Origin of the sequence: Methylobacterium sp. SD274 (assembly GCF_017355285.1) — a bacterium.
Lineage (GTDB): Bacteria > Pseudomonadota > Alphaproteobacteria > Rhizobiales > Beijerinckiaceae > Methylobacterium.
This window is the reverse complement of record NZ_JADIJP010000010.1, coordinates 1-57,671: the sequence shown is the minus strand read 5'-3', so window position 1 is coordinate 57,671 and position 57,671 is coordinate 1. Positions and strand designations below refer to the sequence as shown.

The window sequence follows — 57,671 nt, the reverse complement described above, 5'->3', positions numbered from 1 at the left end:
CACCGTAGAGATCGCGAAGACCACCATCCGGGCCGGCGTTGATGGACGAGTGGAGCAGTTCACCCTGCGGGTCGGCGACATCGTCAATCCGATCATGCGACCGGCAGGCGTGCTGATCCCCGAAGGTGCCGGACGGAAAGCCATTACGGCGGGGTTCGGGCAGATCGAAGCTCAGGTCATGAAGGTGGGGATGCTGGCCGAGATCACCTGCGTCTCCAAACCCTGGACCGTGATCCCCATGGTGGTGACGAGCGTGCAGGACTTCATTGCCGCCGGACAATTTCGTGGCGGCGAGCAGCTCATCGATGCGCAGCAGGTCGTTCGCCCCGGAACGATCACGGTGTTTCTCGAGCCGCTCTACGCGGGTGGGCTCGAAGGCGTGAAACCGGGCAGTAGCTGTATCGCCAATGCATATACCAGCAACCACGACCTGATTAACTCGGGCAAGCTCAGCACCACCAGAAGCTTGGTCCTCCATGCGGTCGATGCCACCGCCGTCGTCCACGCCATGATCCTACGTATCCAGGCATTGATGCTGCCAATCCAAACTCTCGTTTTTAGCGGACATTAATGTGGGAACGGGCAGAAGACCCAGTCAGTCACGGAGCCGATTGTCGGGTCTCCACCGGACCTAGCCGCAGACCTTCCGACCTTCTGTAACAGGTCGTAAGCGGGCGCGACGGCTGTGTCTGCTTCGGCCCACTCCCCGCCAGAAGCAGACACTGCTCCCCGATCCATTTCAGACGCTCGGGGCGGGTACGATCGGTCGAATTTCTTCAACCACCCGACCCTTGTTGCGCCACGCTCTTTGCCGAACCGGCATCCCCTTCGGCGAAGAGCGCTCTAGCCCACGAGGACGACGGCCTTGCGCGCGTAGGAGTGCCCGTCGATCTCACCGGCGATGAAGTGGGCCACGTCGGCGCGGGAAATCAGGCCGTTCCGCCAGGATGCGGGCTCCGTCAGGATCTTGTAGCGTCCCGTGGCCGAGCCGGGTGTCAGGACGCCCGGCCGGACGAAGGTCCAGTCCAGGCCAGAGCGGCGGATCCGCATCTCCTGGGCGTCCTTGTCGTCATAGGCCCGCCCGAAGACGAGGCGGAAGGGGATGCGTTGCAGCAGGCCGATGGCGTCACGGCTGTCGCCGGTGCCGAAGCCCGTCACGGCGAGGATGCGCCGCACGCCGGCTTTCTCCATGGCCGGCACCAGCACGTTGGTGGCGGACGAGAACAGGGTCACCGGCCCGAGCAGGTTCTTCGCAGGCACGCCCAGGGCCTGCACCACGACGTCGATGCCTTCCAGGGCGGATGTGACGTCGGCGGCGTTCAAGGCGTCGCCGGGGAAGCGTTCCAGCCCCTGGCCCGACAGCGACATGGTCGCGGCGGATCGGGCGAAGGCGCGCACGCGATGGCCGGCCGCCAGGGCCGCCTTCACGGTTTCCAGGCCGATGCCCTGGCTGGCGCCGATGACGAGGACGTGGGCCATGTCGAGTTTCCTGACGCGTGTTGTGACTGGCGAGCGGTGTGAAGAGGGAGGGACGGTCGTTCAGGCGGCCGGGACATTCATCTCGAAGCCGAGCCCGGTCTCGTCGATCCGACGCGTGAAACGGCCGCCCAGGCTGCGCTCGATGGTCTGTCTCAGCAGTCGGGAACCGAACCCGCCCCCATCGGACGTGACCGTCCCCGAGGAGGCCGACGTCTCCTCCCAATTGAGCGTGAGCGTTCCGTCCGACACGCGACCCGTCACTGTCAGCGTGCCGCCTCCCGAGAGGGCGCCATACTTGGCCGAGTTGGTGGCGAGCTCGTGCAGGATCATGGCGTAATCGTTGACCTTGCCGGGAGGCGCCACGGCGGCGTCCTCGACGTCGATCTCGATGTTGCCGCCGTCGAGGTAGGGGGACAGGATCCGCTCGGCCAGCGTCCGAAGCCTGACATTGCCGTGGTCCCCGGCCTGTGCCCGCGTCGCCAGGGCCGTCGCCTCGTGCAGCACGCCGAAGCGTTGCGACAGGTCCTCGGCGAAGTGAGGAGTCGAGGTGGCGCCCCGGGCGACGATGGCGGTCAGCGCCCGGGCGACGGAGAACATGTTCGAGACACGGTGCGCGAGTTCCGCCGTGAGGAGGTGCTCGGCTTCTTCGGCGCGCTTCTGCCGGGTCACGTCGAGAAAGATGGCCTGGACCCACTCGCCGACCTTGCCGGACTCTCCCCCCACCCCGCGGGCGGAGACCCAGCGTGCGTCAGGGCCGTCGCCGATGCGAAAGTCGAAACTGTAGGGATGGGAATCGGCCTCGCTCGCCGCCCAGTCGAGCATCATGGCGCGGCGGTCCTCCGCGTTCACGCGCGCGAAGAGATCGTCGATGGGGACGACGGATTCGGACGTCCCCCAGAACTCGCGGCAGAGCCCGTCGAGCTGGGCCAACCTGCGCGTCGGCGACCAGGCCCACAGGGCGACGCCGCCGCGATGGATGGTGTCGGTGAAGCTGGCCAGCGTCCACTCGTAGCCTGACGACGTCACATCCTCGGCCATGCAATTCCCGATTGAACCTCGAACAGGGTCGATGCCTGTCGCATCGCCGGGGGGACAAGCCGTTTGGCCGCGGTTTGCTCCCTCACGTCATCGACATCCTCCGATCCGCGGCGATAGCGTCGCGTTTCCCATCCTCGGCTTGGCAAGATGGGCGTGCGGCGCTCCATCGATGGCGCTTCGTGTCGCTCCCGCGGTCGAGATCGTCTTGCAGACTTCGGGCAACCGAAGCCGGACCGCCCCACCCTCTCCCCGCATTCGAGGCTCCGGGTCAGTCCGCGGCCGGACCGATCTCCAACTCCACCAGGAGAGGCAGGTGGTCCGAGGCGCGGCGGGCGAGCGGCGTGCGCACGACCTCCATGCGTCGCACCCGCACTTCCGGCCCGACGAAGACATGGTCGATCCGCAGCAGCGGCCAGCGGCTCGGAAAGGTGGCGGAGCCGGATTTCTGCCCGGCGATCCGCCTCGCATCGACGAGATGCGCGGCAAGCCGCCGGTAGGCGGCGGATTGCGGGATGGCGTTGAAATCACCCATCAGGACGAAGGGGGAGACGCAGTCGGGCGATCCGGTCCAGTCGGGGCCGAGCAGCGCCTTCGCCTGGGCCATCCGCTCCTTCGCCGACAGGCCCAGATGGGTGTTGAAGACCTGCAGAATCCGGCCATTCGCCGTCACCTCCACCCACAGGGCGCCGCGCGGCTCCAGGCCGGGCCGGTTCGCGAGGCCGGGCAGGATGCCCGACCGGACCAGCCGGGACGGAAGGCGGGTCAGGATGGCGTCGCCGTAGCGCTCCTCGGCCAGGTGCAGGGCCGGATGGAAATGGTGATCCATGCCGAGACGCCGGGCGATGGTTTCGGCCTGATCGAGGCCGCCGGTCCGGGCGCGCCCGACATCGACCTCTTGGAGCGCGACGAGATCGGCCCCGCTGGCGGCGATGACCTCGGCCACCCGGTCCGGCGACACGCGCCCGTCCATGCCGCGGCAATGACGGATGTTGTAGGACAGGGCGCGGACGCTGATCAAACGGGAAGGCTCGTCAAACGGGAAGGCTCGTCAAACGGGAAGCACTCGTCAAACGGGAAAGCTCGGGCCGAGGGCGGGAGGGCCGGCTTTGCATGTGGGACGAGACGGGCACGGGCCCTAACTAGAGCGCTCTCCGTCGAAGGGGATGCCGGTTCGGCGCCTAATCGTCGTCGTCGTCCACGGGGGAACCGGAGGGGATCGGGCTGCCGTTCTCGACGCCGTTCTCGAACATGCCGGGGGGACCGTCGAAGCCGACGACGCCGTCCGGATTGTCCGGCGACACGTTGGGGTCCACCGGCGGCGGCATGGTCCGGTCGAGGCGGCGCTCGATGCGCTCCTCGCGGCGAAGATCGTCGGTGATCGGCACGTCGCGCGGGCTCTGCGCCCAGGCCTGGGCGGCCGGGGACGCCGCGAAGAGGCCCAGCAGGATAACGGATCCGAACTTCATCTCATGTCTCCAGGCGCCGCGTCGGAGCCGTCGGAAGAGTTTATTGGACCAGGAGCGATAAACGACAGTCAACGATTATGATGAAGAACGATTCATGCTGAATCCGCCCGACCCATAGGGCCGCATCGGCAATCGTCGGCCCGTCGAGTGGGTGTCCGGCCGGTCCGCTCAAGCCTGCAGAGCCTGAACTCGGACAAGTCACGCTTGGCCCGGCCCGAACCTCGTCTCGTACAGAACGTGAGATGCTGCGGCTGAGCCTCCCGGCCCCGGCCCGCCCATTGCTAGGCTCCATTGAAGGGGCCGATTTGCCCAACCATTATCCTCGTTCGGGAAAGGGTCCCCGGACATCAGGACGAAACATCGCCGTGAAACGTTGTCCTAGTCGGTAACGGGAGATCTGAATGGACACGAGCCTCATTGCGATGAACGACGAAGCCAACCGGATCGGATCGGAGCGGCTTCTGACGCAGTTGCGCGAGGAGGGCCTGGTGTATCGTCTCTGGGTCACGGGCACGGCGAAGGGAAGCCACCTCCACATGCAGGTGGACGGGCTCGACGACGATCTCGAAGACCGGCTCGTCCGCGTCCTCAGGGGGCGGGGCATGCAGCTCGATATCCAGCCGCTGACCGCTTGAGCAGACCCGTCCGGTGAACGGCTCGACCTCCTGTGTCGCCGTTCCTCGGGCTAAGTTGCCGGCGGTCGAGCCGTCCGGCGCATCGACGTCGCGGAGATGGCCCACAGCGCCAACCCGCCCAGCGCCAGGGCCACGCCGACCCAGCCGGTGGAGGGCAGGCCGAACCCGGCGGTGAGGGCGAGGCCGGCGAGCCAGGGACCCAGGGCGTTGGCGAAGTTGAAGGCCGAGTGATTGAGCGCGGCAGCCAAGGTCTGCGCATCTTCGGCCACATCCATCAGTCGCGTCTGCAGGATGGTGGCGAGGCCGCCGCCGCAGCCGATGAGGAACACCACCGGCGCCAGGGTCCAGACGCTGCCCACCGAGAACGGGTAGAGGGCCAGAGCCACGGCCGTCCAGACCAGGGTCAGCCCGGCCGCCGGCATCAGGGCGCGGTCGGCGGCCCAGGCGCAGACGAGGTTGCCGATTGTGAGGCCTACGCCGAACACGGCGAGGACCAGCGGGATCGCCGCGGGCCCCGCGCGGGTGACCTCGATCAATGTCGAGGCGAGATAGGTATAGACCGAGAACAGGCCGCCGAACCCGATCGCGCCGATGGCGAGGGTGAGCCAGACCTGCCCGCTCCGCAGGGCCCCGAGCTCGCGTAGCGCACTTGCGCCCGAAGCCGGTCGTCCGAGGGGCGCCAGGATCCGCAGCGAAACCGCCGTCAGCAGCGCCAGGACGGCGACGAGCCCGAAGCTCCAGCGCCAGCCGACGAGCTGGCCGACGACGTTGGCCAGGGGCACGCCCGCCACCGTCGCGATGGTGAGGCCGAGGATCACCCGCGAGACCGCCTGGCTCCGCCGCTCCCGGGGGACGAGGGAGGCGGCGACGAGGGCGGCCACGCCGAAATAGGCGCCGTGCGGCAGGCCCGCCAGGAACCGGAACAGCAGCATCCCGTGATAGTTCGGGGCCAGGGCCGACAGGACGTTACCCAGCGCGAACAGCACCATCAGCCCGACGAGGAGCGTCCTGCGGGCCATCGTCGCCGCGAGCACCGCGATGACCGGCGCGCCGACGACGACGCCGAGCGCGTAGGCGCTGATCACATGGCCGGCCGTCGGCGCGTCGATGCCGAGATCGGGCGCGAAGGACGGAAGCAGGCTCATCGTGGCGAATTCGGTGGTGCCGATGGCAAAGCCGCCCATCGCCAGGGCGGTGAGGACGAGGCCGGGATGCCGGCTGGGCGCCGCATCCGGCAGGCTGAGAGCGCCGGAGCGGGTGTCGAGGGTGGTGCCGGTCATCTTGCCGCTTTCAGGTCTCGTTCGCGGTCGCCGCGCAAGGTGCAGGCCGCGTGAAGCAGGGCGAGATGGCTCAGGCCCTGCGGTGTGTTGCCGAGATGGTCGCCGGTCTCCGGATCGACCATCTCGCTCATCACGCCGACGCCCCTGGCGGCGGCGCGCAGCGTGCCGGTGAAGATCGCCTCGGCCTCGTCCTGCCGGCCGAGTTCGGCCAGGGCCTCCACCAGCCAGAACGAGCAGGCGATGAAGGCGCCCTCCTCCCTCTCGGCTCCCGAATAACGATAGAGAAGCGGGCCGCGCCCGAGTTCCCCGCGGATCGCGTCGAGGGTGGAGGACAGGCGCTCGCGCCCGTCGAAGCCGAAACGGACCGCCAGGATCAGGGAGGCGTCGAGTCGGTCGGTACCGGGATAGAACGTATAGGCTTGGCGCGCCTCAGACCAGCAATGCTCCTCGATCCAGGCCTGGATCCGGTCACGCTCGCGCGACCAGCGCGGCACGCAGGTGGCCGCGATATGGCCGGCCTCCGCCAGTTCGACGGCGCGGGCGAGCGCCTGCCAGGCGCTGATCTTCGACATCGTGTAATGCTGCGGGACTTCCAACTCCCAGATCCCGGCATCCTTCTGGCGCCAGCGGTCGGCGCATTCGTCGGCGAGATCCGCCAGAACCGTCGCGCTCTTCTGGTCGAGGATGTTGCCGTCGGCGACGAACAGGGTCGCGGTCTCGAAGATGTCGCCGTAGATCCCGTGCTGGTGCTGGCGCGCCGCCGCGTTGCCGACCCGGACCGGGCGCGAACCGCGATAACCGGCGAGGTCGAGGGAGGTCTCCTCCGGCACCTTGCCGCCGCGCAGGGTGTAGAAGACCTGCGCCCCGTGCTCGTGCAGGCGCGCGATCAGCCAAGAGAAGGCGGCCTTCGCCTCCGGCATCGCGCCGATGCGCAGGAAGGCGTTGACGGTGTAGCCGGCATCGCGGATCCAGGCGTAGCGGTAATCGTAATTCTTCGGCCCGCCGATCCGTTCGGGCAGGGACGAGGTGGCGGCGGCCGCGATGGCGCCGCTCGGCGAGTAGAGCAGCAGCTTCAGGGCGAGGCCGCTGCGCCGTACTTCGGAGCGGTGCGGGCCGTCATAGCCCAACCCCTCCGCCCAAAGCCGCCAGGCATCGTCGCTGATATCGATGCGTCCGTCGATCTCCGCGATGGTGGGGATGCCGAGCGGCTCGTCCTCACCGGCGAGAAGCGCCACGACCGCGCGCTCTCCCTCCCCCACCGTCACCGTGGCGGCGATGGTGCGGTCCTCCTCCTCGATGACATGGACGTTGTCGCTGAAGCGGATCACCCCGAGCACCGGGCCGACATGGAAGACGCAGCCATTGGGCGTCGGCTGGAGCCAGGGCGAGAGGGTGTCGCCGCGCGTGCCGAAGACGGCGCGGATCCGGAACGTGACCGTACCGGAGACGCCTTCGAGCCGGCGCGCGAGTTCGCACCAGGGCAGGCGGCCGGCGCGGCTGCTGTTGAGGGATTCGGTCACGCGTGCGGTGCCGGTCGCGGTGGTGAAGACCGTCTCCAGCACGTTGCTGTCGGTGCGGTAGCGCCGCTCCATCGTGAACGGGCCATCGGGTCGAACCTGGAAATAGCCGCCGTTGTCCGGCTCGAGAAGCCGGTCGAACAGGGGCGGCGAGTCCATCTCGGGGACGCACCACCACGCCACCGCGCCGTCCGGGCCGACGAGGACGACGGAGCGGCCATCGCCGAGCGGGGCGTAATCCTGGATCGGATATTCCGTGCCCTCGGGATCGATGCGAACGGGGCCGTCCCGCGAGGACGACGCCTCGCGGGAGTTGCACCGTGCATCGACGGTGAGGTCGGTGCCCGCCTGGGCTCGGTCATTCATTACGGGACTTGTGGAGCGAGGGACGGGGGCGGTCTGGAAACGGCCGGGCTAGTTCAGCGGAACCTTGTCCTTGCCTTTTCCGGGATTCGACGTGTTGACGAGCTCCGGCGATTTCTGTGCCGAGAGCGTCTGCTCCTGGCTCTTCGGGTCGATGCGCTTGGCGCGGGTGAAGGGTTCGAGGGTCTGAGACGTCCCGGTCTGCAGGGCGCGGACGATGCCTTCGATCACGCGGAGATCGGCGAGGCCTTCCTCGCCATCGGGCTCGGGCTCACGGTCCTCGAGAATGCAATTCGAAAAGTACTTCAGCTCGCCGCCGAAATGATCGGTGTTCTTGAAGCTGGCGTGGTTCTTGTCCTCACCGATGGTGACGGTGTGCTCCAGGGGCTTGCCGTACATGTAGGCCGGGTTGACCTCGACGCTGCCCTTGGTGCCGACGACCGAATAGCTGTCGAGGGTATTGCCGTAATAGGACAGCACGAACTGCGCGATGCGGTTCTGCGGGAAACGGAGCGTCACCGCGACGGTATCGTCGAAATCGCCGAGGCCGGCTTCGGGGTGACGGATGCCCACGGCCGAGACCACCTCCGTCGGCTCGTCGCCGAAGATGTAGCGGGCGGCGTTGATCGGATACGGACCCATGTCGAAGATCGGGCCCGCTTCGATGCCGCTCGTCGCCCGGTGGTTCTCGGGCGAGACCATCTGGGTGAAGGTCGAGGAGAAGGTCAGGAGGTCACCGAGTTGGCCGGAACGGATCAGGTCGATGGTCGCCAAGGTGCAGGGCTCGAAATGGAGGCGGTAGGCCACCATGAGCTTGGCGCCGGAGGCCTTCTGCGCCGCGATGATCTCTCTCGACTTCTCCGCCGAGATCTCCAGCGGCTTCTCGACGAGGACATGGATGCCGGCCTTCAGCGCCGGCACCGCGAACTCAGCGTGGCGCCAGTTCGGCGTGGCAAGATAGATCGCGTCGATCGTGCCCGAGGCCAGCAGCGTGTCGAACTGCTCGTAGCCATAGGATTCGGTCACGCCGTATTGCGCGCCGACGCCGCGCGCCTTCTCCGGGTCGCCGGTGACGAAGGCGACGACCTCCGAATTGCCGGTGTGCTTCACGCCGGGCAGCATGGCTTCCTGCGTGATGTCTCCGAGGGCGACGAAGGCGTAGCGGACCTTTTTCGAGGATGTCAGGCCGAGGGCGGAGGCGATGCTCATGCGGATGTCCGTGCGGTTATGCGTGGCGTGCGGCCTTGGCCGGCGTGGAAGGACAGGCCGAGCCGAGGCGCCCGCGATGTCGGGCAAAGCCGGCAGGCTACGCGACGGCAAAAGGCCCGGCAGAGCGCCATGTCGGCCGCGCGCCGGCTGTGATGAGAAAGGAACGTTGCGCTGCAGCGAATGTTTCCGCGTCGGCCGGTCGCGCCCGTCCGCCCCTGGCCTCAGCGCGAGACGGCGAGCCGCAGGATGCGCGACAGATCGGCCACCGAATAGGGTTTGCGCAGGAGCTCGAACCCATGGCTGCCCTCCTCGGCGAGGACGTGGCTGTAGCCCGAGGTGAGCACGATCGGCAGATCGGGCCATTTGCGGCGGATCGCGTGGCCGAGATCGATGCCGTTCATGCCCGGCATGACCACGTCGGAGAAAACCACCTCGAAACCGGCGGAGTCGCGCGCCAGGGCGTCGAGGGCCCGCTGCGCATCCGTCACCCAATGTGTGACGTAGCCGAGTTCCTGCAGGGCCTGGGTCGCGAAGGCACCGACCTCCGCGTTGTCCTCCACCACGAGCACCCGGGTGCCGTGCCGCTCGGCCAGGGGCGGCGGCTCGCGCACCGGCTCGGCCGCCACGGCCTCGCCCGCCGCGCGCGGCAGATAGAGGGTGAAGGTCGTGCCCTGGCCGAGGCGGCTTTCCACCACGACCTCGCCGCCCGATTGCTTGGCGAAACCGAAGACCTGAGACAGGCCGAGGCCGGTGCCCTGCCCCACGCCCTTGGTGGTGAAGAACGGCTCGAAGATCCGGTCCAGCATCTCCGGGGCGATGCCTGAGCCGGTATCGGCGACGGAGACGGCGACGAAATCACCCCGGATGCGGGGATGCGCCCGCACGGCCGGAATGGTCGTGGCGCGGCGGACCCGGATGGTCAGCCGGCCCTCGCCGTCCATGGCGTCACGGGCGTTGACGACCATGTTGACGAGCGCCGTGTCGAACTGGCTCGGATCGGCGTCGATGAGGCAGGCCAGCGGCTGTCCCGCATCGTCCCGGCCGGTCTCGATCTGAGTGACCACCTGGATGCGCGCGCCCGTGAGGGTACCGACCATGTCGGCCACGGAGGCCACGCCCTTGGCGACGTCGAAAACCTCGGGCGTCAGGGATTGCCGACGGGCGAAGGCCAGGAGCTGGCCGGTGAGCTTGGCCGCGCGCGTCACCGTATCCGAGATGGCGTCGACATAGCGCCGCCGGCGCTCCTCCGGCAGGTCGGGACGGCGCAGGAGGTCGGTGGAGGACCGGATCACGGTCAGCAGGTTGTTGAAGTCGTGGGCGACGCCGCCGGTGAGCTGGCCCACGGCTTCGAGCTTCTGCGATTGGCGGAGCTGCTCCTCCAGGGCCTTGCGCTCGGTCACGTCGCGGCCGGCGGCGTAGAAATGGTCACCCTGGGGGATCGCGTTCCAGGAGACCCAACGCTCGCTGCCATCCGCCGCCAGCTGCCGGATGTCGAGGTTGTCGAGGATGGCGCCGCTCCGCAACCGGTCCATGGCCTGCTCGGCCGCCTTGCGGTCGTCGGGATGCACGAAGGCGTCGAACCGCGCGCCGACCAGCGAATCGGCGGGCCAGCCCAGCATCTCGCTCCAGGCCGGATTGACCGACCGGTAGATTCCATCGAAGCCGCAGATCACCAGGAGGTCGCGGCTCGCGCGCCAGACGAGGTCCCGCTCCGTGGTCCGCTCGCGCGCCGTCGTCCTCAGCACGGTCTCGGCCTCGCGCCGGTCGGTGATGTCGTTGAACAGGATGGCGACGCGCCGCTGGACCGGCTCCCCGATGCGCAGGGCGTGCACGTCGAACCAGCGGCCCAGCGTCACCGCCCCGCTCTCGAACCGCACGGGATTGCCGCTCAGTGCGACCTCGCCATAGGTTTCGAGCCAGCGGGGTTCGATGCCGGGAATGACCTCGCTGACCCAGCGGCCCTCGACGTCGCCGAGGCCGGCCTGATGTTCGAAAGCGGGATTGACCTCGATGAAGCGGTAATCGATGGCGCGGCCCGTGGCGTCGAACCGCATCTCGACGATGCAGAATCCGGCATCGATGGCGTCGAACAGCGTCCGGTAGCGGGACTCGCTCTCGGCGAGCTTGCCCTCCTCGGTGCGAAAGCGGGTGACGTCGAGCTGGCTGCCGAAGAAGTAGCGCAGGCGCCCGTTCCGGTCGAAGACGGGGCTGACATAGAGCTCGTTGCGGAATGGCGTTCCGTCGCGGTGATAGTTGATGATCTCGACCACCACGTCGCGCCGCGCCGCGATGGCGTCGCGCAGGCGCGCCACATCGGCCGGGTCGGTTCCCGGCCCCTGTAGGAATCGGCAATTGTGCCCGACGAGTTCCTCGGCCGAGTAGCCGCACAGGTCCTGGAAGGCGCGGTTGGCGAAGACGATGGGATTGTCGGGCTGGTTCGGGTCGGTGATGATCTGCGGCATGCGGGTCTTCTCCGCTGCCGTGAACAGCAGTTCCGGCCCCGCCGCCGAGGTCTTCTGGCCGCTGTCCGGGGAATGGATGCCGGACGCGATCTCCGCTTTCAGCCGCGCGATCTCGGCCTCGAGTTCGGCCTCGCGCCGCCGCAGCCGATCGATGTCGTCCTCCATACTGCCCGTTCCCATCCGGCCGCCGCATTCACTCGGGCTTCGAGGACCCCAACGGGCGAACGCGCGGTCGGCTCCCTAACTCAGGTTGGGGAGACTGTCGCGCATCCCTCGATCGCCCTGCCCCGTGGCGCGAGCGCGGGGACGGCGGCGGTATTCAGCCGCGTGCGTCCTCGTCCCACTCCACCCGCGGATAGGAGACCGGCGGCTCGCGCAGCGCCCAGAGTCCCAGGCATCCGACGGCACAGACCGAAGCGCTGATGTAGAGGATGAGGTCGAGCACGAACGATGTCCTCGCGACGGGTTGGCGACGCGGCATTCTCCCGCGGCATGGCTAAGAAAGCCTGAACGCCCGCGAGACGACGCCATTTGGAGTGCCTCACAAAACTACCAGTCACGGTCGGGTCTCGTTCGGAGCGAGACGGCGCAGCGGAAGTTTTGTGAGAGACACTTAAACGCTTACGCTTGGAACTGCGTGCCAGCGGCATGGCGGCGATCGGCAGGGAATGATGCTCAACCAGCATCAGCCTTACTTGGCGTCCCGTCGGCGTCATCAGAGGAAGGAGGATCGAAAAGATCGCCTACGTATTTTGCCAGCGATTGTTCTGAACGAGCAGGGGGTGGTTCAGGAAGTTCATCCATCTCGACCACCTCAAGCGAGCTACCTGCAGCGAGCCGCCTGATGTCGCGGTCGTTGCTGTAGATGACGCTCGCTCCCTCAACGAGGGCGATGGATACGATTTGACGGTCATACTTCACTTTGGCCCAGGACGGAGATCCCTCCTTCTTGTCGCCGGCTTTGATAGCTTCCCGGTGAGCCGCTGCGGCTTCTACGGCTGCCCGCTCCGCAAAGGGAGCTACCTTGAAGCGCGCAGAGGCATTGATGATTGCGAGGTATCTCGGTGCTGCGTCACCTGCCCCGACAAGCACCTCGCTTAGGGCAGGTGCTGGAATGATGATGGTCGCCTTCTCCTTGTCGAGGGTCGCCAGGAGGTGGGTGAGGCGTGGATCCAGATTGCCCTTCTCGCCATATCGGCTGTCGAACAAGATGATGAGGAAGGAGCTATCGAAGGCAACCAGCATCTAGTGCTGGTCTCCTTGATCGCGCCGCAACCCGAGTAGATCGGTCAGCGACTGATCCCCCCATGCTCCTCCTTCTACCGCATGAAGACGCTCTACCATCTCGGCCAGAGACGAATCGTCCAGAACCTCGAAATCCTCAATGTCGAACCGCTGCAAGGTCCACGTCTTGTCTTCTTCGCGGACCCATTTTCCGCTCCCATGCACTCGCAGCTTGGCCCCAAGGTAGTGTTGGGCGAGGCGCTTCGAGACCGCAATGGAGGCTTGGCAGATGTACTCGGCCTCGCCGTCACGGAGCAGGACGGGGATTGTTTCGTCACGACCGCCGAGCCGGATGACAATACCGTCAAGCGAACCGCGCTCACGGAAGGGGCCGTACTGCATCGGCTTGGGCCGAGTCCGGCCGGGGAAGGCGATGATGTCCGCGCCCTCAGGCGGGATCAAAGTTCCAATGGCGTTATCGCGAGCAAGTAGGTTGTCGAGGGTCTTGAACGCTTCCAGGGCCTCCCTTGGGGCGCGGCCCTCCCGAACCCTTTGCAAGCGCTCCCCCACCTTGGGAATCGCTGGCTCTTCAATCCTCGAAACAAGGATGGCACTCCCAGGCTCCAGATCCTTGAAGTGGACATGTTCCTGTTCGCCAAGCAGGCGTGCGAGTCCGGCCATGTACTCGGCAAGCCGAGCCATAGGGATCGTGTCGATGCTGAATGCGTCGATCCTAAACCGGTACTCGCTCATAGCTCTGCGGTTGTGTTCTCAATCCGTTCGGTCGTCAATCGATTGAAGCGTCCCCACCATCAGAGGCGATGTGGCATCGTCTCTCGCCCATGCAAAGCGTGCGAAAGCGTGGCTGTTCCAATCTCACAAATTCGCCGAAGCTGCACAAGCTTAGCAACGATATCGGTGGCAAATTTCCGGCGATCCAGAACCTTCCCCTCTGAGCTGAGAAGTAAAAAGCGCGAAGGCCGCCAAATGGATCTTTGCGTTGAAGATCCTGCTCTTTTTGATCATCGGCCGGGCGTCGAGAATCCGCCTGTCCAAGTGGGGACGCGGGACACGTCATTGGCCGTGCCATGCCCGCCGTCATCGGCGCCTGTTCCGGATCGCTGCGCTACGGCGCGGTGGCGCGCCGGCTCGCGGCGAGGGACGCGGCCTTGCCGCCTGCCGCATAGAGGTCGAGGCGGGAATACAGGCTGAAGACCGAGCCGTCGTCGAGGAAGCCGCCGGCCGGGCCGAGGGTGGCGGTGAGGATGGCGTTGGCCTCGTCCAGGGTCACGGCCGGAAAGGCGGCCGTGAGGAGGTGTCCGGCCTCCGGCGCGACCCGCGCGACATCCACCGGCTGGCCCGACCGGTCCCGATGCACCACCGGCAGGCCGTAGGTCTGGGTGGAGGCGTAGAAGGCCCCGTTGGCGGCGGCATCCTTGAAGCGGCTCCGGTCGGCGGCGGCGCAGGCGGCCACCGTGTCGCCGCAGCCTTCGCGAAGGAAGGCCTGGAGTTCCGCGCGCGCCGCCTTCAGGGCCTCGGGATAGTCGGAGATCGTCACCGCGCCGTCGGTGGCGCGGCTCATCTCGTTGTCGACGGCCGGGTTCGCGCGGGTCTGCCCCACATAGGCGGGGTCGTTGGCCAGCAGATGGGCGACGGCGTGGAGCGCGACCGCCCTGCCTCCGAGCACGTCCATGGCGTAATGGGCGCCGACCACGATGCGGTTGTTGCCGTACTCGGCCCCGCGCGCGATCATCTGCTGGTAGCGCTCGGGCACCAGCAGGGCGAGGAGCAGCGATTCCGTGTAGCCGTAGGTGGTGTGGCCGCTCGGATAGGACGGGCTGTCCGTGAGGTTCTGTTTCGGCCCGCGCAGCCAGTCCATGCTGTGGGAGGCGGCGCCGAAATAATCCTCGCCGCGATAGGCGAGAAGGCTCGGCTCGGTCTGGAACGGGCGCGAATTGCCGAAGGCGTCGGCACCCGGCGTCCCGGCGGGACGGCCATAGGCCTTGCCGAAGACATCCGCCGTGCCGCCGACTTTGGTGAGGATGGCGCGGGCGGGTTCGGAGACGGGGGCCTCGCCATTCGTCGTCGCGTTGGCGAAGAAGTACTTCCCCGCATTCGAATCCGACTTGGTGATGTTGTTGGTGTAGCCGATCAGGCGGGCGAGGCTGCCCGAAACACTGGTGAAGGTCTTGAAGTCCTCGTAGCGCGCCTTGGCCTGGTAGGCATCTCCCAGTGCGGTGCCGAGGCCGTCGGCGAGCTGCGCGGCGTTGCCGTCGGTGATGAAGCAATCGCGCAGGGCGAGGCGCTGCTGCTCGGCGAAGGGCAGCAGCAGGGGCTGCGGGTGCCGCCCCATCTGGATGTCGCCGGTGACCGTGAGGTTCGCCGCCAGCGCAGCCTTGCCCTCCGCCGTCGCCGGCAGGGCGCTCACCGGCGCCAGCCCGCGCAGGGCCTCGAGATTCGTCGCCGATTGTGCCAGCGCGTGAGCGGGCGCCAGGGCGAGGCATGCGATGAGCCCGAGCGTGCGGGCCGTGTTCGTGCGTGGTCTGGTCATGGCACCGGAATCAGGCTGTCGTGGCGGTGGCGCAGGCTAGCAGAGTGCTCCGCCCATCGCCGCCGGTTTTCGCGGCGGACCACGCGCACCATTCCGTGACGCCTGCGTGACCCGTTCTCCGGCGGCGGGTCGAAGACCGCCCCTGACGGAATGTTCCTCGGAGACTTATCCGCGCTTGGCGCTAATGGTGCATCTCGGCTCCCACTGAGCCAAAGCCCATCGGGACCGATGACCGCCCATAAGCCGCTTTCCATGTGTTGCCGCATGATCCCCCGTCCTTGCGGCCCGTCGCCGGTCGCGCGCCGGTCGTGTCCGTTCGGCGAGGCCCGCAGGCCCGGTCCGGCACGAGGGGAATCGGCGTGAGCGAGCTCGACGGCTGGGCCGAACGCCACCGCATCGCCGAGCAGGCGCGGGGCGAGCGCGCATGGTCCCTATGGGGGCCGTATCTCGCCGAGCGCCAATGGGGGACGGTGCGGGAGGATTACAGCCGCGACGGCAATGCCTGGCGCTCGCTGCCGCATGAGGAGGCACGCTCGCGCGCCTATCGCTGGGGCGAGGACGGGCTGGCGGGGATCTGCGACGAGCGTGCGCAGATGTGCCTGTCCCTCGCCCTGTGGAACGGCCGGGACCACATCCTGAAGGAACGGCTCTTCGGCCTAACCAACGAGGAGGGCAATCACGGCGAGGACGTCAAGGAGGTCTATCACTACCTCGACGCGACCCCGAGCCACGCCTACCTGAAGTTCCTCTACCGTTATCCGCAGGCCGCCTTCCCGTATGAGGACCTCGTCCGCGAGGGGCTGCGCCGTGGCCGTGATCAGCCCGAATACGAGATCGAGGCGACCGGAATCTTCGACGGGGACCGGTTCTTCGACGTGACCGTCGAATACGCCAAGGAAGATATCGACGACATCCACGCCGTCATTACCGTGACCAACCGCGGTCCGGACGCCGCCGACCTGCGTGTCGTGCCCCAGCTCTGGTTCCGCAACATCTGGTCGTGGCGCGAGGGACCGGCCGAATCGCGCCCGCGCATGGCGGTCCAGCCCGATGGCGGCATCGCCTGCGAGCATCCGCGCCTCGGCCGCTACCGGCTCTCCTTCGACGGCGAGCCCGAGGTGCTGTTCTGCGAGAACGACACCAACCTGCGCCTGCATGGCTGGCAGCCCGATGCCGCCGGCCCGTTCAAGGACGGGCTCCACGCGGCCATCGTCGGGGGCGACGAATCCGCCGTGCGGAGGGATGGGGGGACCAAGCTCGGCCTGCATTACGCCTTCCGCCTCGCGCCCGGCGAAACCCGGCGGGTCACCCTGAGGCTGTCGGCGGGATCGCGGCCCCGTCCGGTCGACCACGAGGGCGCCATCCTGCTGCGCCGCGTCGCCGAGGCGGATGCGTTCTACGATGCGTTGCAGGACGGGATCGCCGATGCGGATTCCCGCGCGATCTTCCGCCAGGCCGCCGCCGGGCTGATCTGGTCGAAACAGTTCTATTGCTTCGATGTCCGGCTCTGGCTGAAGGGCGATCCGCTCCAGCCCGCCCCACCCCACGAGCGCGATGGCGGGCGTAACATCCATTGGCGTCATTTCGCCGGGTCCGACGTGCTCTCGATGCCGGACAAGTGGGAATATCCCTGGTTCGCGGCCTGGGACCTCGCCTTCCACTGCCTGCCGCTGGCGCTGCTCGACCCGGATTTCGCCAAGAAGCAGCTCCTGCTCCTCACCCGCGAATGGTACATGCACCCCAATGGCCAGCTTCCGGCCTATGAATGGGAGTTCGGCGACGCCAACCCGCCGGTCCATGCCTGGGCCACCTACCGGGTGTTCGAGATCGACCGTGACCGGCGCGGCGGGCGCGGCGACCTCGCCTTCCTCGAAGGCGTCTTCCACAAGCTCCTGATCAACTTCACCTGGTGGGTGAACCGCAAGGATGCCGACGGCCGCAACGTCTTCCAGGGCGGCTTCCTCGGCCTCGACAATGTCGGCGTGTTCGACCGGTCGCGGCCGCCGCCCGGCTTCGGCCGCATCCACCAGGCCGACGGCACCGCCTGGATGGCGATGTATTCGCTCAACATGATGCGCATCGCCCTCGAACTCGCGCTCCACAACGACGTCTACGAAAGCACCGCCTCGAAGTTCTTCGAGCATTTCCTCCTCATCGCCGAGGCGATGACCGATATGGGTGGCGAGGGCTTCGGCCTGTGGGACGAGGAGGACGAGTTCTACTACGACGAGGTCGACATTCCCGGCGGCGGGATGCTGCCGTTGCGGGTCCGCTCCGTGGTGGGACTGGTGCCGCTCTTCGCCGTCGAGGTGATCGAACCCTCGGTGCTGCAGCGGCTGCCGGATTTCGCCCGGCGCCTGAACTGGCTCCTCGAGAACCGCCCCCACCTCGCCTGCCTCGTCTCGCGCTGGGACGAGGGCGGCGTCGGCGACCGCAAGCTGCTGTCGCTCCTGCGCGGCCACCGGATGAAGGCGCTGCTGCGGCGCATGCTCGACGAGGCCGAGTTCCTCTCGACCCACGGCGTGCGCTCCCTGTCGAAAGCGCATCTGGAGCGGCCCTATTCCCTCAACGGGTTCGGCGACGCGTTCACGGTTCGCTACGACCCGGCGGATTCCACATCGAACATGTTCGGCGGCAATTCGAACTGGCGCGGCCCGGTCTGGATGCCGATCAACTACCTCGTCGTTGAGGCGTTGCGACGGTTCCATTCCTATTACGGCGACGATTTCGTGGTGGAATATCCGACGGGATCGGGTGTCTTCGTCACCCTCAACGCCATCGCGGACGCCCTCACCGACCGCCTGATCTCCCTCTTCGCCAAGGGCGAGGACGGAAAGCGCCCGGCCTTCGGCGATCGCCCGCCGATCGCCTCCGCGCCCGGCGCCGAAGAGGCCCTGCTGTTCCACGAGTTCTTCGACGGCGATACCGGCCGCGGCCTCGGTGCCTCGCACCAGACCGGCTGGACGGCGCTGATCCTCAACCTCCTGCACCAGAAGGCGCGCCAGACGGAGGTGGAGAAGGGGAGAGCGGTGGACTGACGGGCCATGCGAGGGGCAACCGAACGGCCATGCCGCAGCCACGAACCTCGATCCGTCTTGTTGTGGCGCTGCAACACTACGACGAATTGATGCCAATCCGGAAACGAGCTGTAGTTTAGAAATGTCGTTCGGGAAAACATTTGTCCCGAAAAGACAAAGGTTTGCTCACTTGAAAGACGAGTTATTTAGAAAACATACAAAGTACCACCCGGCTTGCATAATGAGCGGCTCGCTTCTTTGCTCGGAGGCACGGTCATCAAGCGATGCTGCCATGATCCAAAGTGGGTGGTACTGGTATCATGCCAACGGTTTCAGTCGATGCGCTGCATCGTAGCGAGGGCCTGAAGCTTCAACGCTTTCTGCTTCGGCTGCTCGACAATCCCGCCGACGCCGCCGATGCGATGCAGGAAACCTATCTCCGCCTCATCAAGGCGCTCAACAGGACCGAGATCGAGCACCCGCCGATCTTCCTGTTTTTCGTGGCCCGCAACGTCGCCAACAGCTTGGGAAAGCGTCGCCGGTTCGAGGCCGATCTGTTCCGGCAGGTGACGGACGTACACCTCGCCAGCGGTGTCGACGAGACGATCCGCACGGAGGAGCAGGTCGTCGCGCGCCAGCAGCTCCGCTTGGTCGCGGCCGCCATCGACGAGCTGCCGCCACGGTGCCGGGAGGTCTTTCTGCTCAGTGCCTTCGATGGACTCGCGAACGGAGAGATCGCAGCGCGGCTCGGCATCAGCCGCAACATGGTCGAGAAGCACCTCATGAAGGCGCTGCTTCATACACGCCGTCGCTGCGCCGACTTCTTCTAGTGTTGCGATGCTCCGACCCCGTATGTCGTGAGCTTGCGATCCGGCACGTCCGCTATGAAGGACCGGGTCGGCCTATCCCCCCCTCGGCACATCGATAGAGCGGCATGAACGAAGGCATCTCACCGGATGCATCGCCCGGAGGGGAGGACGATCCCGTCTATGAGGCCGCCGCCTTCTGGGTCGTACGGCTTACCTCGGCCGATGCGAGCAGTGCAGATCGAAAGGCCTTCGAGGTCTGGCGCAGGGCCGATCCGGCCCATGCCGAAGCCTATGCGGAGATGGAGACGTGGCGTCGGACCATGGGCCAAGTGCCCGATCCGCGCGAGCGTAAGTCCAGGCGGGCCGTGGGGCTGAGCGCCGTCGTGGCGATCGCCTTCGCCGGAATCGCGGGGGCTCAGCTCGGTCTGATCGATCGCCTGCGGGCCGATGCGTGGACGGGTGTGGGCGAGATCGAAACCCGCACCCTGGTCGACGGGAGCCGGATCGACCTCAACACCGACACGGCGGTCGCGCTGCGTTTCACGGCCGAGGAGCGCGCCGTCGATCTCCTCCGAGGCGAAGCGGTGTTCGATGTCGTGCCCGATCCGCGGCGTCCCTTCATCGTGCGCGGGAACGGTGTCAGTGCCCGCGCTGTCGGAACCCGCTTCTACGTGCGGGTCGATGGAGCCGCCGATCCCGTCGGCGTTGCCGAGGGGCGTGTCGATGTCTCGACGGCGGTCGGTCACACGCTGCTCCATCCGGGTGAGGTCGCGTTCCGGGACGAGGGCGACCGCCCCGTCGCGCGGCAGGGAAATGTCGCAGAGGCGATGTCGTGGCGAGACGGTAAGCTCTCGTTTTCCGGCCAAAGTCTCCGGCAGGTCATCGCCGAACTCGAGCGCTATCGGCGCGGCCGGATCTTGCTGATGGATTCCTCCGTCGGCGAGCGGCGCTTCAGCGGCACGCTCGATCCACGCGATACCGACGAGGCGCTCGACGTGCTGGTTACCGCGATGGGGATCCGCGTCACCCGCCTGACGCCGTTCGTGATCCTGGTGCGTTAGCCGCCCTTGTCCGACGCGCGAAAAAAGTTTCGGGGCGGACGTCAGGAGATGCGCCGGTCGACGGTCTATCTGCGCAGGGACGAAGAAGCGCGAAGCGCACCGCCCCGGTTTTGGACGGATGGGGCCGATGATGGTGATGCAGGATCGAGATGTCGGGGCGCGCTGGCTCGCGCGGGGAGCGTGGATCGGCGTCTCGCTCATCGCGATGAACCAGGTCGCGGCGGCTCAGCAGCCCTCCACCGCGCGCCGGCTCTTCCAAACCCTGCCCCGGTTCGACCTCGTCCCGGGCTCGACACGGATGGCGGAGCATTCCGCCGAACAGACCACGATCCGCGTCAGGGTCTCCATCGAGGCCGGCCCGCTCGAGCCGGCACTCGCGGCCCTATCCAAACAGGTGCAGCTCAAGCTGGCCTACAAGACGTCACTGACCGAAAATCTTTTCACGGCGGGCGTCGCCGGCGATCTCCTGCCCCTCGAGGCCTTGGCCAAGCTGCTGGAGAACACCGGATTGACGTATCGCTCGGCCGGCACGTCAACCATCACGCTCGTCAATCCGCGCTTCGTCCAGCTCGAAGCGCCGACGGCGCCGCCGGGAGGTGTCCTCCTCGACGAGCTTTCGGTGGAGGCGCAGCGCGCGAGCGCCGCGGATTCGATGTCGGCCGCCTCACGCTTGTCCGCCCCCTATGCCGGGGGCCAGGTCGCACGGGGGGGACGGATCGGTTTGCTCGGCAATGTCGACACGGCGAAAACGCCGTTCAACGTCACGAGCTACACGGATCGCTTCATCCGGGACCAGCAGGCGAGCACCGTGTCCGAGGCACTCATCCTCGATCCCTCCGTCCGGGCCACGCAGACGACGGGCGCGCCCTTCGACTCTTTCTCCATCCGCGGCTTTCCCATCAACGAGGGGACCAGCGGCGAGATCGCCTTCGACGGGATCTACGGCGTTGCGCCGAGCCTGCGTGTCCTCACCGACTATGCCGAGCGCATCGAAGTCCTGAAGGGTCCCTCGGCGGCACTCTCGGGGATCGCTCCGAACGGGGGAATCGGGGGCGTCATCAACGTGGTGCCCAAACGTGCGGGCGAGGATCTGACGCGTGTCACCCTCGATTACGGTTCGATCGCACGCGGCGGCGGCCAACTGGACATGGCGCGGCGCTACGGCGCGAACCGGGAATGGGGGGCGCGGTTCGTCGGCAGCCTGCGGGGCGGCGACACGCCCATCGATCGTCAATCCGAAACGACGGGGGTCGCGTCGCTCGCCCTCGATTACCAGGGGGACCGCTTCCGTGCGTGGCTCTACCTCCTGGCGCAGAACGATCGCTTCACCGCTCCTCTGCGTCCTTTCCTTCTCAGGGCCGGCGTGCCCGTACCGAGGGCCGCCGACGGTCGTATGAACGTGAGCCAACCCTGGGAGTACTCGAAGGTGGACGATCGCGGCGGTCTGCTGCGCATGGAGTACGACCTGAGCGACCAGATCACCCTCTTCGGCGACATCGGCGGTTCGCAAACGGGTGTCGAGCGTTACTTCGCGTCCGCACCGACCATCACCAACGTCCTCGGCGACACCACGACGGCCCCGCAATACTACAATCTCGGCGTCGACCGGCTCACCTACGACGCGGGCATCCGGACCAAGTTCGAGACCGGATTCATCCGCCACGCCTTCGCGGTACAGACCTCGGTCTACACGGAGGATACGGGACGGGATCTTTCCGCCGTGCGCGGCAGCTATCTGTCGAACATCTACAATCCCGTCCTCGCCCCCTACATCGCTCCGGTCATCTCGTCGTCTCGGCCGCGCCTGTCCGACACTACGCTGACGGGGGTTTCGGTGGCGGACACGATGTCCGTCCTCGATGAGCGCATTCTCCTCACGGTGGGCGTGCGTCAGCAGCGTATCGAGGCCCGCAACTACGTCTCGAACGTGGGCACCCTGGCCTCGTCCTACGACCAGAGCGCGACCAGTCCCCTCGTCGGTCTCGTCGTACGACCCTGGGAGAACATCTCCCTCTACGGCAACTATATCGAGGGTCTGAGCCGTGGCGACATCGCTCCGGCCACCGCGACCAACTTCGGGGAGGTGTTGGCGCCCTACGTCGCGCAACAGGTCGAGGCCGGCGTGAAGGTGGATTTCGGCCGGATCGGCACCTCCTTCAGCGCCTTCCAGATCACGCGGCCCATCGGCGAACTGAGCCCGGACAGCCGCTATGCCCAAACCGGCGAACAGACCGTGAGCGGCCTGGAGTTCAACGTCTATGGCGAGATCGCACCGGAGCTGCGTGTCCTCGGCGGCCTCACCTTGCTCGACGGCGTGCGCACGCGATCCGCGCTGGCCGCCAATGTGGGCAATCGGCCGATCGGCGTACCCGATGTGCAACTCAATCTCGGAGCCGAGTGGGATCTGCCCTGGGTCCCAGGCCTGACCCTGAACGGCGCTGTCATCTATACGGGGCGGCAATTCGTCGATACGGCGAACGCCCAGGCCCTGCCGGATTGGGCCCGTCTCGATCTCGGACTTCGCTACGCGACCTTGCTGGAAGGGCGCCGGACGACGTTCCGCGCCAATGTGGTGAACGTGACGGGGACGAATTACTGGACCGGCGTGGCGTCGTTCGGCACGTTCTTCCAGGGGGCGCCGCGCACCTACCTGCTGTCGATGTCGATCGACCTCTGATCGGCGACTTTGCGTTCCGCGCGAGTTGCCGGTCGGGACGGGAACGCATGCCCGTTCCGATGCTCTGACGGCTTGCCGTCGGGCTCGACCACTGGCAGGCGTACTCCATGCTGGAAACCGCGCCTGCCCGCCGACCCTTCTCCGCCCTGCGCAACGCCCTCCGGAGCGAGGCCAGCGGCGGATTGATCCTGATGGCGAGCGCCGTGCTCGCCCTGATCGTCGCCAATTCCCCACTCGCGTCGAGCTACTTCGCCCTGCTCGGCGCCTATGTCGGCGGCCTCTCCGTGCTGCATTGGGTCAATGACGGCCTGATGGCCGTGTTCTTCCTGCTCGTCGGGCTGGAGATCAAGCGCGAGGTGCTGGACGGGCGGCTTCGCACCTGGCCGGACCGGGTCTTGCCCGGAATCGCGGCTCTGGGCGGGATGGTCGCGCCGGCGCTGATCTACGTCCTCGTCAACCGCTCCTCGCCCGAGACCCTGCGGGGTTGGGCGATCCCCACCGCCACCGACATCGCCTTCGCGCTCGGCGTCCTCGCCCTGCTCGGATCGCGTGTCCCGGTCTCGCTGAAGGTGTTCCTCACGGCGCTGGCCATCATCGACGATCTCGGCGCGGTGCTGATCATCGCCGCCTTCTACACCGCCAACCTGTCGCTACCGAGCTTGGCCGGTGCGGGCGTCGTCGTCGCGATCCTGTTCGGTCTGAACCGCGCGGGCGTGAGCCGCCTCTCGCCCTACCTCGTCCTCGGCGCGGTCCTGTGGTTCCTCGTGCTGAAATCGGGCATCCACGCCACCATCGCGGGCGTGCTCCTCGCTCTGACCATTCCGCTGCGCCTGAGCCCCGCCAGGCCCGATGACCCGGCTTCGCCGCTCCACAAGCTGGAACATGCGATCCATCCCTGGTCGGCCTATCTCGTCCTTCCCGTCTTCGGCTTCGCCAATGCGGGCGTCTCGTTCAGCGGCATGTCGCCGGCGATGCTGTCCGATCCGGTGACCCTCGGCGTGGCCCTCGGTCTCCTCGTCGGCAAGCAGATCGGCGTGTTCGGCGCGGTCTTCGCCGCCGTGAAACTCGGCCTCGCCCAGCGCCCGGCCCATGCCGGCTGGTGGCAGATCTACGGCCTGTCGCTGCTCTGCGGCGTCGGCTTCACCATGAGCCTGTTCATCGGCCTTCTCGCCTTCGCGGACAATCCCGGTCTGGAGACCGAAACCAAGATCGGCGTGCTCCTCGGCTCCGTGACGTGCATGATCGCCGGCGCCGTCGTCCTTCTCCTCGCACCCGCGCCCGACCGCCGGAGCGACGCCGCGGCGTGAGGACGCGGGCACGGTCTCATTCTGCATTGGCAACACAATCTTAAACGGAACCGCCTAGACTGGTCAGTCGGAGAGCAGGATGACTCGAAAGGCAGGCTTGGCTTTCAGCAAGGTGGCCGTGACGGTTTCGGTGGCGGCGGTGATCGGCGCGAGCCTGTTCGCCACTCACAGCAACAGCGACGACGCGGCAGCGTGGCGCGGCGCCTTTGCACGCCCGTCCGAACTGCCGGTGCCCGAGGGCGGTCCCGATACGCCGGCCCAGGTCGAGCTCGGCCGGACGCTGTTCTTCGATCCGGTCCTTTCGCAATCCCGCACCATCTCCTGCGCCACCTGCCACGAGCCGTCGCGCCATTGGGGCGACGGGCGGATGCGGGCGATCGGCGAGCCCGGGATCGAGCTGAAGCTGCGCACGCCGACCCTGCTCAATGTCGGTTGGCTCGCGCCGCTCGGCTGGGACGGCAAGTTTCCGGATCTCGAATCCGTCGCCTTCACGCCGATCACCGGCCCGAATCTGATGAACCTCTCGGAAGAGGAGCTGATCGCCCGCCTGCGCGCCGATCCGGATTACGTCTCGGCCTTCGCCGCGACCTTCGAGGATCGTCAGGTCACGCGCGGCGGGATCGAGCGGGCGCTGGCCGCGTTCCAGCGCACCATCGTGTCGGGAAGCGCGCCGTTCGACCGTTGGCGCGACGGCGATGCCTCGGCGGTGGAAGCCCCCGCAAAGTCGGGCTTCGCGTTGTTCAACGGCAAGGCCGGGTGCCACGAATGCCATTCCGGCTGGGCGTTCACCGACGGATCGTTCCACGATATCGGCGTCGGCCGGGACGACGATATCGGCCGGGGACGTCTGTTCCCGAAATCGAAGGGCCTGCAATACGCCTTCAAGACCCCGACCCTGCGCGACGTCGCACAGCGCGGCCCCTACATGCATGACGGTTCGGTGGCCACCCTGCGCGAGGTCATCGATCTCTACGATCGCGGCGGCATCGAACGCCCGAGCCGTTCCCCCAAGATCCGGCCGCTCAACCTCTTGGAATCCGAGAAGGCCGATCTCCTGGCTTTCCTGGCCACGCTGACCGCCACGGAACCCAAGCAGAAGGCCGCGTCGAACTAAGACTTCGACGCCAGCTTCGCAGTCGCGAGGGCCGCCGCGGAAATCGCGGCGGGCTCGGCCGACAGGTTATCGTCCCATTCCGCTCAGGTTCTAGCGGAACAGTGTCAACCCGACGCCGGCGAGCGACAGGCCTACGATCATCAGGGATCCGCCCCAGGTCTCGTAGGTCGCGGCCCGCGCCGCTACGCGCGTCGAAGCATAAGCGAAGCTGCCGCCTGCGATCAGGGTCGACAGGCTGAGTGTTGTAATCACGCGAGAGCCTTTCTGCTTGATACGGAGAGAGGGCTTAGGCGCCGCCCCTTGATGAAGACCAGCTTTTGCCGAAATATCCCGTCGACAATCTCGACGAGCGCCTACGCTGTTGCTCGGGGGTGACGTGGCCATTGATTCGTGCCTGGTCACGTGTGTTTGCGATACCGGCGCAGCCCACGGCTGGCCTCCCCACTTCACAACCGCTCGGGGATGCGGATCGTCTGTGCCACGGTAGGGTAGCCGGCCTGGGAGATCGTTAACGATGCTTAAAAATCATTAACGAAATCCTTCCACGATCGATAAAATCTAAGTAGAACGACTTCAAGGCCGCCGAATGTCGGCGCTCCAGATTTCGCTAAGGCTTCACCACATGAGTGCGCGTTGTCGGTTGCCCGGCCCAAGTGCAATGTCTGCTGCCCTTCTGGTCCTCGTCACGAGCGCCACTGGGGCCAGTGCCCATGTCAAATGGTTCTGTGCATTCGACGTCGCTGGCGCGCCCGTCGGGCTCGGCGAGGTACTGTGCGATAGTTTCGAGCAACTCGTGGTCGTCTCGCTCCTGGCCCTGTTCGTCGGCGCGTTGCTTGAGCGGACGATCCTCGGCGAGGCGATGATGCGGTCCCTCGACCGCGTCACGGCCTGGGCGCGGGAGAACACCGAACTGATGTTCCGGGCGGTCTGCGGCGGCTTCTTCGTGTCGCTCTGGTCGCTCGGCGGTATCATCCTCACGCCCGAGCTCACTACCACCAGCACCGCCCTGCCCTGGTTCCAGCTCGCTATCGCGGCGGGGTTCCTGTGGCGGCAGACGATGCCGCTGTCGGCGCTCGGCATCGTCGTCCTGTTCGGGATCGCGGTGGCGAATTACGGCGTCTTCCACCTCGCGGATTATCCCGTCTTCCTCGGCGTCGCCGCCTATCTCGCTTTGACCGGGCTCCGGCGCGAGCTGTTCGGGATCCGGCCCCTCGACATCGTCCGCTACTCGGCGGCGGTGACGCTGATGTGGGCCTCGGTGGAGAAATGGGCCTATCCGCAATGGTCTTACCCGCTCTTCATCGACCGCCCGGAACTGACGATGGGGTTCGACGGCGCCTTCTTCATGAAGGCCGCCGGCGCGGTGGAATTCGCCCTCGCCTTCGGGCTGCTCTGCACGCCCCTGGTGCGCCGCGTGGCGGCGATCGTGCTGGCGGCGGCCTTCGTCTCGGCGATCTTCGAATTCGGCAAGGTCGACGCGATCGGCCATTCCCCGATCATCGTGGCGATGGTGGCCATCGCCGCCGACGACGCCAGGGTTCCGCTGCGGGTCCGCCAGCTCGCGACGATGCCCTTCGGATACGGGGCCGCCCTCGCGAGTTTCATCGGGCTCTATTACGGCGCCCATGCTGCGCTGTCGGCGGCCGGGGCTTTGTAAGCCCGGGCCGGCATCCGGGACGCGTCGCGGTCAGTTGCCGTCGACGCGGACCGCCAGTTTCATCTTGGGGTGGATGCCGCACAGGACGGCGAAGGTCCCGCTCACGGGGAAGACGATCTCGGCCTTCCCACCGGGCTCCTGATCGCCGGAATCGTAGCGGAAGGTCGGGGAGTCGATATAGGCGTGATGCAGGAGGTCGCCGTCGTCGTTGACGATCTGAACGGTCTCGCCTTTCTTGATGACCAGCGCACTCGGCTGGAACGCCCGCCCCTTCTGCGAGATGCGGTAGACCTGTCCGGCCGCCGAGGCATGGAGGGCAAAGGCGGCGACGCCGGTCGCGACCAAGGCGAAGGCAGCGCTGAATGAAGTGATGCGTCTCATGCAACCTGTAGGTATGATTTTTTGCCCTTTCGCATTTTCACTAGGGCAAGTAAATATGCTGTTAATTGGCAAAGCTGTATGAAGGTTTCAAGCCCAGCTTAACTATTACAGGCGAACAATTTACGATGGGCCGGATGAGACACACTTAATGAATTCTATTCACGGTGGGAAATCCGCCAAGTCTGGCGAGAGGAGCTGGCCGAGGCCGGTCGCCACGGCTGTCTCTTTTGCCGGCACTATCCGCGGTCGAATTCTGATCGCGTTTCTCATCATGACCGCCATTACGGGCATTCTCGGCCTCTCGGCGGCCTCGGGGATCCGCCGGGCCGACGAACTCGTGAGCCGGACCTTCGACCAGTCCCTCATGTCGATCAATTACGCGCGGGCCGCCGCCGCCGATTTCGCCAATATGCGCTCCCTGGAATCCCGTCGTCGGATGAGCGCCGACGCCGCCGTGAAGACGCAGCTCGAAGGCCGGCTCGAGACCCTCCGCCGCGTGTTCGCCGAGGATCTCGCCGTGGCGGTCGAGCGGGCCCAGTCGAGCCGCGCGACCCAGGCGGCGCAAGCCGTGGAGCGCTCGGTGAAGGATTGGGACGCCGCCCGCTCCGTCCTCGCCGGCCGCGAGACCAGGGAGGCCGATTGGGACGTCGTCGACCGGCATGCGGCCGCCGCCGAAGAGCATCTCGACCTCTTCATCAACCACACCGCCGGCGACGGTTTCATCTACCGGCAGCAGGCCCGGGCCATCGTCGCCCGCGAGACGCAGATCAACCTGTTCGGCACGCTGCTCGCCCTCTCCATGTCGGCCTTCGTCGCCTTCCTGCTGGCGCGGCGCATCATGCGGCCGGTGGCGGATGCGTCCATGGTCGCGTCGCGGATCGCGGCCGGCGACCTCAGCGTGACGATCCCGTCCGGCAGCGCGGACGAACTCGGCGCCCTCCTCGCCTCCATGGGCGTCATGCGCGACAACATCCGCCGGGCGATGGAGCAGGAGGTCGCGCAGCGTATTTCTGCGGAGGCGCATCTCGCCGACGCCCTCGAGACCTCCCTCGAAGGCATCGTGGTGGTCGATCAATCCGGGCGGATCGCGCTCATCAACGGGCAGGCGGAGGATTTCCTCGGATTCGGTCACGAGCCGCTGCCGCGGGACACGTCGCTCGCCGAGGTCGCCCGCGACGGCAACGCGCTCGCCCGCACGCTCCTCTCCGACGACGACGATTGGGCGGCGCCGCGCGAGACGCAGCTTCTCGACGGGCGCTGGCTCCGGATCAGCCGCAGCCGTACCCGCACCGGCGGCTTCATCGCGGTCTGCAGCGACATCACCCTGCTGAAGGTCCAGGAGGCGCATCTCCAATCGACCAACCTGCGCCTCGACACCGCCCTCGACAACATGTCCCAGGGCCTGTGCCTGTTCGACGCCGAGGGACACCTCACCGTCGTCAACCGGCGCTATTGCGAGCTGTTCGACCTCTCGCCGGACGATCTCCCGCTCGGCACGCCCTACGAGGACGTGGCCTCGCTCTACCTGGCCTCGGCCGAGGAGGGCACGGTCTTCGAGATCGAGGGACGGCAGATCTCGGCCGCCGGTTCGGGCTTCCGCCAGATGGGCAACGGACGCGTCCTCGCTGTCACGCACAAGCCCGTGGCCGGGGGCGGCATGGTCTCCACTTACGAGGACGTGACCGAGCGGCGCCAGGCCGATGCCCGCATCGCCTACATGGCCCGCCACGACGTCCTCACCGGCCTGCCCAACCGCGCCATGTTCGGCGAGCGGATCGAGGAGGCCCTCGCCCATCTCGGGCGCGGCGGCATGTTCGCCGTGCTCTGCCTCGACCTCGACCGGTTCAAGGAGGTCAACGACACCCTCGGGCACCCGGTCGGGGACGAACTCCTCAAGGCGGTGGGCAACCGGTTGAGCGCCTGCCTGCGCGAGGTCGATACCGTGGCCCGGCTCGGCGGCGACGAATTCGCCATCATCCTCGCGGGTGTGACCTACCCAGAGGAAGCCACCATCCTGGCGCGGCGGATCGTGGACGTGGTGAGCAACCCCTACGAACTCGACGGCCAGCAGGTCGCGGTCGGGGTCAGCATCGGCATCTGCCTCGCGCCCGGCGACGGCACCAGCTGCGACAAGCTCCTCAAGAACGCCGACGTCGCCCTCTACCGCGCCAAGGCCGATGGGCGCGGAACCTGGCGCTTCTTCGAGGTGGAGATGGACATCCGGCTCCAGGCCCGCCGCGCCCTCGAACTCGACCTGCGCGAGGCCGTGGCCCAGGGCGCGTTCGAGATGTTCTACCAGCCGATCTACGATTTTCGCGGCCGCCGCGTCGGCGGGTTCGAAGCGCTGATGCGCTGGCATCATTCGGAGCGGGGCCTCGTTCCCCCGGGGGATTTCATCACGGTCGCCGAGGAGATCGGCCTCATCGTGCAACTCGGGGCCTGGGCCCTGCGCACCGCCTGCACCGAGGCCATGCGCTGGCCCGACGGCATCCGGGTCGCGGTCAACGTCTCCGTGGCCCAGTTCCGGGACGGCATCATCATCCATTCCGTCAAGGAGGCGCTGAGCCTCAGCCGCCTCCCCGCAGCGCGGCTGGAGCTCGAGATCACGGAATCGGTCCTGCTCAAGGACAATGCGGCCACCCTCGCCACACTGCACGCCCTGCGACGCCTCGGCGTCCGGATCGCCATGGACGATTTCGGCACGGGCTACTCGTCGCTGAGCTACTTGCGTAGCTTCCCCTTCGACAAGATCAAGATCGACCAGTCCTTCGTCCGGGACATCACCGCGGCCGACGAATCCGCCTTCATCGTCCGCGCCGTCATCGGCCTCGGATTGAGCCTGCACATGCGCACCACCGGCGAGGGGATCGAGAACGAGATCCAGTTCGAGCGCCTGCGCCAGGAAGGCTGCGACGAGGGCCAGGGCTATTATATCGGCCGCCCCGAGGGTGCCGGCAGCATCCCCGAGGTGCTGGAACGCTGGTCGGGACGGCGCGGAGTCACCCAGCACGCCGTGGCCTGAAGGGTTATAGGCGGTTCCCGCAACCATGGGGCACACTTCGCCTCCGGAAGAGGCGGGGTCCCCCTCTCCCCGCGTGTGGGGAGAGGGAATGCGCGCCGGCCTTTGGGCCAGGCAGGCATAGGGCACGTCTCTATTTCGAAGAGGCAGTTCCCCTCTCCCCGCCGGGCGGGGAGAGGACGTCGTCCTCCCCTTGTTGGGAGGCGACGTGAGCCCGGCAGGGCGAGGGTGAGGGGGTCTCTCCGGGTATGGCTTCTCCGGACGCGCCCCCTCACCCTCGGCTGCCGCCTCGCCGCGCCGACGACGGGGTCGTCGCGGCCCTCTCCCCGCATGCGGGGAGAGGAGAATGCGCACCGATCCCTATTGTGGCGCTGGGGTCGGCGCCGGGTCTGCCGGTGCAGGGTCCGCCGCGCTCGCCGTCTCGGTGGATTTGGCCAGTTCGGGATAGGGCCCGATGACCTGAGCGCCGTTGAGGGGCTTGCTCTGGCCGTTGTGGCAGGTGGTGCAATTCACCTTCGGCACGTCGCCGAGTTCCCCGAGGCGGGCGGTGGGGAAGGTCGAGGTCAGCGGCTCGAGGTAATTGCCGTTGATGTCCCGCACCATGCGGATGCCGTGCCAGGCGGTGGTGCGCTGGGGCGTGCTCTGCGACCAGTTCGAGATCGCCCTTGTGTTGTGGCAGAAGGTGCAGTTGACCCCGAGACCCTCCGACATGTGGATCATCAGGCCGTAGGTCTTCTCGGCGTCCTGGATCGGCTTGCCCTTTGTGGTGGGAAGCGCCGTGGTGGCGTTCACCCGGATGGCGTTGTTGTCGATGGTCTTGTCGGCGAGGTACTCGGTCAGCGTGTCGTAGGGCAGCGAGGCGAGGCCCACCGAGGCCTTGGCCAGGTTCTGCCCGTTGTTGCGGGCGATGAAGCCGCCGGGGCGGTTCGGGCCGGGATCGGTGAACCAGACATGGGCCGGCACCGGCTGGCCGCGGTGGCAGGTGAAGCAGGTGACGCCCGTGCCCCCCACATGGTTGTCCTTCCAGCTCTCATTGATGTGCTGGGTCATCTGCAGCATCCGGCGGGCGACCTTCTTCTGGTAGAGGCTGTCGTCGGCCATGTTCTCGGTGTTGTGGCAGTAGGTGCAGCCCTGTTCGGGACTGACCCATTCGGTCATCGAGACCATCAGGCGGTTGAACTCGTTCACGCTGACGTTCTTGAGGACCTGGACGTTCTCGTAGGTGGTGCCGGCGAGTTCCTCGCCGGGCTCGGCCGGGTCGGCCGGCGCCGGCGCGACATTGGCCGCCTTCGTCTCGGCCGCCCCGGCGCGGGTATGGATCTGGTCCATCGCCGTGCCGCGAAAGCCGCTTTGCTGAACCGCCAGGGGCGGCCGGTCCCAGTCGGTCAGGCCGAACATCGCGATGGTGAGGAAGAAGGCGATCGAGCCAGCGAGGACAGTGAAAAACGTCTTCATGGGACCGCCCCCGGCATGCTCAAGGGATCGACGACCGGCGCATAGACTTGCGGATAGGACGGGGCGACGCCGTGCTTGACCGCCCAGAGATACCAATTGTCGACCACCGTGCCGGTGAGCAGGATGCCGATGCCGCCGGTGAGGGTGGTCAGCACCGCGAACCACCAGGCCCAGCGGTGGACCGATTCCATCGTGGCGTTGAAGCCCATGGTCCAGCGCCAGAACAGGGCGGCGCGCTCGGTGGCGGTGCCGCGATCGACGATCTGGTCGATCTCGCGCTCGCCGCCGAAGCGGCTCACCGCCAGGATGGTGGCGCCATGCATCGCGAAGAGCAGCGTCGACCCGTAGAGGAAGACGATCGAGAGCATGTGGAACGGGTTGTAGAAGAGGTTGCCGTAGCGGAGCGAGAAGGCGGCGGTCCAGTCGAGATGCGGGAAGATGCCGAAAGGCACCGCCTCGCTCCACGACCCCATCAGGATCGGCCGGATGAAGCCGAGGACGAGGAACAGCCAGATCGCGGAGGCGAAGGCCCAGGGCACGTGGGTACCGAGGCCGAGCGCCCGGGCGCGGCGATAGAGCCGCACCCACCACAGCAGGATCGAGGCGGTGAGGAAGAAGCCGGCGATCAGCCACCATCCGCCCTCCTGCAGCGGCGGCAGGATCTTGAGCCCGTATTGCGGTCGCGGCGGCTCCAGGGCGAGCCAGGGCAATTGGCGCACGAACTGGACCGGGTCCCAGTTCACCGAGGCCCACATGTTGAGGCCGACGATCTCGAAGGCGATGAGGAAGCACACGCCCGAGAGGGCGCCGAGATAGCCGATATAGATCGGGCCGACCTGGGCGTTGCCGAACAGGCCGAACAGGTAGCTGTGGAACGGCGTGCCCCAGCGTCGGTCGACATCGACGGGAACGCCGAGTTCCGGAATGGTGGAGCGGACTTGGACCTCGGTGAAGATGTTTTGATAGTAGGCCATGGTCGTCGTGCCCCGCTCAGCAGGTTTCGCAGGATTGGTCACCGGTTTCGCGTCGTGAACTCTGCGGCGCTCGTCAGCGCCAGACCGGGAGATTGAGCCACCAGCCCCACCATTCCGGCCAGCCACGGGTCCAGAACGGGCCGCTGATGATGATGCAGACGGCGCTCCAGAAGCCCGCCGAGAGGGCGAGGAACAGGCCGAGCCGGTGGATGCCGAGCGTGCCGATCGAGTAGCCGATCGTGTCGCGGAAGAAGGTGTCCTCGTGCTCGGGCGTCTTCACCACCTGGCCCTTGCCCGGATTGGTGGCCGAGAGGATCAGGGCGCCGTGCAGGGACAGGGCGAACGTCGTCGTGAAGAAGAACGACACCGCCAGCATGTGCGCCGGATTGTAGTGGAAGTGCAGGTACTGGTAGCCGGTGTTCGAAACCCAATCGAGATGGGAGAGGATGCCGTAGGGGAAGCCGTGGCCCCAGGCGCCCATCAGGAACGGCCGGATCACCACCAGCGAGACATAGGCGAAGATCGCCACCGAGAAGGCGAAGGGCACGTGGTAGCCGATGCCGAGCTTGCGGCAGATCTCGACCTCGCGCAGGGCCCAGGAGACGAACGACCCGATGGCGCAGAAGGTGATGATCTGCCAGAGGCCGCCCTCCTTGAGGGGGGCGAGCGCCAGCCCGTATTTCAGGTCGGGCGGCGCGATGTTGATCTGCCAGATGTTCCAGGTCGGCCCGAGCGCCGCGCCGTAGATGATCAGCGCGGTGCCGAGCACCGAGAAGAACAAGGTCGTGACGCCGAAGAACCCGACATAGAACGGCCCGACCCAGAAATCGAACAGGTCTCCACCGAGCAACGTGCCGCCGCGGACGCGATATTTTCGTTCGAAACTCAGCATCGCCATCGCGAATACCTCCCGGCTTCACAGGTCACGATTCTTGATGGATGGGCGCATCCGCTCTTATCGGCAGAGCGCGTCCCTCTCCCCCTTGCGGGGAGAGGTCAGGAGTGGGGGGGCGCCGCTTGCCTCCGCAGTAGGAGGGTCGCCCGACCACCCCCACCTCCAACTCCTCCCCGCACCCATCTCGGGCTTGCCCGATATGGGCACCTGACATGCGGGTCTCGGGCGAGCCCGAGACCCGGAGGGGGAGGAGGGTGATCCCGGCCCGCCCCGTCAGGCGGGCATCGTCGGCAGGACCAGCGTCTGCGCATTGGCGGCGCGCGGGGCCTTGGGGCCTTCCAGCCAGTTGAACCGGTCGGTGCTGAGCAGGATGAAGTGGATCAGCAACGCCAGGATGAACAGGAAGGTGAAGAGCGCCACCAGCGTGCGGCGCGGATCGAAGAGAAGCCAGACCTTGTGCATGGGTGCGTTCCTCCTCAGGAGATCATCGAGACGAGGCCGTGCGCGGCGCTCGTGACGGTGTCGAGGGCGGCGTAGCCCTTGGGGCCGGGCAGCCACGGGCGCCACATCCAGACGAGGATATGCGCGACCACGGCGATGGCCGTGAAGATGATGAAGCTCGTCAGGAAGATCGCGTGGAACTCCTTGGCTTCGGGTTCGGTCAGCCCGGACAGGCTGCTCGCCTTCTCGATTCCACTGGACATGATGTGAGCCTCCGCTTTCGTCTGGCCGGGCGTGCTCCACGCGCGGCGGGTGAGGTCGCGGGGGCCGGCAGCGGCGCTCGCGACGGTCGTTCCCCCCTCGTCGGACGGGAGGTCGTTCGGGTTCCGGATCGGGCGGGCATCGGCCCGGGGCGATCCGGCCCCGGAAAGCGTCAGCCCATGAAGACGAAGGGGATCGCCGACTCGGCCATGGCCTTGGCCTCGCCGAAGACCGAGCGCCGGGCGATGAGCCCGTGGCCCACCGGAGCCCGGGCCGGGACGAGGCGCTGGAGCGCGGCCGCCGCGAGGAAGAACGGGTAGGTCGCCACCAGGAGGAGACGGAACTGCAGCTCGTGCCGCTGCAGGCGCGTCATCGGACGCGACGGGGCGGGACGCGACAGAGCCTGGCGGGACGGCATGGTCATCGACTGCATGGCGGAAATCTCCTGTCCGCGATCCGCGGCGGTCGGCCTCGCGAGGAAGCCGGTTCTCGACGGAAACGGCGCCGCGCCGCTCCAGCCGGAAAGAGGGTGTGGGGCGGGGGCGCTCATGCCGCCGCTCCGAGGGTGAGGTCCGCATGCGCGCGCTCGACCTCGGCCGGGCCGACGCGGTCCTGCCCGGCATTCCGGGTCGCCCGTTCGGCGGCGTCGCGCAGGCGCTTGGCCACTGAGATCCGCACCAGCACCGGATGGGCCTCGACGAGGTCGTCGAGGAGGGTGCGGGCGGCCTCGTCCCAGGGCAGTTCGCGATGGATCCGCGCCGGCGTCGCCTCGACCCGGTCCATGTCGCGGGCGAGCGGCAGGATGTGGAAGAGCATGTCGAACAGGGCGTTGCAGACCTCCTGGATGAGGTAGGTCGCACCCGAAAAGCCCATGAACGGCGTGCCGGTATGGCGGCGGATGATGGCGCCAGGGAAGGAGGCCGGCACGAACACCGCTCGCGATCCGCATTCGGCCGCGTACATGCGCTCGTTGAACGAGCCGAACAGGACGAGGGGCGGGTCGGCCTTGATCGCGTCCCGCACCGCCGCATTGTCGGTCTTGGCGCCGGGCCGGCGCGAGATCGCGAAGGTGCAGGGAAGCCCCATCTCGTCTTCGAGGAAGCGGCGGACGCCCCGCGCATAGGTGTCGGAGGCGACGATGCCGAAGCTCGCGGTGCCGAAGAAGTCCTGGGTCACCGAGCGCCACAGGTCCCAGACCGGCTTGATCGTGGTGTGGCGCTCGCGCTCGATGAAGGGCTCCGGATCGAGGCCGAGGATCTCACCGAGCTTGCGCAGGAACCGGGTGGTGGCGTGAAGCCCGATCGGCGCCTGCAGGTAGGGCCGCTCGAGGGCTTCGCAGAGCAGGCGGCCGAACTCGCGGTAGAGGCAGATATTGGCATCCGCGTTCACGAGTTTCGGCACGTCGGCGAGATGCGAGCCGAGCGGAAAGGCGAGGTTCACCTCGGCCCCGATCCCCTCCACGAGGCGGCGGATCTCGGCGAGATCCGAGGGCATGTTGAAGGTGCCGTAGGCCGGGCCGATGATGTTGACGCGGGGGCGCTCGCCTTCCTTGCGGGGAGGCCGGGCCGGGATGCCCTTCTTGGCGAATTTCCGCGCCCCGTATTCCTGCCAGAGCCAGGACATCGCCCGGTCGGCGGTCTGCCACTGGTCCTCGTCGATGGTGCGGGGCAGGAAGCGCTGGAGGTTGGTGCCCTCCGGCGTCACGCCGCCGCCGATCATCTCGGCGATGGAGCCGGTGACGACCACGCTCGGCATGCCCGGATCGAGGGTGGCATGGGCCCGCTTCATCGCGGCCTCGGTGCCGTGGCGGCCGAGCTCTTCCTCGGCGAGGCCCGTGACCACGATGGGCAATTCGTGCGGCGGCAGCGCGTCGGTGTAGTGGAGCACCGAGGTGACCGGCAGGTTCTCGCAGCCGACGGGACCGTCGATGACGACCTGCAACCCCTTGATGGCGGTGAAGACGTAGACGGCGCCCCAATAGCCGCCGGCCCGGTCGTGATCGAGGACGAGCATCAGGCCATCTCCCCGATCGGGTTATGGGAGGGTTTTCCGCGCGTCGCCGAGGCGACGTTCTGGCGGACTTTCGGCACGTCTTCCCAGATCCCGGCGGCATGGCCCTCGCCGACCCCGTCGAAGAAGTCCCGCATGGCGTCGAACCGGTGCCGGTTGCCGAGCGCCGTGTTGATGACCTTGGCGAGCGACCCGGCGCCGGCGACGCCCATGAGCGGGCGGGCCGAGATCAGGTTGGTGAAGTAGAGGGCGGGGATCGCCCGCTCCTTGGCGGCCTGCACCACCGGCGTGGTGCCGATGGCGAGGTCCGGCCGGAACTCGCGCATGGCGGAGAGGTCGTCCTCCAGCGAGGCGCGGAAGCGCACCATGACGCCGCGTGATTCCAGCCAGTCGCGGTCGGCCTCCGAATAGGGCGTGCGCGGGCAGGCGGTGCCGACGTAGCGCAGGTCCGCGCCGCTCTCGACGAGGAGCCGGCCGACCAGCAGTTCAGATCCCTCGTAGCCCGAGAGCGTGATCCGGCCCTTGATCGGCGCGGCGGCCAGCGCCCCCTGGATCATCGGGAGGAGCCGGTTCTTGGCGGCCTCCACAATGGCGCGCGGCACGGCGCAGGCCTCGCCGATCCGGTCGAGCCAATCGGCGGTGCCGTCATGGCCGACGGGGGCGGAGCCGACGATGGGGCGGCCGGCGAGTTCGAATTCGCGGATCGAGGCGGTGTAGAACGGGTGGATCGCCGCCACCGCCGCGCAGTCGAGCGCCGCGTAGAGCTCGCGCCATTCGCGGGTCGGCACCACGGGGCCGGCGCTGAGGCCGAGGGGCTCGAGCAGGCCGCCGATCACCACCGGGTCGGCCGGGAACATCTCGCCGAGCAGCGTCACGCTGGGGCGCTCGGAGCGGCCGAGGCGCGGGGCCTGGACCGGGCCCTGCTCGGCCTCGGCCCGGGCGAATTTCAGCATGGCCCCGGCCAGCACGTCCTTGGCTTCCGCATGGGTCGGCACGCCGAAGCCCGGCACGTCGATGCCGATGATACGGACCCCGTCGATCTCCTTCGGCAGAAGCCGGAGCGGTACGCCGGAGGCGGTGGGGACGCAGAGGTTGATGACGACGACCGCGTCGTAATCGGCGGGTCTCGCCGTCTCGAACACCGCCTCGCGGATATCCTCGAACAGCTTGCCGGTGACCAGGGTCTCGGAATTGAAGGGCACGTAGCCCACGCTGCGCTTGGCCCCGTAGAAATGCGAGGTGAAGGTGAGCCCGTAGACGCAGCAGGCCGAGCCCGACAGGATCGTCGCCGTGCGGCGCATGCGCAGGCCGACGCGCAAGCTGCCAAAGGCCGGGCACATGCTCTGGGGCTGGTCGTGCGGCCCCTGGGGGTAGTCTTGTCTGAGCTGCTCCAGCGTCTCCGACATCCCGGCGGCTTCGGCGGCCGCCCGCATCGCGTCCTTGCCGGAATGGCAGCCGAGCCCGTCGGTCTTGGTGGCGGCGAGGTTCACCGCCTCTGCGGGCAATGCGGCGGGGGCCAGTGTCGAGGCGGGGCGCTCTTGACGGCCGCGTAGATCGGAGATGTCGAGGGAGACGGCCATGCGCGTCAGACCTCGTCGTAGACGACTTCGAGGGACGGCTTCACGACCTGAACCGTGCCGCACATATCCTCGAAGGTGGCGGGGACCAGGGTGACGCCGCGGCCCACGGCCTCGCCCTTGAACAGGCCGAGCAGCCCGTCCTGGGAGAGCGGCGTCGGGTGGTTGGCCGCCGCGTCGTGGACGTTCTGGGCCAGATCCGCGAAGAGCGAGCCCCATGGGCTCTCGGGCCGGCCGATGATCTCGTAATTCGCGCTCTTCTTGCGGATGTCGTCATCGGCCGGGATCGAGGCCAGGACCGGGATGCCAACGGCGGCGGCGAAGGCCTGGGCCTCGCCGGTGCCATCGTCCTTGTTGATGACGAGGCCGCCCACACCCACGTTGCCGCCGAGCTTGCGGAAGTATTCCACCGCTGAGCAGACGTTGTTGGCGACATACAACGATTGAAGATCGTTCGAGCCGACGACGATGACCTTCTGGCACATGTCGCGGGCGATCGGCAGGCCGAAGCCGCCGCAGACCACGTCGCCGAGGAAGTCGAGCAGGACGTAGTCGAAGCCCCATTCGTGGAAGCCGAGCTTCTCCAGCAGTTCGAAACCGTGGATGATGCCGCGTCCGCCGCAGCCGCGCCCGACTTCCGGCCCGCCGAGCTCCATGGCGTAGACGCCGTCGCGCTTGAAGCAGACATCGCCGATGGCGACCTGCTCGCCGGCGAGTTTCTTCTTGGTGGAGGTTTCGATGATGGTCGGGCAGGCGCGGCCGCCGAAGAGCAGGGACGTCGTGTCGCTCTTCGGGTCGCAGCCGATGAGCAGGACCTTCTTGCCCTGCTGGGCCATCATGTAGCTGAGATTGGCCAGCGTGAACGACTTGCCGATGCCGCCCTTGCCGTAGATCGCGATGATCTGCGTCTCCTTGGTGGCGGAGACGGGGGCCGCATCCGGCTCGATGGCGGCTTCGGCGCGCAGGAGTGCGGCTCCGTTCAGCTGCATGTTCATGAAGCGGCTCTCCAATCGAGGATCATCTTCAGGCATTCGGGCTCGCCGAACGCCGTGCGATAGGCGGACGGCGCGTGCGCCGCCGGTTCACGATGGGTGATCAGGCCGTCGAGGGAGAGACGCCCCCCCTCGATCAGGGTCAGGACCGCGGCGAGATCGTCCGGCCGCCACTGGGCGGCGACGCGGATGCGGGCCTCGCGCAGGAAGGCGGGTGGGAAGGCGAAGGAGAGCGGCGCCTCGTAGAAACCGGCGAGCACGATCTCGCCGCCGGGCCTGAGCCGCCCGATCAGCGTGTCGAGGATCGCGGCGTCGCCGCTGACATCGGTGATGGAGCCGTAATCGCGGGTCTCGTCCGCATCGGGATGCAGGACCTCGTAGCCCTGCGCGCCCGTGGCCCGCACCGCGTTCATTTCCCACACCAAAGGCTCGCCGCCGGCGATCCGTGTCAGGCGGGCGAGAAGCCGTCCGAGTACCCCGTGACCGACGATGAGCGAGCGGCCTTCCGGGCGCGCGTGGAGTGCATGGTAGGCGGTGGCCGCGAGGGCGATCAGGATGCCGTGTTCGCGCAAATCCGCATCGATGGGAACGAGCCGCGCGCCTTCGCTCACCAGGCGCGAGGCCGCGCCGCCGAACAGGCCGCGCACCGGGCCGAAGCAGCGGGCGCCGGGCACGAAGACCCGCTGCCCGACGGCGAGGCCGGAGGCGGGGCCGGCTTCCACCACCTCTCCCACCGATTCGTAGCCGGGGACCAGCGGATAGCCCATGCCCGGAAAGGGCGGCATCCGGCCCGTCCAGAGCAGGCGCTCGGTGCCGGTGCTGATGCCGCTCCACAGGGTCTCGACCACCGCGTCGGCCGGGCCCGGAGCATCGAGGGCGAGTTCGGTGAGCGACAGCTGTTCAGGGCGTTCGAAGAGGACGGCGAGCGCGTGCATTGTGGTCGACCCTCCCCTGTCTCTTACCTCGACCCGATGGAGACGGGTGCGGCGCTTGTTCGATGTGTCATCCTAGATTGACACTTTTATTCGTCAAGCCTTACTTACGCCGCGGCGTGTCAATTCGTCTGGACACTAGCAGGCGGGTCAGGAGCGGGCGCCGTGTCGGGATCTCGCGGCACTCGCGGAATCCGGCCTCCTGGAGGAGCGCCGTCAGCTCGGCGGGGCGGCGGCAGCGGCCGCTTCCCATCGCCAGCAGGTAGAAGCCGAAATAGGCGTCGGTGACCGGCTCGGCCCCCGCCGTCCCGGCCATCGGCTCGGCGATCAGGAGCGTGCCGCCATCGCCGAGCGCGTCGTAGGCGGCGCGCAGGAGCAGGCGGACGGTGTCGTCGTCATGGTCGTGGACGACCCGGACGAGGGAGATGGCGTCGGCGCCCTTCGGCAGGGGAACGTTGCGGAAACTGCCGCCCTGGGCTTCGGCGCGGTGGGACAGGCCCTCGGCCGCGAAACGCTCCGTGGCGCGGGCGGCCACCGCCGGCAGGTCGAACAGCCGGACGGCGAGGCCGGGCGTCGCCCGCATGACCGCGCGGAGGAAGGCCCCCTCGCCCCCGCCCACATCCATCAGCAGGCGGTGCCGCCCCATCGGATAGGCGTCGAGGATGTCCTCGGCGATGAGGGATTGGGAGGCGGCCATGAGGGCCGAGTAGTCCGCCACCGACTCGGCCGGGATCGCCATATCGCCAGCCGCGCCCGCATAGGGCCAGTAGGCGGCGAGGCGGCTCGTGCCCCCCTCCCCGCGCAGGAGCGCCACCGGGTCGCGCAGATCCTCATAGAGGAGCGCGTGGTGCTCGATCATCGCGGCGATGGAGGGGTTGCCGATCAGCGCCGCGCCGAGATCGGCGAGGGAGAAGCGCCCATCGGGCAGGCGCCGCAGCAGGTCGAGCGAGACGGCGGCGTCCAGCAGGCGCAGGGCCCGTTCCGGCCTCAGGCAGGTCCGCTCGGCCAGGGCCTCGAGCCCGAGCGGGCCGGGGGCGAGGATGGCGAACAGGTCGAGCCTGATGCAGGCGAACAGGGTCTGCGAATAGACGAAGCCGGCACAGAGATCGAACAGCGCGCGGGTGTTGCGCCGCGCGATCCCCCGCGTGAGGGGGAAGGCGGCGGCCCAGCGCTGGAAGGCCGGATTGGCGATGGTGCGGTTGCGGAAGGCGAGCCAGCGCTCGCGCAAAGGCAGGGCGCGCTGTCGCCCTCCCCCCTTTGCGGGGGAGGGTGGTCGCGGAGCGACCGGGAGAGGGGGCGACCTTTCCGGATACGGCGCTCCCCTCTCCCGACCCTCGCTGACGCGAGGGCCACCCTCCCCCGCAAAGGGGGGAGGATTCGCGGCTGGCCTTTCACTCGATGCGTTATCAGTGAACGACACGGGTCTGCCCCGCTCACGCCAATTCCCGCGCGAGGCTCGCCGGCAGGAACAGGCGCGTCTGTGCCTCGATCTCGGCGCGGAGTTCATCGGCGCCGGGGCAGGCCGGGATCACCTCCACGGCTTCCCGCACGAGGCGTTTGAGCCGTGAGAGCGCCCCGGCCATGCCGAGCAGGGCGGCGGCGTTGGGCCGGCCCAACGTGGCGTCGCGGCCCACCGGCTTGCCGACCTCTTCCTGACGGCAGGCCACGTCGCGCAGGTCGTCGGCGACCTGATAGGCCTCGCCGAGGCATTCCCCCAGGAGCCGCCACGGCAGCGCCTGGGCGCCCGCCGCCGCCGCGCCGGTGACCGTGGCCGCCGCGAACAGCGCGCCGGTCTTGGCCTGCTGGTACTCGGTGAGCCCCACATGGCGCTCCGATTCCCAGGCCTGCCCGGCGGCGATGCCATTGGGCGAACCGGCCGCGCGGGCGACGAGGCCGACAAGGGAGGCGAGCCGGGCCGGCGAGCGCGCAGCACCCCGCGCCAGGGTCTCGAAGGCCGAGACGATGAGCGCGTCCCCGGTCAGCACCGCCAGGGGCTCGCCGAAGGCGGCATGGACCGAGGGTTTCTGCCGCCGCATCGGCGCATCGTCGAAACAGGGCAGGTCGTCATGGACCAGGGAGGCGCAGTGGAGGAGTTCGATCGCCGCCGCCGCCGCGTCGGAGGCCGCCGGATCGTCGTCGCCGCAGGCTTTCGCCACCGAAAGGCAGAGGCGGGGCCGAATGCGGTGACCGCCGGGGAAGACCGCGTAGCGGATGGCTTCCGCCAGGAGCGGCGGCGCGCCGGGCGCCTCCGCATGGGCGACGGCAGCGTCGAGAGCCTGCTCGATCCGACGGTTGGCATCCATGGCGCCACTCCCTGGTGTCTTTTCGTATTGCCATTGCAAAGTGTCAGATATTATTGACACTCGTCAAGGCAGAAACAGGTGACACAGTGGCGGCGCAGCGGGTTGCGGTGATCGGAGCGGGAATCGGCGGGCTGGTGGCGGCCCTGCGCCTCGCCCATGCGGGGCTCGACGTCACCGTGCTGGAACGCGCGGCCGCGCCCGGCGGCAAGATGCGCAGCGTCGCGGCGGACGGGGCGCGGGTCGAGGCCGGCCCCACCGTCTTCACCATGCGCTGGGTCTTCGAGGAGATCTTTTCGGAATGCGGCGCCGACCTGTCGGATCGCGTGAGGCTGAGCCCGGCCTCCATCCTCGCCCGTCATGCCTGGGGGGCGGACCAGCGCCTCGATCTGTTCGCCTATCCCGAGGAATCGGCGGCGGCGATCCGGGCCTTCGCCGGCCCCCGCGAGGAGGACGGCTACCGCCGCTTCCGCGCCCGCGCGGCGGAGGTCTACGGCACGCTGGAAGGGCCGTTCATCCGGGGCGAGCGGCCGAGCCCGGTCGATCTCGGCCGCCGGGTCGGCCTGTCGGGGCTCGGCGGCTTGCTGCGCATCCAGCCCTTCACCACCCTGTGGGGGGCGCTGGGCGAGTACTTCCGCGATCCCCGCCTGCGCCAATTGTTCGGGCGCTACGCCACCTATTGCGGCTCCTCGCCCTTCGAGGCCCCGGCGACGCTGATGCTGGTGGCGCATGTGGAGAGCCAGGGCGTCTGGCATGTGGAGGGCGGCCTCAGCCGCCTCGCCGCCATCATCGCCGAACTGGCGCAGGAGAACGGCGCCCGCATCCGGTACGGGGCGCAGGTGGCCGCCATCGCGGTGGAGAACGGGCGCGGCATCGTCGGTGTCGACCTCGCCGATGGCGAGCGGATCGCGGCCGATCTCGTGGTCGCCAATGCCGATGCGGCGGCGCTCGGCGCGGGCCTGTTCGGCACGCGCGCGGCGCGGGCGGTGGAAGCGGTGCCGCCGAATGCCCGCTCCCTCTCGGCGGTGACGCTCTGCGCGAAGGCCCGAACCTCGGGCTTCCCGCTGGTGCGGCACAACGTGTTCTTTTCGGGCAATTACGCCGCCGAGTTCGCGGAGCTCCGCGCCGGCCGGCTTCCCGATGATCCCACAATCTATGTCTGCGCGCAGGACCGCGCCGACGACGATTCGGCCCTCGACCGACCTGAGCGCCTGCTCTGCCTCGTCAACGCCCCGGCTCTCGGCCGGGAACGCCCCCTCGCCCCCACGGAGATCGCCACATGCGAGACCAACCTGCGTCGCAAGCTGACGGAATGCGGGCTGACGATCGAGGCGACGCCCGCGACGGTGACCACCGATCCGGCGGGGTTCGAGCGGCTGTTTCCGGCGACGGGGGGCGCCCTCTACGGCCGGGCCTCGCACGGCTGGATGGCCTCGTTCAAGCGTCCGGGGGCCAGGACGGCGCTGCCGGGGCTGTATCTCGCGGGGGGCAGCGTCCATCCGGGGCCGGGGGTGCCGATGGCGGCGCAATCGGGGCGGATCGCGGCGGACAGCCTGCTGGCCGATCTCGCCCAGACGGGCCGCGCTTCGACACGCCGGTGGCCCAAGGCGGTTACGTCTGGTGGTATGTCGACGCCCTGAGCGAGGACGGCCGCCAGGGGCTCACGATCATCGCCTTCATCGGCAGCGTGTTCTCGCCCTATTACGCCCTGGACCTCAGCCGCGACCCGTTCGACCACTGCACCCTGAACGTCGTGCTCTACGGCGAGCGCGCCAACCGCTTCTGCATGACCGAGCGCGGCCGGGATGCCCTGAGCCGGGACGCGTCGCAGATCCGGATCGGCCCGAGCGGTCTCGCCTGGGACGGCACCACCCTCACCATCACCCTCGACGAGGTGACGGCGCCGATCCCCTCGCGGGTGCGCGGCACGATCCGCCTGCGCCCCAACGGCTTCACGCGGGACACCTTCACCCTCGACGCGGAGGGCCGGCACCGCTGGTGGCCGATGGCGCCCTCCTCCCCCGTGGAGGTGACCCTCGACGCCCCGAGCCTGTCCTGGCGCGGCACCGCCTATTTCGACACCAACCATGGCGACACCGCTTTGGGCCGGGATTTTCGCGACTGGACCTGGTGCCGGGCCGACCTCAAGGCCGGGTCGGCGATCCTCTACGACGTGCGCCGCCGCGACGGCAGCCTCCAGAACCTGTCCCTGCGCTTTGCCGCCGACGGTACCCGCCGCGACATCCGCCCGCCGCTCCCCGCCGCTTTGCCGCCGACGCGGTTCTGGCGCATGCCCCGCGCCACCCGCAGCGACGACGGGGCGTCCAGCGTCGTCCGCACCTTCGAGGACACCCCGTTCTACGCCCGCTCGCTCCTCGCCTCGACCCTCGACGGCGAGCCCGTGCGCCCGGTCCACGAAAGCCTGTCCCTCACCCGCTTCGCTAACCCGCTGGTGCAGTTCATGCTGCCGTTCCGGATGCCGCGGCGGGCGGGGTGATGGGGGGTGGTCTGGTTCACATGAACGAAGTTGCCGGGTGTCCAAGCTTCACCCTTGCTTCCTGACGAAGCACATGAATCAAGGCGATGGCCGAGGTCTACACCAAGCTGACCTAATCGCTTTTTTCCACGCCTTGGTCGCGTAGAAATGGGCGTATACCACTGGATCGTCGGTAACTTACCTAGGTGCCTACGCTAGCGAGGCGGTTTGGTAGAAGTTTCGGCTGTCGCTAGAGCAGTAGGGTCGGTAATTTAATGCAACGACCACAGCGGTTGTATGCCCGTTGTCATAAACAAATACTGTTTTCTAATGTTATAAGGATTGATCCGGTTTATGGAATTTTTACGTCCAGAAAATCAGCAGGAAGTTCTTTCAACAGCATGTATTGCCCAATTACGTCAGCTGATATTTTGTTTTCGTCCATCATATAATATTGAGTTGTCACATTTAAGCTCGGTCGTGGCTCTCCGTGAGACCAAGGCTTGAACGAGCCATCATCGTGCTTCCGTTTTCCTCTTTCGAATAGTTCTCCATACCGGCGGGGCGATATACCATAAAAATGCTCAAATTCTGCAGCAGGAAAAGACTTGTATTTTCCTCTATCGCTTCCCTCAACAGCAATAGAATCGCTATGAAGTTTTGATACTAGGCTTTTTGGGTATGGTTCAAGAAAAATTACTTTCTCTATTCCTGCGGCTACAATGTGTTTGGCGCACATGTGGCACGGAAAAGCGGTGCAATACAGGCTGCTTCCTTTGGCAGAGCGACCCAATCTTGCGGCGTCAGAAATTGCGGACATTTCAGCGTGAACTATACGCCCATATTCTAATGCATCCATAAACTGCGAGTCTTTAATTTTTTTGATTGCAAGCATGTCATCAATTTTTAGGCCCATAACGTTAGCTATTTCAGACAGGATCTCGCGCTTCCTCTTATCGTTGGAATCTTGTAGTCTTAAATATTCCCTATCATCAAAGGGGTCGTCGCACCAATATGTTCCACCATGTCCTTTTGGTACTTCATTGCAGCCAATCGATACTATTTCTCCTTCAGTAGAAAATATAGCGGCGCCAACTTGCCGAGAAAGATCGAGAGTTCGTAAGGCAGCCGCTTTAGCAACAAACATCCCATACTCATTCTTATTGGGAGATATGGAATTCGAGCCAAACAAAAGATCAACAAATCTTTTTATCTGGTCATACATTGTTGGTTTTTGGGTATCGGCGCTGATAATTAAGTCGCCGTCGCTGAATATTTTAGATACTCTCTGTCCGTGTTCCTCGTCTTTCTCGTCCTGATCGACCTGAATTATCCTTTCAGCTTCAGATCGGAACTCATTAATATTTGCTGAGCCATTATCACTTGCGAATAAATTGGCTAGATTGTCGACTCTTGTGCCTCTCCGCGAATATAGAGATACTTGGAAGAATAATCGTCCATAAACAGAGCGTAGAAGTGTTATTTCTTCCTGGCGTTTGAATTGATGAATTAAATAGACTGTTTTTTCTCCAAGAATGATATTCTTATTTTGCGGTAAATCCTTATTTTTCAAATCAAATAACCTGATCTTTGAAATTCTGCCGATCGCTAATGCTGCAAGGACTGCATTATCATCAAAATCCTTGCGAAGCTGATTGCCATAACTGATATAAGTGTCATATCTCTTCAACTGGGTTGTTTTGTCGAGCGCAATCAATGGATTGACGTGATCTTTCAACATCTCAAATACGTCTGTAGCTTTTATTTCTATTACTCTATATTTTAGATCGTTAAAACATTTTTTGAAGTCAGCAACGCAACGTTTAACGTCGGCCCCTATCGGTGCAACGAACCCAAAAAAGATTTCCGGGAAGGGGATTTCGGGGATCTTCGCAACCATCAGCTTCGCGCTTCGTTCTTGGCTTGCTATCAGAGCAGGGTCGAGGGTAGACCATGCATAGCCAAGCTCCAGATCGAGAACGTGCCTTGACCGCCATCGAGAAGTCAATTCAGGACACGCTCAAGGCGCATAGCGAGTACCTCGCCGTTTTAGATGCGAGGTGGCGAGAGCGTGTTGCTTCTAAATTTGCCGACACCTCAGACGACAGCGATGATCAGTCTGTGGTGCGGCATAATCCCGAAAGTCCTGTCGTACTAGAGGTTTAGACAATGATCTAGGTGATTCGAATCGCCTAGAGATGTCTGGCAGAACTAGTGTCAATACTTACACGCTAAATTTGTAGCTTGTCCGGCGTTGTGGTCTCTCTGAGTGTGCTGAGGATACCACCAGCGAGTCCGAACGATCCCCAAACAGAACCTCGCTTTTCTGCCCGGGCATGGGGGCATTCAGATCACTCTTTTTGCTAGCATCATCAGCCTGCGCTCCCTGCTGTCGTGATACGCGTCGCCGCAGGTAAACTTCCAACCTACCCCCCATCGAACCGCACCCGCGCCGCCTCGATCTCCGCATGGCTCCGCTCCGCCCAGCGGACGAGGGCCGCCAGGGGCTCCATGAGCGTGCCGCCGAGAGTGGTCAGGCGGTAATCCACGCTGGGCGGCTTGGTGGGGTAGACCGTGCGGGCGATGTAGCCGTCGCGTTCGAGGTCGCGCAGGGTCTGGGTCAGCATGCGTTTCGAGAGGTCGGGGATCAGCCGGAGGATCGCGCTGAACCGGTGCGGGCCGCCGGCCAGCGCGGTGAGGATCAGGATCGACCATTTGTCGCCGGTCCGGTCCAGCACGTTGCGGACGGGGCAACGGGAGGCCTCGAACGCCCTCGTCCGCCAGCCCGCGAAGGTCCGCGCCAATTCGGCCTGAGCCGGTGCTGGGGCGGTTCCCTCGGCGTCACCTTGTCCCAAAATCCTGCCTCCTTCACAGCCGATGCGGTCTCACTTAGTTCCCTTGTACCGAAAGTGAACCCTGGGTAAGCCCGCCATGTCCGACACCCTTCATCCGACGCTCTTCGTCACCGGCGCCTCCGGTCACTTGGGGCGCCTCGTCATCGCGGCTCTGCTGGAAAGGGTGCCGGCCGGCGCCGTCGTGGCGGGTGTGCGATCCCTGGAGAGCGAGGCCGCCCAGGCCCTGCGAGACCGGGGCGTCGCAGTGCGGGTGGCCGATTATGCGCGCCCCGAGACCCTGGCCGAGGCCTTCCGGGGCATCGAGCGCCTGCTGTTGATCTCATCGAGCGAGGTCGGGCGGCGCGTCGCCCAGCACGGGAACGTCATCGCGGCGGCGAAGGCGGCCGGGATCGGTCGGCTCGTCTATATCAGCCTGCTCCATGCCGACACCTCGCCGCTCAGCCTCGCCGGCGAGCACCGCGCCACGGAGGCCGCCATCGCGGGCTCAAACCTGCCGGCGACGATCCTGCGGAACGGCTGGTACACCGAGAACTACACCGCTTCGATCCCCGGCGCGCTCGCCGGCGGCGCGTTCCTCGGCAGCGCCGGTGACGGCCGGATCGCCTCGGCCGCGCGGGCCGACTTCGCCGCTGCCGCCGCCCTCGTGCTGGCCGGCGACGGCCATGACGGGCGAACCTACGAGCTGGCGGGGGACGAGGCCTACACCCTGGCCGATCTCGCCGCCGAACTCTCGCGCCAGACGGGCCGCGACATCCCCTACCGGGACCTGCCGCAGGCGGACTATGCGGCGCTGCTCAAGGGCTTCGGCCTGCCGGACGTCCTGGCCGATTCCCTCGCCGCGTGGGATGTGGACGCCGCGCACGGCGCCCTGTTCGACGAGGGCCGCCAACTCTCGACGCTCATCGGCCGCCCGACGACGCCGCTCTCCGCCAGCATCGCCGCCGCGCTGGGGTGAGACTGGCGCATCGGATCATGCCGTCTCCGGACGATCCATGTGGTCTCGGGCCAGCGCGGGTCCCCTCTCCTTCCAGGAGAGGGAGCCCGTCGCGCCTGATCTCGACGCTCATCGGCCGCCCGACGGCGCCGTTGTCCAGCAGCATCGCCGCTGCGCTCGGGTGAGGCTCAAGCCTCGGATCATGCCATCTCTGGGCGATCCACGCGGTCGATTGATTTGGTCTCTCGCAAGCGCGGGTGCCCTCTCCTGGAAGGCAAGGCGATCGCATATGACACCACGCCGTCATTCCGGGTCGCCACAGGCGAGCCCGGACCCGGAGGGCCGCGCCAGAGGCGTGCAATCCAGAGCCGCTGACAGTGTAAAGTCCTGCACTACTTGTGTTTCTGGATCCCGGGCTCCGCTGCGCGGACCCGGGATGACGGGGTGGTGACAGCGGCTTTCTGACAGGCAAATCGGCATATGCGATCGCCCTCTCCTTCCAGGAGAGGGAGCCCGTCGCGCCTCGAGTCGAAACCTCTTGGAGAGAGCGAACGGCCGTCGAGCGGATGTGTGAATCCGGTAGCCCCAAAGGGGAGAGGAACGCGGTCAGCCGGCGGGATCGTCCGGCGGGCGGCGGGCGTCGTCGTCCCGGTCTTTGCGGATGGTGCGCCGGACGACGATGAGCTGCCACAGGGCCAGCCCCAGCGCGAGGGCGAAGGCGAGGCCGATGTCGAAGGCGGCGAAGAGCCGGTCGCTCACGAGGGGGCGGGCGCGCGGCCGAGCGCCTCACGCTCGCGCAGGGTCTCCACCAGGTCGAGCACCTGCGCCACCTGCGCCGGCACGTTCCACCAGGGTGGGATCCGCGGGGCCATCGACGGAAGCGCAGCCACTGCCTCGATCAGGAACAGGATTTCCGGCAGGGGTGTTTCGCGCAAGGCCGCTCGGTCGTCCGTCGAGACCAGGGCGCGGGCGAGGAGCGCGAGCTTCCGCCGCCCGTCCACGCGGGCGCGGCGGGAGACCGAATCGTAGCCGGCCCGCTCCACCTCGCGGCCGATCTCGGCATAGATCAGCCGCGCCGCGCGGATCGCCGGCCGGCAGGCGGGGGGCAGGCCGGCGATGCCGGATTCCGAGCGCGCATAGAGAAGCTCCGCCGCCGCCAGCAGGCGCGCCACGACGCCACCGAGGGCGGGCGTGAAGGCGGGGGCGCAGAGGAACGCGTCCGGGTCGATCCCCGCCTCCCTCAGCCAGGATCGCGGCAGGTAGAGCCGGCCTGCCCGCGCGTCCTCACCGACATCGCGGGCGATGTTGGTGAATTGCATGGCGATGCCGAGGTCGCAGGCGCGGGCCAGCACGTCGGGGTCGCGCACGCCCATGACCAGGGTCATCATCGCGCCGACCGACGCGGCGACCCGCGCCGCATAGGCGGTGAGGTCGGCAAGCGTCTCGTAGCGGCGGCCGTCCGCGTCCCAGGCGAGGCCCTCGATCAAAGCGGCGGGCAGCGCCTGGGGAATGGCGTGGTCGGAGACGATGTCGGCCAGCGCCCGGTCCGCCGGGGCGTCGCAGGGGCGGCCCTCGCAGGCCCGGTCGAGGCGCATCCGCAGCCGCGCCACGGCGGGGCGGCGCCCGCTCTCGGCGACGTCGTCCACTGCGTCGTCGGAGAGGCGGCAGAAGGCGTAGAGCCCGTAAGCCGGCCGGCGGATGGAGGGCGGCAGCAGGGCGGAGGCGGCAAAGAAGCTGCGCGACCCGGTGCGGATCGCCGCCCGGCAGGCGGCATGGTCGGCCGCATCCGCATGGGGGATCGCCCAGAGGGGCGGCCGAAGTAATTCAAGCCGAGACAAGTCAGGCGAAGACGCGCGCATCCGGCACCACGGTATCGAGAATTCGGGCGGAGGAGAGGACGCCGGGCAGGCCGGCGCCGGGATGGGTGCCGGCCCCCACGAGGTAGAGCCGCGCCACGTCCTCGGAGGCGTTGTGGGGCCGGAACCAGGCGGATTGTGTCAGCACCGGTTCGAGGCCGAAGCCCGAGCCGCGAAAACTCAGGAAATCGGCCGCGAAATCCCCCGGATGCGTCACCTTCGAGGTGACGATGCTCTCCGTCAGGCCCGGCATCACGGTGGCGTCGAGATGGCGCTCGATGGCGCGGCGATAGGGCTCCGCCTCCACCGCCCAATCCTGGCCGCCGGCGAGGTTGGGCACCGGGGAGAGCACGTAGAACGCATCGCAGCCCGGCGGCGCCAGCAGCGGATCGGTGGCGGTGGGGCGATGCAGGTAGAGGCTGAAATCTTTCGACAGCACCTTGCGCCGGAAGATGTCGTCGATGAGCCCGCGATAGCGCGGCCCCATCAGGATGGTGTGGTGGGCGATGTCCGGGAAGGTCCGGTTCGTGCCGAAATACCAGACGAACAGGCCCATGGAGGAATGCGACCGGTCGAGCCGGCGGTCGGTCCAGCGCCGCCTCACGCCCTCGGGCAGGAGGGTGCGGTGGGTGAAGGCGGAATCGGCGTTGGAGACGACGATGTCGGCGGCGATGCGCTCGCCCGAGGTGAGGGCGACGCCGGTGGCGGCCCCGTTCTCCACCAGGATGCGCGACGCCTCCGCGCCGCAGCGGAGCGCCCCGCCCTGCCCCCGGATCAGCCCGGCCAGCCCGTCCACCAGGCGGCCGGTGCCGCCGAGCGCGAAATGCACGCCCCAGCGCCGTTCGAGATGGGCGATGAGGCAGTAGATCGCGCTCGCCCGGAACGGGCTGCCGCCGATGAGGAGCGGGTGGAAGCTGAAGATCGTCCGCAGGCGCTCGTCGCGGATGTAACTCGCTACCACGTCGTAGACGCTGCGGTGTCCGCCGAGACGCACCAGATCGGGCATGATCCGCAGCATGTCCGAGACCGACGTGAAAGGCACGTGGCCGAGCCGCTCGAACCCGACCTCGCAGATCGCCCGCGAGCGCTCCATGAAGCGCTCGTAGCCGGCCACATCCCCGGGCGAGAACCGCGCGACCTCGGCGCGCATGGCGTCGAGATCGCCGCTGTAATCGAAGGTCGCGCCGTCCTCGAAGCGGATGCGGTAGAACGGCAGCATCGGCGCCAGGACGACATCGTCCTCCATGCGCCGCCCGCACAGGGTCCAGAGTTCCTCGAACAGGAACGGCGCGGTGACGATGGTCGGCCCGGCATCGAAGGTGAAGTCGTCCTGGCGATGCACCCGCGCCCGCCCGCCGGGCTGGTCCAGCCGCTCCAGCACCGTGACCCGGTAGCCCCGCGCCCCGAGGCGGATGGCGGCGGCGAGCCCTCCGAAGCCGCTGCCGATCACCACCGCGTGGGGGCGTTTGGCCGGCCGGGTCGAGGACATCGGCACATCGCTGAGTGTCAACATAAGGTGACACTATCAGCCGAAAAATCACCGACGCAAGCGTTGATTCACCGGCGGAGCGTGATCGCCCGCGACGGAAAGGTGCCGACGGCTGTGAGAGGACATGCGCGCGGGGACCGAGGGGCATCGCCCCCCGGTCCCGCGACGCGTCGCGTGCGTCCTAGCCGCGGCCGCCGTGGCTCGCTTCGCCGCCCTTCTTGCCCGCTTCCGAAGCGCGCTGAGGGTCGTTGGCGAAGTTGCCGCCGCTGGCCTGGCCGCCCTTCGAGCCTGCTTCCGAGGCGCGCTGGGGGTCGTTGGCGAAGTTGCCGCCGCTGGCCTGACCGCCCTTCGAGCCGGCCTCCGAGGCGCGCTCACGATCCTCGGCGAAGTTGCCCGAACCGCCGCGATGCTCCGACTTGCCCTGCGTGTCGTTGGATTGAGACATGCTGTCCTCCGTTACGTTGGGGAGTGGACCCGATCAACCAGCAACCGAAAGCATGGTTCCGAGAAAGGCAGGATTAAAAAGCCATTATACAAGGATAGGATGCGGTTTAACCCAGGTTTTTAACCTGGCTTATGCCTATGTTTGTTTCGAGAAAGGGTCGATATAGCCTGGCTGGGCTCTGCGTTTGGTTGAAGGCGGAGGGTGAACCGCGCGGCCTCGCGGAGGTTGACCCGGCTCGGACGAGGCATTCCGCGAGGCTTTCGAGAAAGGTCGGCCATGAACGGACACAGGCGAAGCCGCTCGGCGATTCCCCGGGAGCGTGCGCCGGACAGCACCATGTCGCTTCTCGCAGAAGGCTATGCCTTCATCCCGAACCGCTGCCGGCGCCACGGATCGGAGCTGTTCGCGGCGCGGCTGATGCTCAGTCCGGTGGTCTGCCTGTCCGGCCGGGAGGCGGCGTCACGCTTCTACGACCATTATCGCTTCACCCGCCGCCACGCGCTGCCGCCCACCACCTTCGCGCTGATCCAGGACCATGGCAGCGTGATGGTGATGGACGGCGAGGCCCATCGCCACCGCAAGGCGATGTTCCTGTCGCTGGTGGGGGAGGACGCCCTCCGGCGCTTCGCCGACCTGTTCAGCGAGCATTGGCGCCGGGCCGTGCCGCGCTGGGCGGCGAAGGACAGCGTGGTGCTCCTCGACGAGGCGCACCGCGTCATCACGCAGGCGGTGTGCGACTGGGTCGGTCTTCCGCTGGCCCCGGACGAGGTCGATGCGCGGACGGCCGAGTTCGCCGCCATGGTCGACGGCACGGGCGCCATCGGCCCGCGCAATTGGCGGGGGCATCTCCTCCGCGCCCGCACCGAACGCTGGGCGCGGGCACGGATCGAGGAGATCCGCGGCGGCCGAAGCGACGCGCCGCCCGGACCCGCCCGGACCGTCGCCACCCATCGCGACGCCGAGGGCCGCCTCCTCGACGTGAAGACGGCCGGCGTGGAGCTCATCAACCTGCTGCGCCCCACGGTGGCGAATGCGCGCTACGTCGTGTTCGCCGCCATGGCGCTCCACGAGAACCCGCATTGGGCCGAGGCCCTCCGCGCGGCGGACGAGGACACGCGCCAGCGTTTCGCCTGGGAGGTGCGCCGCGCCTATCCGTTCATCCCCTTCATCGGCGGGCGGGTCCGCGAGCCGTTCGAGTGGCGGGGCCATGCGTTCGAGACCGGCGATTGGGCGCTCATGGACCTCTATGGCACCAACCACGATCCGGGCCGCTGGCACGCGCCGGAGCGTTTCGACCCGGACCGGTTCCGCACCGAGGCCATCGATCCGTTCGACCTGATCTCCCATGGCGGCGGCTCGGCCACGGACGGACACCGCTGCCCCGGCGAGGGCCTCACCCAGACCCTGCTCGTCACCGCCGCCCACCTCCTGGCGACGTCGATGCGCTACGACCTCCCCCCTCAGGACCTCACTCTCGACCTCGCCTACATCCCCGCCCGCCCCCGAAGCGGATGCGTGTTGCGTGGGGTGCGGGCTGTTTGAAGATGCGGGAGGCTTCGAACAGGGGCGCAGGGACGATGGTGGGGCTGGCATCGAAGGTGAAGCCGTCCTGGCGATGCACCCGCGCCCGCCCGCCGGGCTGGTCGCGTCACTTCAGCACCGTGACCCGGTAGCTCCGCGCCCCGAGGCGAATCGCGGCGGCCAGCCCCCGAAGACGCTGCCGATCCCTACCGCTTGGAGGCGACTGGCTGGCCGGGACGAGGAGGTCGGCACATTGCTGAGTGTCAGCATAGGGTGACACTATTAGGGGAGACTTGGGGATGGAATAGGTGATTTGTTGGATTTTTATGGAGTTTTCGTGGGAGTCATTTGAGTCTTAGTCTCTTTACTTTGCGGTTGAGAATCAACGACACCGCGCTTTAGTTCAGAAAAAATTGATATAAATCAAGTCATATACCATATTAATACAAATTATTAACTGTTGAGTAAATAGTTTCTAAATTTAATTAATCTATATTAAAAATTTCTAATCTATAAAATTCGATAGGATAAGAATAACCGATATATCGCGACGACCTTTATGGGCGCCATTTTAACAGATTTAAGCCTATTAGATGCAGATAACGAAATTGGTCACAAGTCTCTCACCTGCACGCTTCAGGGCGCCTCGTAAAATCACAGCGTGATGTTATTTGGTCGGACTGTGTGGCCTCGTTGCTGCTAGGTTGCAACCAAAGGACGTGGTAGAGCCCCGAAAAAGCGTTGGCAGGGGGTAAATGCAGTGCGATTGATTTCTGCGGCAGTCGGACTATGCGCAATTATTGCCTCGCCCTGCGCAGCCGAGGAGCGTTCGTTAACTGGTCCGACATTCAGTTGCATTGGTGTTTCCTCGCCTATTGGGCTTGCTATCTGCCAAGACCCCTCCTCTTGGTCCGCAGATTGGGCAATGTCGTCTTCATATTATGCTCTGGTCTGGAGTTTGGAAGAACAGGATCGGGTCCGAGTACGCAATGCTCATAGTGAATGGTACAAGGCCATTCCGGGCCAATGCGGAATTGGTGATAAGAGGTTTAACCCCCCGCGTGCTAGTGCTTGTATCGCGGAGCAGTACCGAACCCGAGCCTCCTTCTATCGAGGTCAGATCACAGGCGATGCAGCAGCCGAAGCGGACCTGCCGCCAATCGTAAGAGTAGCAATACATAAGCGTTTGTTATCTCTTGGTCTCATGACTGGTGAACCCGATGGCATATTCGGTGCGGGGACCCGCAATGCATTCCGTGCTTATAGGCAGATGCGTGGAGGTCGTCCGTCGGATTTTCTATCATCGCAGGATCTTTCAGAGCTTGTCCGTGGAGATTCGCTAGGTAGTCAGTATGACGCCAATTTTTCGAAACGTGCGCCGTCGCATTACAGTTCTCAACCGGATCAACATGTAGATCCGCGTCAAATAATACCGGAAGTGTTATCGGGTATGCTGGGCGGGGGGCGGCCGCCTCGTCGTCATCCAGAGTTGCAATATCGTCAGCAAGAACTGACCGATTATCCGCGCGAGAACTATCGCCCTTTAAATATTCAGGGTAGCCGCCGCGGGTACTCGAACAGGGATGAAGGTAGGGGTGAAGACGAAAGTCAAAGATCTGATATGGCTGAGTTCAATCCTCAGCTCAAATCAGCCGCGAACAAACCACTCCTGCCCGCTGCTATCCCCGAAAAAAAAGCTGCGCCTCCATCTGAATTTTCTGATTCGGGGAGTTCTATTGTCACAAGTCCGTTGGGTGGAAAACCGCGCTCTTCTGAGGCAAGCATTCGAAATGTCGAAGTTGTAGGCAGTGGAGATACCGCCGATGCCGCTCGGAAGGATGCCTCCCGTGTTGCTATTCAGCAAGTCGCAGGGGTGTTTGTCGACAATCAGCGACGGATCGAACTTAGCATGACAGACAACAGAGTATCCGAGGTCGTCAAGGAAAAACTGATATCTTATACGAATGCATATGTATCAAAAATTGAAGTCATTAAAACAGAACAGAAAGATGGCATTTTCGAGGTCACGGCTAATGTTTCCGTATCTGTTGCGCCATTGCTGAAAACGTTACAAGAAAATGATATCCCAACAAAAGCGTTTGACACTGCAACAGCAAGTGCAACAGCTCAGACAATTGGCGAGGAAAAGGCGTCTGCAAGCCAAATTTATCTCGACTTGATCGGCAAGGTTTCATCCCTTTTAAATGTAGGGGTTGGTTCGCCCAGCGTCGATACTTCACTTCCATCGACTTCAAATGAAGCGTGGCTCCGCATTCCACTAACATTTAGTGTCAACGACGAGTCAATGAAAGAATGGAGTTCAAAATTTAAATTAATCGCACAAAGTAGAGCAAGTCTCGATTTTGGTCTTGAGGACCGAGCCCGCCGCCAAAGGCTTGACGCTGATTGTACTTTTCCTGCGCTTTCACGCAATTTAACGACGCGCCCAGATTGGCAGGCAAGTTTCCTCTCCAAGCAACCGGTGGGGAACTCATATGGTGTGGCAGCTTGTTTCCCCTTGTACCAAAATACCTCGGGTATATCGGTCGAATGTTTCGGTCGTACATTTGCTCGGGAAAGTAAATTTGCGTTTAGGGAATGTAATCCTAATGAAATTTGCTATGACTTTGATGCCGCCGCGCGTAATATAAGTCTTGTCATTGAATTTTTTGGCTCAGACAAGACGGTAGTGTATGGGACAAAAGCAAGTATGAATCAGTTCCCTGTGCTCGCCCGTCAAAACTCAGCTTCGGCGCCAAGAGGTGCTAGCAAAGAATTTATCAACTATTGTGTGGGTGAGCCGAATCCATTCTACTTCGTTATGAATGATAAATCTTATCACCGCTCAGAGTATGGCGACGTTATAATTTTTCCGAACAAAGGCGCAAAAGTGTATGCGTACTACAATATTTTGGTTCCAAACAATGTGATATCATCGATTTCGGAAGTACGCGCACGAATTGCGAAGTCGAGCAGCGAGACAGGAGAATAACCTATGCGAACAAATAAAATCGTGAATGCTTTCGGGCTTGTAGTCATCCTTGGCATTTCAGGGGCGGCGCACGCTCAAACTATCGATAAAACATCCGATGGAACCGTCACATGGCAAGCTGGTGTCGATGGTGCTACTATCGACTTTAACCCCGATGGAACTTGGAAACGTGTGTATTCTAAATACGCTCATCCAGTCGCGATAGCCGACAAGCGTGGCGTAAAAACTGCGACAATCATTGCCGAGGAGAAGGCTAAGGCAAATATTGTTAGATTTCTGAATCAGCACGTTACGAGCGGTCGGGTAGTAGCCGAAGTCGAAAACACGATGTCGAAAACCGATCAACAGAAGGGCTCTGGCGGCGAGAGCATCACAACGACCGACCAGCGAGCGATGAGTCAAAGCCTCACAGAAATGACGGGGTCTTTTGCTTCAGGGACTTTAACAGGAGTGGTTGTCCTCGAAAACGGCTACGATGACAAAGAAAAGGAGGCGTGGGTCGTTGTTGGCGTGAGCCGGAAGTCGATGGCGGCGGCAAAGGCAACGCAGGGCGCGATTAACGAAAGTTTAGAGCCGGCGCGCTCCATGAATACTAACGCTCCGTCTGCTGCGCCTCAGCAGCCCGAGCGTGCGGGATCGTTTACTCGCCGCAGCAATTCCGATTTTTAGACTAAGGTAATTTGCAGGATGGGTCGAACTAAGGCTTTTCAAAAAGATCCTGTATAAATTGGCTCGGTAGCTTAATCGTTGCGGTCAACCTTTCAATCGCACCGAGCCGATTAAATTTTTCAAGGCTGTCTCTGTGTTGCCTCAGTCGTTTTTCTATAATTGCGAATCAAATATTTTCTGTTTGCTTAGGGTGGTCAAAACCTTCGCCATATAAACCCAGTCTATGAATTTTATGTGATTTTTGGAAAGGTCTCTTGGCTCCTAATGCGTCATGGGACGTGGTTAGTTCAGCGCCCTTCAGATTATCCATAGCCATATCATCGCCGGAGTG

At 65.9% G+C, this 57,671-nt stretch carries 49 protein-coding genes and 1 pseudogene (1 of these 50 running past the window's edge); 17 read left to right on the top strand and 33 right to left on the bottom strand.

Features of this window, described 5'->3' with window-relative positions:
- A protein-coding gene (locus IPV08_RS10955; protein ID WP_207411900.1) for an HlyD family secretion protein crosses the window boundary here: on the top strand, positions 1-571 show its 3' end. It extends 665 nt beyond the left edge of the window; only the last 571 of its 1,236 coding nucleotides appear in the window; the start codon falls outside the window, past its left edge; the stop codon is at positions 569-571.
- A gap of 272 nt (positions 572-843) precedes the next feature.
- On the opposite strand, the gene IPV08_RS10950 is transcribed toward IPV08_RS10955, so the two are convergent.
- From IPV08_RS10950 to IPV08_RS10935, 4 genes are all read right to left on the bottom strand, one after another.
- Positions 844-1,479: an SDR family NAD(P)-dependent oxidoreductase gene (locus IPV08_RS10950; RefSeq protein ID WP_207411899.1), complete on the bottom strand. Its 636-nt coding sequence runs from the start codon at positions 1,477-1,479 to the stop codon at positions 844-846.
- A 60-nt stretch (positions 1,480-1,539) separates the two neighbouring features.
- A complete protein-coding gene (locus IPV08_RS10945; RefSeq protein WP_207411898.1) occupies positions 1,540-2,517 on the bottom strand; it encodes an HWE histidine kinase domain-containing protein in 978 nt (325 codons plus the stop codon).
- Between the two features lie 268 nt (positions 2,518-2,785).
- Positions 2,786-3,535 carry an endonuclease/exonuclease/phosphatase family protein gene (locus tag IPV08_RS10940; protein ID WP_246747900.1) on the bottom strand — a complete coding sequence of 250 codons (750 nt, stop codon included), beginning with the start codon at positions 3,533-3,535 and terminating at the stop codon, positions 2,786-2,788.
- 160 nt (positions 3,536-3,695) lie between these two features.
- Positions 3,696-3,983, bottom strand: a complete 288-nt coding sequence (locus IPV08_RS10935) for a hypothetical protein (protein WP_056425399.1) — start codon at positions 3,981-3,983, stop codon at positions 3,696-3,698.
- 401 nt (positions 3,984-4,384) lie between these two features.
- On the opposite strand from IPV08_RS10935, the gene IPV08_RS10930 reads away from it, so the two are divergent.
- On the top strand, positions 4,385-4,618 hold the full coding sequence (locus tag IPV08_RS10930; RefSeq protein WP_207411897.1) for a hypothetical protein: 234 nt from the start codon (positions 4,385-4,387) through the stop codon (positions 4,616-4,618).
- Between the two features lie 50 nt (positions 4,619-4,668).
- On the opposite strand, the gene IPV08_RS10925 is transcribed toward IPV08_RS10930, so the two are convergent.
- From IPV08_RS10925 to IPV08_RS10895, 8 genes are all read right to left on the bottom strand, one after another.
- Positions 4,669-5,898 carry an MFS transporter gene (locus tag IPV08_RS10925; protein ID WP_056425393.1) on the bottom strand — a complete coding sequence of 410 codons (1,230 nt, stop codon included), beginning with the start codon at positions 5,896-5,898 and terminating at the stop codon, positions 4,669-4,671.
- Positions 5,895-7,781: a glycoside hydrolase family 15 protein gene (locus IPV08_RS10920; RefSeq protein ID WP_207411896.1), complete on the bottom strand. Its 1,887-nt coding sequence runs from the start codon at positions 7,779-7,781 to the stop codon at positions 5,895-5,897. Before IPV08_RS10920 ends, IPV08_RS10925 begins: the two co-directional genes overlap by 4 nt.
- Positions 7,782-7,829: 48 nt before the next feature.
- Entirely contained in the window at positions 7,830-8,987 is a 1,158-nt protein-coding gene (locus IPV08_RS10915; RefSeq protein ID WP_207411895.1) for a Gfo/Idh/MocA family oxidoreductase, read from the bottom strand.
- A gap of 221 nt (positions 8,988-9,208) precedes the next feature.
- Complete coding sequence (locus IPV08_RS10910) at positions 9,209-11,614, bottom strand: PAS domain S-box protein (RefSeq protein ID WP_207411894.1); 2,406 nt, start codon at positions 11,612-11,614, stop codon at positions 9,209-9,211.
- 154 nt (positions 11,615-11,768) lie between these two features.
- Entirely contained in the window at positions 11,769-11,894 is a 126-nt protein-coding gene (locus IPV08_RS24935) for a hypothetical protein (protein ID WP_280136546.1), read from the bottom strand.
- 230 nt (positions 11,895-12,124) lie between these two features.
- Entirely contained in the window at positions 12,125-12,694 is a 570-nt protein-coding gene (locus tag IPV08_RS10905; protein WP_207411893.1) for a type II toxin-antitoxin system VapC family toxin, read from the bottom strand.
- Complete coding sequence (locus tag IPV08_RS10900) at positions 12,695-13,426, bottom strand: hypothetical protein (protein WP_207411892.1); 732 nt, start codon at positions 13,424-13,426, stop codon at positions 12,695-12,697.
- A gap of 373 nt (positions 13,427-13,799) precedes the next feature.
- Complete coding sequence (locus IPV08_RS10895; RefSeq protein ID WP_207411891.1) at positions 13,800-15,224, bottom strand: phosphatase PAP2 family protein; 1,425 nt, start codon at positions 15,222-15,224, stop codon at positions 13,800-13,802.
- Between the two features lie 359 nt (positions 15,225-15,583).
- Here IPV08_RS10895 and IPV08_RS10890 point away from each other — a divergent pair, with 359 nt between their 5' ends.
- From IPV08_RS10890 to IPV08_RS10865, 6 genes are all read left to right on the top strand, one after another.
- Positions 15,584-18,262, top strand: a complete 2,679-nt coding sequence (locus IPV08_RS10890; protein WP_207411890.1) for a glucosidase — start codon at positions 15,584-15,586, stop codon at positions 18,260-18,262.
- Between the two features lie 299 nt (positions 18,263-18,561).
- Positions 18,562-19,071, top strand: coding sequence for a sigma-70 family RNA polymerase sigma factor (locus IPV08_RS10885; protein ID WP_082470168.1), 510 nt, complete (start codon positions 18,562-18,564; stop codon positions 19,069-19,071).
- 104 nt (positions 19,072-19,175) lie between these two features.
- Positions 19,176-20,111 (top strand): FecR family protein, encoded by a 936-nt coding sequence (locus IPV08_RS10880; protein WP_207411889.1) that lies wholly within the window; start codon positions 19,176-19,178, stop codon positions 20,109-20,111.
- Positions 20,112-20,238: 127 nt separating this feature from the next.
- Positions 20,239-22,788 (top strand): TonB-dependent receptor, encoded by a 2,550-nt coding sequence (locus IPV08_RS10875; RefSeq protein ID WP_246747899.1) that lies wholly within the window; start codon positions 20,239-20,241, stop codon positions 22,786-22,788.
- A 107-nt stretch (positions 22,789-22,895) separates the two neighbouring features.
- Positions 22,896-24,095 carry a Na+/H+ antiporter NhaA gene (gene nhaA, locus IPV08_RS10870; protein WP_207411888.1) on the top strand — a complete coding sequence of 400 codons (1,200 nt, stop codon included), beginning with the start codon at positions 22,896-22,898 and terminating at the stop codon, positions 24,093-24,095.
- 79 nt (positions 24,096-24,174) lie between these two features.
- The gene (locus IPV08_RS10865; RefSeq protein WP_207411887.1) at positions 24,175-25,209 is read left to right on the top strand and encodes a cytochrome c peroxidase; all 1,035 of its coding nucleotides are present in this window, start codon (positions 24,175-24,177) and stop codon (positions 25,207-25,209) included.
- 90 nt (positions 25,210-25,299) lie between these two features.
- Here IPV08_RS10865 and IPV08_RS10860 read toward each other — a convergent pair whose 3' ends face one another.
- Complete coding sequence (locus IPV08_RS10860; protein ID WP_200919063.1) at positions 25,300-25,461, bottom strand: hypothetical protein; 162 nt, start codon at positions 25,459-25,461, stop codon at positions 25,300-25,302.
- Between the two features lie 406 nt (positions 25,462-25,867).
- On the opposite strand from IPV08_RS10860, the gene IPV08_RS10855 reads away from it, so the two are divergent.
- Positions 25,868-26,866 carry a hypothetical protein gene (locus tag IPV08_RS10855; protein WP_207411886.1) on the top strand — a complete coding sequence of 333 codons (999 nt, stop codon included), beginning with the start codon at positions 25,868-25,870 and terminating at the stop codon, positions 26,864-26,866.
- A 30-nt stretch (positions 26,867-26,896) separates the two neighbouring features.
- Here IPV08_RS10855 and IPV08_RS10850 read toward each other — a convergent pair whose 3' ends face one another.
- Positions 26,897-27,247 carry a hypothetical protein gene (locus IPV08_RS10850; protein WP_056425364.1) on the bottom strand — a complete coding sequence of 117 codons (351 nt, stop codon included), beginning with the start codon at positions 27,245-27,247 and terminating at the stop codon, positions 26,897-26,899.
- A gap of 271 nt (positions 27,248-27,518) precedes the next feature.
- Here IPV08_RS10850 and IPV08_RS10845 point away from each other — a divergent pair, with 271 nt between their 5' ends.
- Positions 27,519-30,269, top strand: coding sequence for an EAL domain-containing protein (locus IPV08_RS10845; protein ID WP_246747898.1), 2,751 nt, complete (start codon positions 27,519-27,521; stop codon positions 30,267-30,269).
- Between the two features lie 357 nt (positions 30,270-30,626).
- Here IPV08_RS10845 and pufC read toward each other — a convergent pair whose 3' ends face one another.
- From pufC to IPV08_RS10785, 12 genes are all read right to left on the bottom strand, one after another.
- The gene (gene pufC / locus IPV08_RS10840; RefSeq protein ID WP_207411884.1) at positions 30,627-31,721 is read right to left on the bottom strand and encodes a photosynthetic reaction center cytochrome PufC; all 1,095 of its coding nucleotides are present in this window, start codon (positions 31,719-31,721) and stop codon (positions 30,627-30,629) included.
- Positions 31,718-32,695 carry a photosynthetic reaction center subunit M gene (gene pufM / locus IPV08_RS10835; protein WP_056425355.1) on the bottom strand — a complete coding sequence of 326 codons (978 nt, stop codon included), beginning with the start codon at positions 32,693-32,695 and terminating at the stop codon, positions 31,718-31,720. Before pufM ends, pufC begins: the two co-directional genes overlap by 4 nt.
- A 73-nt stretch (positions 32,696-32,768) precedes the next feature.
- Positions 32,769-33,593 carry a photosynthetic reaction center subunit L gene (pufL, locus tag IPV08_RS10830; protein ID WP_056250853.1) on the bottom strand — a complete coding sequence of 275 codons (825 nt, stop codon included), beginning with the start codon at positions 33,591-33,593 and terminating at the stop codon, positions 32,769-32,771.
- A gap of 270 nt (positions 33,594-33,863) precedes the next feature.
- Positions 33,864-34,052 carry a light-harvesting antenna LH1, alpha subunit gene (gene pufA, locus IPV08_RS10825; RefSeq protein ID WP_018043293.1) on the bottom strand — a complete coding sequence of 63 codons (189 nt, stop codon included), beginning with the start codon at positions 34,050-34,052 and terminating at the stop codon, positions 33,864-33,866.
- A 14-nt stretch (positions 34,053-34,066) separates the two neighbouring features.
- The gene (pufB, locus tag IPV08_RS10820; protein ID WP_018043292.1) at positions 34,067-34,294 is read right to left on the bottom strand and encodes a light-harvesting antenna LH1, beta subunit; all 228 of its coding nucleotides are present in this window, start codon (positions 34,292-34,294) and stop codon (positions 34,067-34,069) included.
- A 170-nt stretch (positions 34,295-34,464) separates the two neighbouring features.
- Entirely contained in the window at positions 34,465-34,665 is a 201-nt protein-coding gene (locus IPV08_RS10815; RefSeq protein ID WP_207411970.1) for a hypothetical protein, read from the bottom strand.
- Positions 34,666-34,838: 173 nt separating this feature from the next.
- On the bottom strand, positions 34,839-36,305 hold the full coding sequence (bchZ, locus tag IPV08_RS10810) for a chlorophyllide a reductase subunit Z (RefSeq protein WP_207411883.1): 1,467 nt from the start codon (positions 36,303-36,305) through the stop codon (positions 34,839-34,841).
- A complete protein-coding gene (gene bchY / locus IPV08_RS10805; RefSeq protein WP_207411882.1) occupies positions 36,305-37,882 on the bottom strand; it encodes a chlorophyllide a reductase subunit Y in 1,578 nt (525 codons plus the stop codon). Before bchY ends, bchZ begins: the two co-directional genes overlap by 1 nt.
- A gap of 5 nt (positions 37,883-37,887) precedes the next feature.
- On the bottom strand, positions 37,888-38,874 hold the full coding sequence (locus IPV08_RS10800; RefSeq protein WP_056425345.1) for a chlorophyllide a reductase iron protein subunit X: 987 nt from the start codon (positions 38,872-38,874) through the stop codon (positions 37,888-37,890).
- Entirely contained in the window at positions 38,871-39,806 is a 936-nt protein-coding gene (gene bchC, locus IPV08_RS10795) for a chlorophyll synthesis pathway protein BchC (protein WP_207411881.1), read from the bottom strand. Before bchC ends, IPV08_RS10800 begins: the two co-directional genes overlap by 4 nt.
- A 100-nt stretch (positions 39,807-39,906) precedes the next feature.
- Positions 39,907-41,037: a methyltransferase gene (locus IPV08_RS10790; RefSeq protein WP_207411969.1), complete on the bottom strand. Its 1,131-nt coding sequence runs from the start codon at positions 41,035-41,037 to the stop codon at positions 39,907-39,909.
- 199 nt (positions 41,038-41,236) lie between these two features.
- Positions 41,237-42,106: a polyprenyl synthetase family protein gene (locus tag IPV08_RS10785; protein ID WP_207411880.1), complete on the bottom strand. Its 870-nt coding sequence runs from the start codon at positions 42,104-42,106 to the stop codon at positions 41,237-41,239.
- Positions 42,107-42,192: 86 nt separating this feature from the next.
- Between IPV08_RS10785 and crtD the strand changes: the two genes are divergently transcribed.
- Complete coding sequence (crtD, locus tag IPV08_RS10780; RefSeq protein WP_207411879.1) at positions 42,193-43,743, top strand: 1-hydroxycarotenoid 3,4-desaturase CrtD; 1,551 nt, start codon at positions 42,193-42,195, stop codon at positions 43,741-43,743.
- Positions 43,701-44,600, top strand: coding sequence for a carotenoid 1,2-hydratase (locus IPV08_RS10775; RefSeq protein ID WP_207411878.1), 900 nt, complete (start codon positions 43,701-43,703; stop codon positions 44,598-44,600). The genes crtD and IPV08_RS10775 overlap by 43 nt, the downstream gene beginning before the upstream one ends.
- 331 nt (positions 44,601-44,931) lie before the next feature.
- Here IPV08_RS10775 and IPV08_RS10770 read toward each other — a convergent pair whose 3' ends face one another.
- Positions 44,932-46,479 carry an anti-phage dCTP deaminase gene (locus IPV08_RS10770; RefSeq protein WP_207411877.1) on the bottom strand — a complete coding sequence of 516 codons (1,548 nt, stop codon included), beginning with the start codon at positions 46,477-46,479 and terminating at the stop codon, positions 44,932-44,934.
- Between the two features lie 86 nt (positions 46,480-46,565).
- Between IPV08_RS10770 and IPV08_RS10765 the strand changes: the two genes are divergently transcribed.
- Positions 46,566-46,745 (top strand): hypothetical protein, encoded by a 180-nt coding sequence (locus IPV08_RS10765; RefSeq protein ID WP_207411876.1) that lies wholly within the window; start codon positions 46,566-46,568, stop codon positions 46,743-46,745.
- Positions 46,746-47,005: 260 nt separating this feature from the next.
- Here IPV08_RS10765 and IPV08_RS10760 read toward each other — a convergent pair whose 3' ends face one another.
- Positions 47,006-47,434, bottom strand: a complete 429-nt coding sequence (locus IPV08_RS10760; RefSeq protein WP_207411875.1) for a helix-turn-helix domain-containing protein — start codon at positions 47,432-47,434, stop codon at positions 47,006-47,008.
- A 76-nt stretch (positions 47,435-47,510) separates the two neighbouring features.
- Here IPV08_RS10760 and IPV08_RS10755 point away from each other — a divergent pair, with 76 nt between their 5' ends.
- On the top strand, positions 47,511-48,389 hold the full coding sequence (locus IPV08_RS10755) for an SDR family oxidoreductase (RefSeq protein ID WP_207411874.1): 879 nt from the start codon (positions 47,511-47,513) through the stop codon (positions 48,387-48,389).
- Positions 48,390-48,974: 585 nt separating this feature from the next.
- On the opposite strand, the gene IPV08_RS10750 is transcribed toward IPV08_RS10755, so the two are convergent.
- The 4 genes from IPV08_RS10750 to IPV08_RS10735 form a co-directional block, all read right to left on the bottom strand.
- Entirely contained in the window at positions 48,975-49,127 is a 153-nt protein-coding gene (locus IPV08_RS10750; RefSeq protein ID WP_207411873.1) for a hypothetical protein, read from the bottom strand.
- Complete coding sequence (locus tag IPV08_RS10745; RefSeq protein WP_207411872.1) at positions 49,124-50,227, bottom strand: phytoene/squalene synthase family protein; 1,104 nt, start codon at positions 50,225-50,227, stop codon at positions 49,124-49,126. The genes IPV08_RS10750 and IPV08_RS10745 overlap by 4 nt, the downstream gene beginning before the upstream one ends.
- On the bottom strand, positions 50,208-51,737 hold the full coding sequence (locus tag IPV08_RS10740; protein WP_207411871.1) for a phytoene desaturase: 1,530 nt from the start codon (positions 51,735-51,737) through the stop codon (positions 50,208-50,210). Before IPV08_RS10740 ends, IPV08_RS10745 begins: the two co-directional genes overlap by 20 nt.
- Before the next feature lie 157 nt (positions 51,738-51,894).
- Entirely contained in the window at positions 51,895-52,158 is a 264-nt protein-coding gene (locus IPV08_RS10735) for a general stress protein (protein ID WP_056425314.1), read from the bottom strand.
- Between the two features lie 336 nt (positions 52,159-52,494).
- Between IPV08_RS10735 and IPV08_RS10730 the strand changes: the two genes are divergently transcribed.
- The gene (locus IPV08_RS10730) at positions 52,495-53,700 is read left to right on the top strand and encodes a cytochrome P450 (protein WP_246747897.1); all 1,206 of its coding nucleotides are present in this window, start codon (positions 52,495-52,497) and stop codon (positions 53,698-53,700) included.
- 13 nt (positions 53,701-53,713) lie between these two features.
- Here the strand turns inward: IPV08_RS10730 and IPV08_RS24555 are convergent.
- Positions 53,714-53,949, bottom strand: a pseudogene (locus IPV08_RS24555) (NAD(P)-binding protein); the annotation flags it as partial.
- Between the two features lie 655 nt (positions 53,950-54,604).
- Between IPV08_RS24555 and IPV08_RS10725 the strand changes: the two are divergent.
- Entirely contained in the window at positions 54,605-56,671 is a 2,067-nt protein-coding gene (locus IPV08_RS10725) for a hypothetical protein (RefSeq protein WP_207411869.1), read from the top strand.
- Between the two features lie 3 nt (positions 56,672-56,674).
- A complete protein-coding gene (locus IPV08_RS10720; protein WP_207411868.1) occupies positions 56,675-57,340 on the top strand; it encodes a hypothetical protein in 666 nt (221 codons plus the stop codon).
- The last annotated feature ends 331 nt before the right edge of the window (positions 57,341-57,671 follow it).

What these genes read in the sequence shown, in the direction of transcription:
- IPV08_RS10950 (WP_207411899.1), bottom strand. Translation starts at nt 1,479, where the DNA reads ATGGCCCACGTCCTCGTCATCGGCGCCAGCCAGGGCATCGGCCTGGAA.
- IPV08_RS10945 (WP_207411898.1), bottom strand. Translation starts at nt 2,517, where the DNA reads ATGGCCGAGGATGTGACGTCGTCAGGCTACGAGTGGACGCTGGCCAGC.
- IPV08_RS10935 (WP_056425399.1), bottom strand. Translation starts at nt 3,983, where the DNA reads ATGAAGTTCGGATCCGTTATCCTGCTGGGCCTCTTCGCGGCGTCCCCG.
- IPV08_RS10930 (WP_207411897.1), top strand. Translation starts at nt 4,385, where the DNA reads ATGGACACGAGCCTCATTGCGATGAACGACGAAGCCAACCGGATCGGA.
- IPV08_RS10925 (WP_056425393.1), bottom strand. Translation starts at nt 5,898, where the DNA reads ATGACCGGCACCACCCTCGACACCCGCTCCGGCGCTCTCAGCCTGCCG.
- IPV08_RS10920 (WP_207411896.1), bottom strand. Translation starts at nt 7,781, where the DNA reads ATGAATGACCGAGCCCAGGCGGGCACCGACCTCACCGTCGATGCACGG.
- IPV08_RS10915 (WP_207411895.1), bottom strand. Translation starts at nt 8,987, where the DNA reads ATGAGCATCGCCTCCGCCCTCGGCCTGACATCCTCGAAAAAGGTCCGC.
- IPV08_RS10910 (WP_207411894.1), bottom strand. Translation starts at nt 11,614, where the DNA reads ATGGAGGACGACATCGATCGGCTGCGGCGGCGCGAGGCCGAACTCGAG.
- IPV08_RS10905 (WP_207411893.1), bottom strand. Translation starts at nt 12,694, where the DNA reads ATGCTGGTTGCCTTCGATAGCTCCTTCCTCATCATCTTGTTCGACAGC.
- IPV08_RS10900 (WP_207411892.1), bottom strand. Translation starts at nt 13,426, where the DNA reads ATGAGCGAGTACCGGTTTAGGATCGACGCATTCAGCATCGACACGATC.
- IPV08_RS10895 (WP_207411891.1), bottom strand. Translation starts at nt 15,224, where the DNA reads ATGACCAGACCACGCACGAACACGGCCCGCACGCTCGGGCTCATCGCA.
- IPV08_RS10885 (WP_082470168.1), top strand. Translation starts at nt 18,562, where the DNA reads ATGCCAACGGTTTCAGTCGATGCGCTGCATCGTAGCGAGGGCCTGAAG.
- IPV08_RS10880 (WP_207411889.1), top strand. Translation starts at nt 19,176, where the DNA reads ATGAACGAAGGCATCTCACCGGATGCATCGCCCGGAGGGGAGGACGAT.
- IPV08_RS10875 (WP_246747899.1), top strand. Translation starts at nt 20,239, where the DNA reads ATGATGGTGATGCAGGATCGAGATGTCGGGGCGCGCTGGCTCGCGCGG.
- nhaA (WP_207411888.1), top strand. Translation starts at nt 22,896, where the DNA reads ATGCTGGAAACCGCGCCTGCCCGCCGACCCTTCTCCGCCCTGCGCAAC.
- IPV08_RS10865 (WP_207411887.1), top strand. Translation starts at nt 24,175, where the DNA reads ATGACTCGAAAGGCAGGCTTGGCTTTCAGCAAGGTGGCCGTGACGGTT.
- IPV08_RS10855 (WP_207411886.1), top strand. Translation starts at nt 25,868, where the DNA reads ATGTCTGCTGCCCTTCTGGTCCTCGTCACGAGCGCCACTGGGGCCAGT.
- IPV08_RS10850 (WP_056425364.1), bottom strand. Translation starts at nt 27,247, where the DNA reads ATGAGACGCATCACTTCATTCAGCGCTGCCTTCGCCTTGGTCGCGACC.
- IPV08_RS10845 (WP_246747898.1), top strand. Translation starts at nt 27,519, where the DNA reads ATGACCGCCATTACGGGCATTCTCGGCCTCTCGGCGGCCTCGGGGATC.
- pufC (WP_207411884.1), bottom strand. Translation starts at nt 31,721, where the DNA reads ATGAAGACGTTTTTCACTGTCCTCGCTGGCTCGATCGCCTTCTTCCTC.
- pufM (WP_056425355.1), bottom strand. Translation starts at nt 32,695, where the DNA reads ATGGCCTACTATCAAAACATCTTCACCGAGGTCCAAGTCCGCTCCACC.
- pufL (WP_056250853.1), bottom strand. Translation starts at nt 33,593, where the DNA reads ATGGCGATGCTGAGTTTCGAACGAAAATATCGCGTCCGCGGCGGCACG.
- pufA (WP_018043293.1), bottom strand. Translation starts at nt 34,052, where the DNA reads ATGCACAAGGTCTGGCTTCTCTTCGATCCGCGCCGCACGCTGGTGGCG.
- pufB (WP_018043292.1), bottom strand. Translation starts at nt 34,294, where the DNA reads ATGTCCAGTGGAATCGAGAAGGCGAGCAGCCTGTCCGGGCTGACCGAA.
- IPV08_RS10815 (WP_207411970.1), bottom strand. Translation starts at nt 34,665, where the DNA reads ATGACGCGCCTGCAGCGGCACGAGCTGCAGTTCCGTCTCCTCCTGGTG.
- bchZ (WP_207411883.1), bottom strand. Translation starts at nt 36,305, where the DNA reads ATGCTCGTCCTCGATCACGACCGGGCCGGCGGCTATTGGGGCGCCGTC.
- bchY (WP_207411882.1), bottom strand. Translation starts at nt 37,882, where the DNA reads ATGGCCGTCTCCCTCGACATCTCCGATCTACGCGGCCGTCAAGAGCGC.
- IPV08_RS10800 (WP_056425345.1), bottom strand. Translation starts at nt 38,874, where the DNA reads ATGAACATGCAGCTGAACGGAGCCGCACTCCTGCGCGCCGAAGCCGCC.
- bchC (WP_207411881.1), bottom strand. Translation starts at nt 39,806, where the DNA reads ATGCACGCGCTCGCCGTCCTCTTCGAACGCCCTGAACAGCTGTCGCTC.
- IPV08_RS10785 (WP_207411880.1), bottom strand. Translation starts at nt 42,106, where the DNA reads ATGGATGCCAACCGTCGGATCGAGCAGGCTCTCGACGCTGCCGTCGCC.
- IPV08_RS10770 (WP_207411877.1), bottom strand. Translation starts at nt 46,479, where the DNA reads ATGGTTGCGAAGATCCCCGAAATCCCCTTCCCGGAAATCTTTTTTGGG.
- IPV08_RS10755 (WP_207411874.1), top strand. Translation starts at nt 47,511, where the DNA reads ATGTCCGACACCCTTCATCCGACGCTCTTCGTCACCGGCGCCTCCGGT.
- IPV08_RS10745 (WP_207411872.1), bottom strand. Translation starts at nt 50,227, where the DNA reads ATGCGCGCGTCTTCGCCTGACTTGTCTCGGCTTGAATTACTTCGGCCG.
- IPV08_RS10740 (WP_207411871.1), bottom strand. Translation starts at nt 51,737, where the DNA reads ATGTTGACACTCAGCGATGTGCCGATGTCCTCGACCCGGCCGGCCAAA.
- IPV08_RS10735 (WP_056425314.1), bottom strand. Translation starts at nt 52,158, where the DNA reads ATGTCTCAATCCAACGACACGCAGGGCAAGTCGGAGCATCGCGGCGGT.
- IPV08_RS10730 (WP_246747897.1), top strand. Translation starts at nt 52,495, where the DNA reads ATGTCGCTTCTCGCAGAAGGCTATGCCTTCATCCCGAACCGCTGCCGG.
- IPV08_RS10725 (WP_207411869.1), top strand. Translation starts at nt 54,605, where the DNA reads ATGTCGTCTTCATATTATGCTCTGGTCTGGAGTTTGGAAGAACAGGAT.
- IPV08_RS10720 (WP_207411868.1), top strand. Translation starts at nt 56,675, where the DNA reads ATGCGAACAAATAAAATCGTGAATGCTTTCGGGCTTGTAGTCATCCTT.